Raw genomic sequence first — 44,045 nt, forward strand, 5'->3', positions numbered from 1 at the left:
GGGGGTGAGATGTGGGACATTGTCCTTCATATTGAGAACAACTGGTTCAGCCCTATTCTCCCTGTTGAAACCTTGGAAAAATATCTCCCTGATTTTCAAAAAAATGAATTTATCTGAGAAACCTATCTTTGAATTATCTGGTTCAGTAATTCCGATAAGCTTTCACTGAATTTAGGGGGGGTCATTGGCATTTCATACTCTATCATATGCTCTGTTTGAACAATGAAATGAATTAACTCATCAAGATGAACGGGAGAATTTCTTTTAATTGCCTCAAGAGATTCTAGTAATCCTGCTTTATCCTGAAGTTGGACATTAACCTGAGCCAAGTTTATCGATTTGTCCATAATCTCTTTTTGTAATTTCCGGGTCTCCTCTCCATTTCTACTTTTAGCTAATGTATCTTTGAGCCCTTCAATATCGGCCAGAATCTTGATCTTTTCGTATTCAAATACCCCCCCAATCTCCTCTTCGGGTTCTCCCTTATCTGAAACATCGGGATCGATCGTATTTTGATCTCTTCTGGCTGAATTCACAGAGTTGTCTGTATATTTTGATCTATTTGGTTTCCTTTTTAGTGAAACAGGAATCACAATGCCAATGAGTAAAAGCACTCCAATTATCCCAAATACCATCTCGTTACTTAATCCGGGTATTTTTGGTATGGGAATTGGTAGGGATTTTACCAGGCTGGCATCAACTGAAATTACATCACCCGCGGTAACACTAACTTCTTTCAGATAGTCATCATACCCTTCATACACCAGTTTCACATTATGTTTGCCGGGGGATACTCCGGTGATTGTTACTGGCGATATCCCTTTATAGGTATCATCAAGAAATACATTTGCAGGACCGGGTGTTGAGGATACTTTAATGTCAGCAGTGGACTTCGCTAAAGTTGTATCTAACATCTTCAGAGAACCCGGAACAATTGATATTCGCGTAGAATAGTCTTTATATCCTGATTTTTTCATTGAGACAGTATGCATGCCCTCTTTAATATCTGAAATCTTCAGAGGAGTTTTTCCACGAGGATTTCCATCAAGGTATACTGTTGCCTGAGAGGGATTTGAGGTTACTGATAAATCACCTGTTCCTTTTATTACAGAGACTGAAAATGTTCCGGATTCATAATAGGGACCATAATTTCCCAGACCCATCGCTCCGGTTTCATAATATTTGACCCGAACACTTCCGGTATAAGTTCCGGTAAAAGCATCAGCTGGTGCTGATATCGTAAAATAGAAGGTTGATGAAGAGTATTCGCTAATCCTTGACGTTGTTCTGCTTATCGGTGAGATTGTACACCTGCTCGATGATGCAATTGTTGGGGGGGTGACGACAACTCCATAGGCATAATCCAGACCGGATATCTCCTGTACTGAAACAGATAATGTCGCGGTACTCCCTCGTTCAATGGTAGGGGGGGAGTTTGGATACACAACCAGATTTGGATTCCCCATTTCTGCACTCACACAATTGATACACACCGCACAAAACAGAATTAATAGTAAAAAAATCCTATCGGTAATTTGCATTGGTTTGACATAATCTCTAATATTATAATTTCTATTTTTTTACGATAAATCCCATTCATTTGATTTAAAAAATGATAGATGTGTATAAACTTATCCTAGATCATCTCATTTGCTGTTCTATTCCTGAAAATATTCCGGGAAAATATATCCTCAGCACCAACTCATGGCTATTCTTCTCTTTCGTGAAGCCCATTGCTACGGATTATTGTGATCTGGCGTTTCTCTTCATTCCGTTCATGGAAATGATTTCCTGTGCATAGGAGAAGAGGGGGGGTGCCCATATCTGGTATTGATGAATAACACGTGGGGGGGAATGGGTTGAATGGTGGATTAGGGATGCTATTGTGCTCATATTGCGCTTAACTGTGCCCAGGGGGGGCGGGATTTCGTTTTGAATGAATGCACCCTCACAGAAAGCCGGAGCGAGCTGATCTCCGGGGGGGGAGATATACATTCCATCCTCTCAAAATATTCGCTGAGATAAGGGCCTTATTGGTCTGTGATATGTGGGTTGTTTCGGAAATAAACTGCATTACTGTCGTATATTCCTGGGGGGGGTAATAATCGGGGGGGTGGGAGGGGGGGTTCGTTCCGGGGCGTGTTTTCGCAAAAACGGGGGGGGTGGGATAAGAGATGAAATACCATACCTCTCTTCCGGCACGTGTACTGGTGAGGAGAACAGATTCATCATAAACTGATGCAGGTAATCACAGGGAATCTACAGGGCTCATACCGAAATTTCTTAATCTGAAGATCAGGGAAAGGCAGGTTTTTTTGATTATCCGTGGAACATCTTCACATAATTCAGTGGATGATGCAGAAACGGGCAGTGGGGGGGATGGAATTGTTCACGCATATTTCAATGAATTTATCCCCGTCTAACATCCATGAAGAATTACTATTGATATTTCGCCCTCAGGGAGAATTTACACCATGGCAAAGAATAATTCCGCAGATAATGAATTTGAAACGAAAATATGGAATGCGGCATGTGTCCTTCGGGGGCAACATGGACGCATCAGAATACAAGCATGTTGTTCTGGGTTTGATCTTTCTCAAGTACATCTCTGATAGGTTTGAGCAGAAATATACGGCTCTCAAAGACGAAGGTGCCGGATTTGAAGAAGACCGCGATGAGTATCTTGCCGAGGGGGTGTTTTACGTTCCGCCTGATGCCCGGTGGGATGTCATTGCAGAGAATGCCCACACCCCCCCTGAGATTGGAATGGCGATTGATGAGGCGATGCGGGCGATTGAGAAGGAGAACAAACGTCTGAAAGATATTCTGCCAAAGACGTTTGCCCGTCCCGAGCTTGATAAACGCAGGCTCGGTGAGGTCGTCGATCTGTTTACCAATATGATGATGGCAGATCACGGGGGGGACAGGAAGGATATTCTCGGGAGAACCTATGAATACTGCCTTGCGAAGTTTGCCGAGCAGGAGGGGGGGGAAATTAGCCGGTGAATTTTTCACTCCTGCCTGTGTGGTGAAGACGCTTGTGGAAGTCCTTCAGCCATGTCAGGGAAGAGTGTATGATCCGTGCTGCGGCAGTGGCGGGATGTTTGTTCAGTCGGCGAAGTTCATCGAAAACCACCGGGGGGGAAATATCAATAATATATCGGTTTATGGTCAGGATTCAAATTCGACGACCTGGAAGATGGCACAGATGAATCTGGCTATCCGGGGGGGTATTGAGGCTGACCTCGGAAAGTTCAGTGCCGATACGTTCTACCATGATCTGCACCCGACGCTGAAGGCTGATTTTATTATGGCAAATCCGCCGTTCAATCTCTCAAACTGGGGGGCGGATAAGCTCGCCGATGATGTGCGCTGGAAGTTTGGCATTCCGCTTCAGGGAATGCGAACTTTGCCTGGATGCAGCACATGATTCACCATCTGGCACCGAAGGGCAGGCTCGGTCTGGTTCTGGCGAACGGTTCTCTTTCGTCGCAGTCGGGTGGCGAAGGTGATATCCGCAAAAATATCGTGGAGGCGGATTTGGTAGAGTGTATTGTTGCGATGCCTCCGCAGCTCTTTTTTACGACACAGATTCCGGTCTCTCTCTGGTTCATCAGTAAGGACAAGACACAGAAGGGAAAGACGCTGTTTATTGATGCCCGGACGATGGGGTCGATGAAGTCCCGGAAGCTCCGGGAGCTAACAGATGAGGATATCGGATTAATCGGGAAGACGGTCTCTGAGTTTGAGGCGGGGACGCTTTTGGATGTGGCAGGGTTTTGTGCGGCTGTTGATACGACACAGATTGCAAAGCAGGATTACATTCTGACGCCGGGCCGGTATGTGGGTATGGCCGATGTCGAGGATGACGGGGGGGAGCCGTTTGAGGAGAAGATGGCACGGCTGACGGGAGAGCTTTCCGGGTTGTTTGTGGAGAGTAAGAAGGCAGAGGCGGAGATCCGCAGGCAGTTGAAGAGTGTGGGGGGGTTTGAGGTATAGATAATGCAGGATTTTTCATTCGATGTTCTTGTAGGGTCTATTCGTGAGATTGATGCGAAATTTGTTTCCTCTGCGGTTAAGGCAGTGAATGTGAGTCTTACGCTCAGGAACTGGTGCATCGGTGCGTATATTTCAGAGTTTGAGCTGCACGGTTCCAATCGTGCCGGATACGGAGATAAATTGCTGGTGAGTATTTCTCAGGAGCTGAAGCGTTCCGGTCTGAAAAGGTGTGACCGGCGGGAGCTTTCGAGGTATATCCTGTTTTATCATCGGTATCCTGATGTGGGCTCTCTTCTTCCCGAAGGAGTCAGTGAACACTATGTGTCACTTTGTTCACCCACAGATGATAGACAAAATCAATATATATGGGGGGGAATTGGGGGGGAGACACTGTCTCCCACATTCAGAACACCACCGGAAAAATTAATCACGTCCTTATCATTTTCCCATCTCTCTGAGATTATGGAGATAGAAAATCCGGTAAAACGCCTGTTTTATGAGATTGAATCTATCAAAGGCTGCTGGTCTGTTCGTGAGTTAAAACGGCAGGTTGCTTCGATGTATTTTGAGAGATCAGGTCTGTCAAAAGATAAGGAAGCATTGAGTCGTCTGGCAAATGAGGGTGCAGAGATTTCCTTTCCGTTGATGGCAATCCGTGATCCGTATGTGTTTGAGTTTCTGGGTCTGAAGCCTGCTGAAGTAATGGATGAGTCTGTGTTTGAGTCAGCCCTTCTGGATAAACTTGAAACATTTTTACTTGAACTTGGACGCGGGTTTTGTTTTGAGGCCCGGCAAAGACGTGTTCTGATTGGAAATGAGTATTATTTTGTGGATCTGGTATTTTATCACCGGATTTTGAAGTGCCATATACTGGTTGAGCTGAAGACAGGGCGGATGAGTCATGAGGCAGTTGGCCAGTTAAATACGTATCTGAACTGGTTTAAGGAAAATGAACGGTGTGAAGGGGGGGACAATCCGCCGGTCGGAATTCTGCTCTGTACTGAGAAGAATGATGAGTTGGTAAAGTACGCGACAGCAGGGATTGCAAACGATCTGTTTGTATCAAAGTATGAGGTGGTTCTTCCTTCGACCGACGAACTGGAGAAATTCGTGGCAGATGAGATCCGAGTGCTGAGGGAGACGGACGGGGAAGGACGGAGTGATTGGCATGTTAGCCGAAAAAATGAAGATGAAATACGTGAGGTTTGAGGTATAATATGTCAGCTAAAGCTTCAAAAAAGTTCAATATTTTTTTGATACCAATATCCTAGAGACACGTTTTGGCAAAAATCTTCTATATTTTGACGATTTTAAGCTACCACGTGAATATGATAAGATATTGGGTTTCATTCAAAAAAATGGTTTGACAAACGATGTTCAATTATGCATTCCCGAAGTTGTCTGGAGAGAAATAATTCAACATATGAGAGATGGCTATTTTGTGCAAAAACAATCCGTCCAGGATCAAATAGTGACATATAATAAAGTATTTGGAGAATTGGCGGAGATTAATTGCTCGTTTAAAATTGATAATTTGGATAATTATGAAGACCATATAAAAACAATTTCAAAAAAGTTCTGGGTTGATAATTCAGATGAATGTAGAAAAATTTCTCATCCAAAAAGTAAAGCTGTAGTTGAAAAATTAATAGATAAAGTGTTTCGAAAAGAAAAACCATTTGTTGAAACAAAAGCAACAAAAGGAAATAAGAAATATTCTGATGCCGGATTGAAAGATGCTTTAATCATCGAAACAATGTTGCATTATTGTGACAAAAAGAATGTAATTGGAATTCTCTTTTCTAAAGACGCAGATTTTTCAGAAGTATTTGCAGGTGATCTTAATGAAAAATTCAAAGTATTTGATTCTGAAGATAAAATAATAGATTATCTTGAAGTACAAAACAATTTGAACAAAGAAAAACTGGTTCGTCTGGCTTTTGAAAATGAGGTTTATCTTAAAGAATCAGTTGTTGATGCAAGCGGAAATACCTATGACATTAGTGTAACGGATTTTAATGTACAGGATGTCAGTATATCTGATGAGGATGGTATTTATATCGTAAAAATATTTGCTGACATTAATGAAACAAAATACCTTTTTGAAGTAAAATATGATTTGAAAGCCAATGAGATATTAGATTCTCAATATAAAATAGAGAATGAGTAGGTGAGTTAAATGAAAGAATGGATTCAAATAAAGCTGTCCGATTTGGGAGATGTGGTTGGTGGGGGGGCAACCCCCTTCCACAAAAAATGAGGTATATTATGGAGGAGATGTTGCATGGATCACTCCAAAAGACCTATCAAATTTTAGTGGACGTTTCATCTCTCGTGGAGAAAGAAACATAACAGAGCTTGGATTGAAAAGTTGTTCTGCAAAATTACTCCCTAAAAACACTGTTCTTTTCACTTCACGTGCTCCCATTGGATATGTTGCTATTTCATCAAAAGAGGTTGCTACAAATCAGGGATTCAAAAGTATTGTTCCAAATAAAAATACGGATTATTTATTCCTATATTATCTTCTGATATTTTATAAAAATAAAATTGTATCTATGGGGAGTGGGACAACCTTCAAAGAAGTTTCAGGTGCCACAATGAAAAATATTGAGGTCTATGTCCCTCAGGATAAAAAAGAACAAGCAAAAATTGGTAAAATTTTGTCTTCTCTCGACGACAAAATTGAATGCAACAACCGCATGAACACGGTGCTTGAAGAAATTGCCCGGGCATTGTTCCACCGGTGGTTTGTGGAGTTTGAGTTTCCGAATGCCGATGGCAAACCGTATCAGTCGGCGGGCGGGAAGATGGTTGAGTCTGAGATGGGGGGGAGTGTGCCGGAGGGGGGGTGGGAAGTGGGAACGATTGGAGATGTTGTACAGATTCTAGGTGGTAGTACTCCAGATACAAAGAACCCCCCCGTTTTCTGGGAAAATGGTGAGAATCCATTTTGTACGCCCAAAGACCTCTCGACTCTTATTTCACCTATATTGTTGGACACGGAACGTCATATCACTGAAGAAGGAGTACAAAGCATTAGTTCCAAACATCTTCCAGCTGGGACACTTCTTTTATCCTCACGTGCTCCAGTAGGCTATCTTGCTATATCTTCTGTTCCCGTTTCGATAAATCAGGGATTTATTGCTATGATTTGCGATAAAGAGATTTCCAATGTCTTTCTTTTACAATGGTTGCGTAAGAATATGGGTATTATTGAAGGGCGGGCAAACGGGGAGTACTTTTCAGGAAATAAGCAAGAGGAATTTCCGGACAATTCCTTTCCTGATTCCTTCTGTTGATGTTTTAATGCGGTATAATTCCATTGTTAAACCATTATACAATCAAATCACTACCCTGACAAAAGAATCCGTTGAAATATCTGGAGTAAGGGATACATTGTTGACCAAATTGATGAGTGGGGGGAGATTGAAATCTGAAAATTGCTAAAGGTTACATCCCTATTTCCAAAACCTCTAAAAATGCTATATAATATGGTAACTGCCTCAATAAATGATGAATGGTAATTTCCATTCATCGTTGTTTATGACGCTATCAAAATGCTTTTCAGATGATTTTTATCAAGCAGGCTATCACAATACTGCCAAGCAAATAATCCATGACAATTTGCCAACCCCCCCCTGCATCAAATCCTATCATAGCTGTTCCAACTGCAATTAGTGAAAAAAACAGCCATACAGATGTCAGAAATGATGGGTTAAGTTGATTTGAGTTCTCAAATATCGACATATTTTTTCCGTTATTTTTTGTTTGAAATTTCAAAAAGGATTCAGGGTTGAATCCCTTGTTCTTCCCTCAATACTTAGAGCATATCATTGTACTTAGGTAACTTTCCCTGATTGCGCTGATATCTCTCAAGATCGTTTGCTTCATGCTGTAAAGCAGAATTCCGTGTTCGTTTTACTGAACAGGAAGTGCTGGTAAATTCTTTACCATCCTTCTTGTGTTCTGCAATACGCCTGTCATAGTCATTCGTAATTCCCTGATAGACGATTTTGTTCCCGTCACGAAGGACATAATTTACGGTATCACGTGGTTGCGACATAGTATCACCTATCCTCCTCATTTTATCGCGAGGTTTTTGTGGAAAAATCCATGGTGGAAAATTCTGTTTATTGCTATCCATATTGGATTGAAGTTTGCCGATTGTGAGTCTGTCCCAGGATATATATTTCCATTTTGATATTGGGTTGAACTGTAATATATTTTGCTCTCATAGTAATTTTTGCAAAATAAATTTTATAGTAATAATAATACATAACAAAAATTCATCAACATGAAAAACAACAGGAGATTATGAAAAATGATTTGGGGAAAACTATTCACATTGTCCCACTTGGACATGAAAGAGAACGTGCAGTAGTTCCATTTCATGATCGAACAGCAGACCTTGTCTATCTGGTAGTAAACGAAGGCTCCCCCCCTGATTCAAATAGCGAAGTGGACTCAATGCAGTTAGAACAGGAATATTACACTCAGATGGTTGTCAACGATTTAAAAAAACTGCATATTGACGTTAAAATAGTAACAACAGATACATTCAATTTTGCGCCTCTCATCAATACATTTTCAAAACTTATTCTTATGGAAAAAAAGAATAATAGTAACATATTCATAAATATGTCATCATCAGGACGATTTGCTTCAGTTGCTGCTTCAATAGCCGGAATGGCACATGATGTATCGGTATATTATGTTCATTCAAAGAAATTTTCAAAAACAGATAAAGAATTCAAAGAACATGGGGGTCTGCATATGTCCGCATGATTCAAGCTGGGTTGAAGAACTCTCGAACTATCGGTTTGAACTGCCAACAGAAACAGAAGTCTGCATCTTAGAACTACTATATGCAAAAAGTCTCACTTCATACAGATGGGCAACAACTAAAGAATTGTGTGATCTCCTTCATGAGAAATATCCAGATGATTATGACGAATTGCCGGTTTTCAGGGATATGGATACGAAAGATTTTCCGAAAGAGAAAATTGAAAGACTCAGAAAACTTCAGAGCAAACTTCTGACAAAATTAAACGGATCCCTTATGAGAAAACTGATTGCGAAAAATTATGTTATACGCAATGATCCTACTGAAACTTCAGTGAGGTATACCATTACTTCTTCCGGTGAATATGCCCTTCATCTATCCGATTTTGGTGAAGAGCTAGATATTGAGGAATATGTTAAACCGGCTTCGTTAAAATCCCCCCATAAGCTTCCCTTTTTTCCATCCAAATAATCCACCCAAACACGCCTCTTTTATATCAATTAAAATCATTCTATAAAATAATAGAACATAATGCATGGAAATTCCTGTATTGTCTCCGAATGTATCAGAAGACCCGCTACAAATCATCAGCGAAACAAAACGATGTGCATATCCGGGCATTGATGAACTCATCAAAAAAGTAACCTTAGAAGCGACTCATTTCACCCTTGGGAAGTATCCCTCCTCGTTGGAAGTGAATCCTCTCATTCAACACTATACACCTGCCACATATCACCATTACTGGCTGAGAAAAAAATTCAGAAAACCAATCCTGAAAAACCCACGCACCCACAGCAGAAATACCGTACATCCCTGTCCCAAAAAGAGAATCACCCATGACATTCACCGAAGCCGACTTTGAAAACTCCATCATCGAACTCTTCCAAAAAAATCTTGGCTACACCTACGCATACGGGCCGGATATCAGGCGGGACTACCACAACCCGCTCTATGAAGAACAGATACTCCCTGCCCTTGAAACAATAAACCCGACGCTCCCTCAGGCTGCCCTTGAAGAAGCCGTCTCCAAACTCAAAAGCATCGGCACCGGCACCCTCATCCAGAAAAATTCCGTCTTCACCGACTACCTCCAAAACGGCATATCCGTAAAATACTACGATGGAACAGAAGAGCGCTCAACCCTTGTTTCCCTCATCGATTATCAGAATGTCAACAACAATACCTTCCATGTCATCAACCAGTGGACGGTGGTTGACGAAGTGGAAAAACGCCCTGACATCGTCATCTTCGTAAACGGACTCCCTCTGGTAGTCATCGAACTCAAATCCCCCCCTTCGCGTGAAGAGACAGACGTATCCGAAGCATACCGGCAACTCAGAAACTACATGCATGACATCACCTCCCTCTTTGTCTACAACGCGTTCTGCGTCATGAGTGACCATGCCACCTCAAAAGCAGGCACCATCACCGCAGACGAAGACTGGTACATGGAATGGAAATCCACCGACGGCAGCTACGAAAACACAAAATATGCCGCATTCGACGTCCTCTTCGAAGGCATGTTTGAGAAAAACCGGTTCCTCGACATCCTCAAACACTTCATCTGCTACTCCAGAGAAATCCCGAACGATAAAAAAATCCTCGGCGCTATCACCAGTACTTCGCCGTAAAAAAGCCCTTACCTCAACAAAAGAAGCAACCTCCACCGACGGAAAAGGAGGAGTCTTCTGGCACACACAGGGCAGCGGAAAATCCCTGTCCATGGTCTTCTACGCAAAACAACTCCAGACCACATTAAACAGCCCGACAATCGTTGTCATCACCGACCGAAACGACCTCGACGGCCAGTTGTTCGGTCAGTTCTCAAGCTGCGCAGACTACCTGCGTCAGACTCCCCCCCTTAATGCCGAAAGCAGAACAGACCTCAAAAACCTCCTTCAGAACCGGGAAGCAAACGGCATCATCTTCACCACCATGCAGAAGTTCGAAGAATATGATGCTGCCCTCTCCAAACGGAGAAACATCGTTGTCATAGCCGACGAAGCACACCGCAGCCAGTACGGGCTTGAAGAAAAAATCAATCCCAATACCGGCAAAATCTTCATCGGAACCGCACGAAAAATCCGGGACAGCCTGCCGAATGCCACCTACATCGGATTCACCGGCACTCCCATATCAAACGCCGACAGAAACACCCGGGAAATATTCGGGAACTACATTGACGTCTACGACATGACTCAGTCGGTCGAAGACAACGCAACCCTCCCCCCCATCTACTACGAAAGCAGGGTGATTGCCCTCAACCTGAATAAAGACGTTCTCGAAAAAATCGACACCGAATATGGCAGAATCGCTGAAGATGCGGAAGAATACATCGTAGAAAAAAGTAAACAGGAACTCGGGCGGCTTGAAAGCATCCTCGGAGCCCCCCCGGAAACCATCACCTCGCTCTGTGAAGATATCATCACCCACTACGAAACATACCGGCAGTTTGAGCTCACCGGAAAAGCCATGATCGTGGCATATTCCCGATCCATTGCCATGAAAATCTATCGGCGGATTATGGAACTCCGTCCTGAGTGGAAAGACAAAATCGGCGTGGTCATGACCTCGGACAACAACGACCCCCCCGAAGAATGGCGGGATGTCATCGGCAACAAAAAACACAACAAAATTATGGGCGGGAAATTCAAAGACGACAACGACCCCCTGAAAATTGCCATCGTCGTTGACATGTGGCTCACGGGTTTTGACGTCCCCTCTCTTTCCACCATGTATGTCTACAAACCGATGAGGGGGGGTCACAACCTCATGCAGGCCATCGCCCGGGTAAACCGCGTCTACAAAGACAAACAGGGCGGCCTCATTGTTGATTACGTGGGCATTGCCGGTGCTCTGCGTCAGGCAATGAGGGACTATACCGGGCGGGACAGGAAAAATTACGGGAACCCCCCCGACATCGGAAGAACCGCCTATCCCAAGTTCATGGAAAAACTCGAAGTCTGCCATGATCTCTTCTATGGATACGACTACTCCGCATTCACCACCGGATCAGATCTCGACCGGGCAAAACTCATCAGCGGAGGGGGGGTCAACTTCCTATCACATCCCACAAAAGCCGAAATCAAAAAAGCATTCATCAAAGAATCTCTCCTGCTCCGTCATGCCCTCTCGTTATGCCGGAGTATGGTAAGCCAGACACAACGGTTTGAAGCAGCATACTTTGAAGCCGTCAGAACCCTCCTGACCAGAATCGAAGGGAAAGGCAAACTCTCCTTCAGGGAAATCAACGACCGCATAAATGAACTCTTAAAACAGAGTGTCCAAAGCGACGGAGTCGTAAATCTCTTCTCGGACATCAAAGAGAAATACTCATTGTTTGATGCAGCATTCCTCACCGAAATTGCCAGCATGAAGGAACGAAATCTTGCCGTTGAGGTATTGAAAAAATTACTCTCCGAGCAGGTGGTGGTCTATGCCCGGACGAATGTCGTGAAGTCTTCGAAGTTCTCACAGCTGCTGTCCGCTGCCATGAGCAACTACCTCAAAGGCATGCTCACCAACGAACAGGTCATTGAAGAACTGCTCAGCATAGCAAAAGAGATGGCAGAGGCACAAAATGAGGGAGAAAAACTTGGTCTTACCACAGAAGAGATGGCGTTCTATGATGCTCTGACAAAGCCGGAGGCCGTCGCAGACTTTTACGAGAATGAAGAACTCATCGCCATCACCAAAGAGTTAACCGAAATTTTGCAGAAAAATAAAACCATTGACTGGCAAAAAAAGGAGACCGCACGGGCAGGTATGCGCAGACTCGTCAAGCGTCTTTTAAAGAAGCATAAATATCCGCCCGAGGGTATGGAGGATGCAGTGAATACGGTTATCTCTCAGTGCGAGATGTGGACGGATAACTCGGCTGGTTTTGAGGACTGAAAGAAGATCAGTCCCCCCCTCTCACCTCCAGTTACTATTATCCGCAATCTTCGAAAACGGAATAATCCCCCGCACCGATATCCGTCGTCACATTACACCCCTGCTCAATCGCATTCGCGACCAGATTCATGCCGCTGAAGAAGACGATCGAGAGACGGTAGGGATCCGTCCGGAGATTAAACGGGCTCGTCCCTATGCCGACCGGCCGGACAAACCCGCAGTCGGCCATATCATCAATAATCCCCCTCGACCCTCTCCCTCGCCTGCACCGTCACCTCCCGGACATTCGCGAGCGCCACCCCGCTCCCGGTGTGCACCAGACTATCGACCGAGGTCAGCCCTGCGTTGATAAACAGCTGCAGCGGATCAATCGTCGTGCCCCCCCGGTAGCGGATCAGGTCGTCAAAACAGATTGGCTGATGACCCGCAATACGGAACCTCCCGCCGTAGACGATATCCACACCGATCCCGTTCTTCTGGAGCACCCCCCCGTCCATCGTGATTGAACACGCCGATATGAACCCGACCGTATCCGGCGGCAGACGGGGGGGATCGTTATCGGTGACAGAATAGCCCTGAAAGAAACTGTAACCCCGGTCAATGACCTCATCATACGCCCGCGTCACCGCTTCAATCTCATCATACGGGACGTAGGTCAGGTTGTAGGCGATATCCCCCCCGGTTCGCGTCTTCGGGTCAAACGACACATTAAACGAGAGCTGCTCCAGCCGGGATATCACATAGCCCATGCGGTCATCGACCAGGGCATTCCCCGCCTCAGAAAACCCCCCCTCTGCCGTCAGCACCCGGCCTTTATTCCCCACCTTGCGGGTAAACCCCTGCTCGTCCAGGTACTGCAGATAATACTGCACCGCCCGGTCGGACATCGAAAACCCGCGTTCCGCCATCAGCTCACTGAGCCGCTTTGCGCCGAGGGGGGGCTCCTGCTGCTCGGAAAGAATCCGCAATATCTCAACCGACTTTCTCTCGGAACGCTCAAACGTCACTCCAAAACCACCCCCCCGTCCCCCCCTGTGGCATTGCAGAACTGAGAACCAATCATTGGTATGATAATTGCGGAGCCGTTCTTATCTATGTTTTGAAAAAAATGATGGGATGGTGCCGGTTTGGAGGAAAAAAGATCATTCCGGTTCTTCCCTGACCTTTATTGCCTGCTCCACCGGGATGACAAAGATACGGCCGTCCCCCCCGGCCTCACCCGTCACCGCCACCCGCTTGATAATGGCGATGATCGTTTCCACATCCTCGTCCTCGACGATCATCTCAATCTTTACCTTGGGTATCAGATCGACATTGACCTTCCGCCCCCCCCGGAACTGGAGGGATATGCCCCGCTGCACACCTCTGCCGTGCACGTTGGTCACCGTCATTGCAAAAAAGCCCCCCCTTCATCCAGGGCCGCCTTCACCTCCTCCACCTTTTCGGGCCGTACGATGGCCTCCACCTTCTTCATCTCTATACCTCCACCGTCTCGCCGTGCTGGGAGATATCCAGCCCGACGTACTCTTCCTTTTCATCGACCCGCAGGCCCATGACCTTGTCAACGACCTTTGCGAGAATATAGGTCACCACAAAGGCGTAGCCACCGCCACCACCACGTCCAGCAGCTGTATCAGGAACTGGTTCGCGTTGCCGTAGAAGAGGCCGTTCACCCCGCCGATCGCGGCTGTTGCAAGAAGTCCGGTCGCAAGAGCGCCGAACACCCCCCCGCCGACCCCCCCGTGAATGGCCCAGGCATCCAGCGACTCGTCGATCTTCTTCTTCTGCCGCCACAACAGCGCCGCGTAACAGACCAGTCCCGCCAGCGCACCGATCACAAGGGACCCAGTCACGTCAACAAACCCGGCCGCAGGGGGGGTAATGGCCACAAGACCTGCGATGGCACCCGATACGATGCCCAGTGTGGCAGGCTTCCCCTGTATCCACGAGGCCACCATCCAGGCCAGCGCACCGGCCGCAGCCGCCGTGTTCGTCACCACAAACGCGTTTGCCGCGATACCGTCTGCTGCCAGTTCACTGCCCGCGTTAAACCCGAACCAGCCGAACCACAACAGCGCCGCACCCAGCAGGGTCATCGGGACGTTATAGGGCTCCATCCCGTACTTCCCGAAACCCTTACGCACCCCCCCCAGCACCAGACAGAGCGCCAGCGCCCCCCCGAACCCGGAACTGATGTGCACCACCGTGCCTCCGGCGAAATCCAGGGCACCGAGCTGGGAGGCCCAGCCCCCCCGCCCCCCCAGGCCCAGTGGGCCAGCGGGTCATAGACGAGCGTCGTCCACAACAGCCCGAAGACGATGAACGAACTGAGCTTCACCCGCTCGGCCACCCCGGACGTGATGATCGCAAGGGCCAGCGCAGCAAACACGAGCTGGAAGACCATGAACAGCATATCCGGTATGCCCTCACCCCCCCCAGCCCGACCCCCCCGGCGAGCATGACGTGATCCAGATTGCCGATGAACCCGCCGATATCCGGGCCGAAGGCAAGACTGTAGCCGACGACCACCCACTGCACACTCACCACGGCAAAGGCCACAAAGGCAAGACCGATCATCGAGATGATATTCTTCCTCCGGACCATGCCGCCATAGAACAACCCCCCCCACGGCAGGGGTCATGAGCATGACCATTGCCGTACATATGATGATAAAAGCGGTATCTCCGCTATCGATTGTCATGTATCAGACCATTTTTAATGAATGAATCCGAAATCATTATTCGGAATTTCTCCTGTTTCTTTCGTGATGCGGGAACATTCTGCCGGGGGGGGAGAGGAACCAGCTCTCCCCCCCCATTCTTTTTGTATCAGAACCGTGTCAGATACTGTTCAACTTCCCAGGGATGTACCTCGGTCCGGAACGAATCCCATTCCATCTGTGCGATACTGTTGAGCCCGTCAATGACATGAGACCCGAGCGTATCACAGATCAGTTTATCCTCCAGAAGGTGCTCGTTGGCCGTGATCAGGTCGCCCGGAAGCGTATCGATATGGGCCTTTTTGCGATCATCTGCCGACATCTCGAAGATGTTCTGGTTCACTCCTGCAGGAGGGACGAGCTGCTTTTTGATTCCTTCCATACCCGCGGTGAGGATTGCCGCAAAGGTCAGGTAGGGGGGGTTACAGGTCGGGTCCGGGCTCCGCAGTTCCATCCGGGTGCTCTTGCCACGGGGGGGAGGGAACACGGACAAGGGCCGTACGGTTCTGGGCACTCCAGCTCACGTAGACCGGTGCTTCATATCCCGGCACCAGCCGCTTGTAGGAGTTGACCGTCGGATTGGCGACACGGGTGATGCTCTTTGCGTGCTCCAGCACCCCCCCGGCGATGAAGTGCAGGGAGATCTCCGAGAGCTGAAGCGGTGCCTCCGGGTCATAAAACGCGTTCTCACCGTCTTTGGAGAGCGAGGCGTTGACGTGCATGCCGCTTCCGCAGATGCCGAAGATCGGCTTGGCCATGAAGGTCGCGTTCAGACCGTTCTGGAGGGCGATGGACTTGGTCACATACTTGAAGGTGATCACGTTGTCGGCCGTCCGTAACGCATCGCCGTACTTGAAGTCGATTTCGTGCTGACTCTCCGCCACCTCGTGGTGGGATGCCTCGATCTCAAAGCCCATGTCGGTTAATGCGAGCACAATTTCGGTACGCACGTCCTCTGCCAGATCGGTCGGCGCCAGATCAAAGTAGCCGCCCTGATCCTGCGGGACGATCGTGGGCATGCCGTTCTCGTCGAGTTTAAAGAGGAAGAACTCCAGCTCCGGGCCGGTGTTGAAGGTGTAGCCCATCTCCTTGGCTTCGGCGAGCGCCTTCTTGAGAATGTAGCGGGGGGGGTCGCCTTCAAACGGTGTGCCGTCCGGCATGTGGACATCACAGATGAACCGTGCCACCGGGCATTCATCCGTTCCCCAGGGCAGGAGGGCGTAGGTCGAGATGTCCGGCTTCAGCACCATGTCGGACTCTTCAATCCGTGCAAAGCCCTCAATCGAGGAGCCGTCAAAGGAGATGCCGTCGGTGAGCGCTTTCTCTGCCTGCCATGCCGGGATGGCCACGTTCTTCGGCAGTCCCTGTATGTCGGAGAACTGCAGGCGGACAAACTTCACCCTGTCTGCCGCAATTCTCTCCAGTGTTTTTGTCACGTCCGTTGACCGTGTCATGGGTAGTCATGACTCAAATAAAGTATTTATAGATAGCACCCGTCCTACCGGATATTGCGCATACTCTCTATAGTGCTATATAGTGATGATCAAAAAAAGGGTCAGAGTTCTTCATTGACCAGATAGTTGATCGCATTCTCCGAGATCACACCGGCATATTCCCCCCACCCGGCGGAAGTTCTCCACACAGTAGCCGATGGAGACCACACCCGAGACTCCCAGATCAAACAGCCAGCCGGAGACGTCATTGCATTTCTCGACGAACTCGCGGACATCGGAGATCCGGGTATTGGCCTTCACGATATCCTTTTCAAAGAACGATTCCAGACTGCCCTCAAAGATATCCAGCGACTCCCGGCTCTTGATCTCGATGAGGTCGATCATCCTCTTTTCCAGGGAGGTGTACATCAGGCTCCGGATGCTTTCTGCGACCTTGACGACATGGTCGCCCACCCGTTCGATCACCCGCGATATCTGCAGATAGATGAGGGCGAGTTCGATATCCACGCCCATCTCGCGGGACAGGGAGACATTGCGCAGCAGCAGATTGAACTGGCGGGCCACGAGCCAGTAGAGACGGTTCACGTCGCGGTCCCGCAGGATGACGTCCTCGGCCAGCCCCCTCGTCACGGGTCTTCAGGGCAAAGACCGCGTCCCGCTGCATACCTGCCACGATCACGCCCATCCGCCGGAGCGTACTGGCAAAGGGCATCTCGCCGGGGGGGTTCAGGAGATCGCGGATCACTATTTTCTTATCCGTCTGGTCCGAGACCTCCTGCCCCACCGTCCGCTGCGTAAACTTCCGCACGGTTTTGTGCACCCAGGAAGGGATTCTCCCCGGCGAGACGATCTCGATGATATTGTATCCTGCCACATAGGCACCGATTAACGAGCGGAACAGGATGTCCGCATGGTCAAACCGGTTCAGGTCAAAGACCTTCCTTCGTTCCGCGGCCTTCTTCGATATGCCCGGCGTCACCGTCAGCGAGCCGTCGGGCTGCATGATCAGGCCCACCGGATCGTTTTTATGAATGCCGGAAGCTTTTATCCACTCCTTGGGGGGGAGGGAGACAATAAAAGACGAACCCCCGGTTACCTGTACCTTCCGGATTTCCATATACTCTGATCACCTGACAAAAAACGAGACTCCCGCCTGCGTTGATAACTGATTGTACAGGGAGATATATAATTATATATATGTCCCGGAGACGGGATGCAAAAAAATTATGCTCTCTTCCGGGTCACGGCAGACGACGTTTTCCAAAAGAATGCGCCCAGGAAATCCCTGACCGCTTCATCCCAGCAGTTTGTGCCGGTTTTGATCTCCCGGTCTTTTTTCATGGACTTCATCACATGCTTGCCCATCTTCGCGGTGAAGAGGTCGTCGGATTGGAGCAGGTCGGCGACCGTCAGCCATTTCCGCTGCATCTCGACGGCATACCTGCCGTCCCCCCCGTTAATGAACGGCCCGGAAAAGACCTCGCGGTCGAGGTACTTGTCCCGGAACTTTCCCGCGTTCATGCCATTATCAACGGGCGGACCCGTATGCGTGTAGAGCGGGGGGGGAGTCGGTCGACCAGCATCTCGAAGAGCAGGTAGCAGCGTTCGTCTTCCATCACCGCGTCGTAGCGGTTGATCACAAATCCGTTTCGTTCGAGGAGGGAGGCGATGCCCGCCGTCGTTCTCCGCAGCTGCGGCACGACGATATCAGGAATCTGGTGCGGGGGGGTGGGGGGGAAACTGATGCTGTAGATCCCGGTCCCGCGCTCCGTTACGATCTCTGCAAATGCTGCCTGGGTGATGTCCGGCTTTGCAGGCGGAAAGAAATAGTCCCGGTTCGGGGGGGATGCGCAATACCCACGGCAGAGCTCGATGAACTCCCCCCCCAGCTGGGCCTTTGAGACGGATGCGGCCACATTCCGGTTCGGGTCCACCGGATCGATCACAACCAGCGGGTCGTCAAACTGCTTTCCCTGATGGTGTGCGATGTCAATCGTCTGCCCCGTCTGCCAGGACTGACCGGCCTGAATGAGCGGACGGAACCCGCCGTATTTCAGCACGAGCAGTTCACACAGGTATCCGGCAAAACCTTCCGTCATCAGGTCCGAGCCGTAGACGCCGCCCGCCTTGGAGAACCGTTTCATCAACAGCACGTCGTCCTCAAGGCCGCCGATATGCGACTGGATATACCGGGTGTGAAACGGCGTCCGGTCCACCGCGCTCTGGATGTGTGCGGCATCGGTCACTGCATAGCAGGGCACCAGGTCCACGTCAAATCCGGATATCGTGGCGTTCACGTAGGGGGGGTGTTCCGCATACTTTTCCACAAACAGGCCGCCGAACCGGGACGCAATCGACCTGCCGAGAATGATGCCGTCTTCTTCGAGTGTTTCGCGGGACATATCAGGCGGGTAGAGCATAAAGACATCAATGTCGCGGTCGCCGCTGATCCAGGTATTGCGGGCGACCGAACCGACGACCATGCCCTGTGCCGTTCCGCTCTCGTTCACCGCTTTCAAAAGCATCTCTGCCACGGCACAGATGTCGTCAACTTCCTCTTGTTGCGGACGGACAGACGACAGCACCGCTTCCTCTGTCTCCGTTCTTGTATTCATATCGTGATCTCCATGATATCCTCATACACCGGGCTGCGGGGGTGAGGGTGCTCTTCTTCAGGGTGATGGTGTCGACCCGCATCTCTCCGAATGCATGCCCGGCCACCTTCTCCAATGCGGCACGCAGGAAGGGTCGTAGCGTTTGATACGCCCGAGGGTGACGTGCGGGGTAAATATCCGTGTCTCGGAGGGAATGCCCAGCGGGGGGGCAAGAAGTTTGTCCATCCCGGCGACCGTTGTCTCTCCCCCCCCATCCGTTATCGGATACGTCGGCCCAGACAATGCGGGGACGTTTTCGCGGATGCAGCTGGACACCCGACACGGTCATCTCCGCCGGGTCGAATGAAAATTCTGACATGACTCCCTCCACGCGGTGCAGCAGGTCATCAGAGATATCTCCCAGAAACTTCAGGGTAATATGCGCGAGAGCAGGATTCACCCAGTTCAGTTTTGCATCAGTATGCCGGAGCATATCCTGCACGGCATCGCACTGGTTCCTGATATCGTCAGTGAGTTCAACAGCAAAAAAGGCCCGAACCATATATCTATCTATTGCACGGTTTATGACATAGGGTTACCCATGCCCCCTTATTTTTCCGGTACGAAAGAAGAATTATTTTTAGTTCCGACACAACACTGGTACACAAAATCCATGGGGGGGATTTCTATCCGTGACAGACACAACTAAGATCAATGTATATACTCTTGAAAACTGCCCGAATTGTGAACTGTTAAAGGAATACCTGAATGCGGCGGGTGTGCCGTATACTATTCTCAATATGATGGACGCCGGGGGCCCTGACGGAACTCAGAATTAATGGCGTATTTGTCCGGGAAGCACCGGTCCTTCAGGTCGGGACCACGTTTTTGGTATCAAAGGATCTCTTCGGTGCGGAAGGGGTGCGTGAGGCGGTCGTTGATTCCTTGCTCCGGGGGGGAGAATAATATGCCCGAAAATCCCCCCCGTCATGCAGAGAATCAGCAGACTCTCGATGGCTTCTTTGTACCCACACTTCCCAAAGTCAGAACATCGAGGGGGGGCCATATCTTAGAATGGGACAGGGAAAAAATCGTCACCCAGATACTCACCGAGACCAAACTGGTCGAGACATTTTACGGAGGCGAGGGCGCAGATGAAGAACTCGCCCGTGAGATCGCACTGGAAGTCGAGAACAGAATCAAAAAACTCAAACTCAAATCCCTGTCCGGTCCTTTGATCCGGGAAATCCTGAATATCACTCTCCTGGAACGGGATCTGACCAAATACCGGAATGTGTGTACCCGCGTCGGTACTCCGGTCTTTGATGCGCATCTCATCGATGTGGGCCGGGGGGGCTTTGAGTCCCACGATAACGCCAACCTTCAGGAGAATGCCGAGACCTCGCACAAAAAGAAAGCGGATAAAATCAGCAAGGAACAGTATCTGCTTCAGCTGCCCCCCCCGGAACTGGCCGATTACCATCTGGCCGGGGGGGATCTCCATATCCATGATCTTGAATATTTCGGGACGCGACCCTTCTGCCAGGACTGGGATCTGCGGTATTTCTTTTACTACGGTCTGATGCCGGACGGCAGCGGAACCAAGGCATCCGTCGCCGGTCCTGCCAAACGTGCAGAGGTCGCTGTTCTCCACGCGGTGAAGGCACTCGGCAGCGCCCAGACGAACTTTGCCGGGGGGGGACAGGGGGGGTATTACAATTTCCTGACCTTCCTTGCGCCGTACTTTGAAGGACTCTCGTATGCGGACATCCGGCAGCTCATGCAGATGTTTGTCTACGAGATGACGCAGATGATGGTGGCCCGCGGTGGTCAGGTCGTCTTCTCGTCGGTGCAGCTCTCGCCGGGTGTGCTTCCCTCTGGAAGGAGAAGCCCTGCGTCTATAAGGGCAAGGTATGGAACGGTGTTCAGGCGCCGGAACGCAGGTATGGTGAGTTCGAGCGGGAGGTGCGGTTGCTCTTTAAGGCCCTGATGGAAGTGATGCTGGAAGGCGATTACTGGGGGGGCAAACCGTTCAACTTCCCCCCCAAACCCGAGATCAGTATCGAACCGGACTTCCTGACCGAGGACGAGGAGTTCAACCGGGCGAACCCCGGTCTGCCCTCCTACACTGAACTCTACCTGATGACCTTTGAACTCGCGTCCAAGTACGGGACACCGTATTACGACAACCAGATCCCGGCATACCGGGGGGGTCCGGGGGGGAGGGCATCTCGTGTTACCAGTGCTGTGCCTACCAGTTCTCGTCTCTGGCAGACGAGGACGATCAGTTTGATGACAAGATGCTGTTTGCCGACGGCAAACATTTCTCGATGGGTTCGTGGCAGGTCCTCTCGATCAACTGCCCCCCCCGTGCGGCATACAAGGCGGAGGGAGATGACGAGCGGCTCTTTGCCGAACTCAAGAAGCTGATGGACGTCTCGGTCGAAATTTTCCGGATCAAACGGCGCTGGATGAATCATATCCGGGCAACCGGACGGATGCCCTTTGCCATGCAGCAGCCCAAGGATCCCAATGATCCCAATATGGAAGACCGGGGGGCCCTGTGGCGGTTGATCTGGAAGGGCTGGTCTACACCATTGGCATTGTCGGTGTCAACGAGATGGTCCAGCACCATATCGGCACCCAGCTGCACGAGAGCCGCGAGGCGTTCAACTTCGCCATCCGGGCGATGACCGAGCTGGAACTCTACTCAAAGGAGATCTCCCGGAGAACCGGGATGACCATCGCGCTGGCCCGGACACCTGCGGAGACGACCGGACAGCGGTTTGCGATTGCCGATCTGATCGATCAGCGCTTCCGTGCCCCCGCAGAAACGGTGATCAAAGGCGACCTTGAAGCCGCCCTGCCCGAACTGGGACAGAAGTTTGATCTGCCCATCTACTACACCAACGGCACCCATGTGACACCGGGTGCGGATGTGCCGCTGACGAAACGGATGGAGATTGAACACGTCTTCTTCCCCCCCATCGTGGACGGCGGCAACATCTTCCATATCTGGCTGGGAGAGGCACGTCCCGACCCCCCCCGTGGTCTCATGGACATGGCAATGAACCTCTGCCGGAACACCCAGATCGGTTACTTTGCTTTTACCCGTGACCTCACGGTCTCTCTCAAACAGTTTAAGGAGTACCGATCGGAAAAGAACCCGGAATCATGCCTCTCCGTTGCGGACCGGCGGGTAGAGGTTTAACTATTTTCCCCCCCTCCCATACTGCCATTACGTATGAGAGGGCCATCTGAACCCGTTCTCCTCCTTGATGTAGGGAGGGGGGGGACGCAGGACATTTTATTCTATACTCCCGGCCAGCCGATTGAAAACTCCATTAAGATGGTGCTGCCGTCGCCCAACGTGATCGTAGGAATGGCTATTGAGAAGGCCGCAGCAGAGGGACGGCCGGTCCATCTGGAAGGGCCGGTGATGGGAGGGGGGGGCAAAAATACCCAGACGATCAAGCACTGGCTGCCGAAAGGTCTGAACCTCTCGGCAACCCCCAACGGCTGCGCTGTCCATCCGCGACAATCTGGATTACGTGCAGGAGCTTGGCGTTACGATCACCGACACCCCTCCGGCAGATGCGGTTGTCATCCCTACCGGGGATTATATGAAGGCCGCACTCGAGGAGACCTGTCAGCGGTTTGGTATCGAATATCCCAAACATCTGGCCATTGCGGTGCAGGACCATGGCTACAGCCCGGATATGAGCAACCGGAAGTTCCGGTTCCTGCATATGCGAAAGACGCTGGAGAACGGAAACTGGGACATCAGCTCCCTGATTCAGGACCCGCCGTCCCCCCCGTCCATGACCCGGATGCAGGCCATCCTTGAGACCGAACCTGATGCCCTCGTCATGGATACTGGGGCCGCCGCCGTACTCGGTGCCCTCCAGGACCCGGTGGTCGAGGCCGCACGGGAGCACGGTGTCACCATCGTCAATGCGGGAAACGGGCATACGCTGGCATTCACTATCCAAGGCGATGAAATATGCGGGGGGGTGTTCGAGCACCATTCGCGGGTGTTGATCAATAACGGCAGCTGCCGGGACTACCTCGCAAAACTCCGGAACGGCACGCTGACCAACGAGGAGGTCTTTGACGACCACGGTCACGGGGGGGCTGCCGTGCACCGTGCCTGCGACTCATGCCTCGTCGCCGTCACCGGCCCGAACCGCCGTGAGATTCTCCCGGACGCGTATCAGGCGGCACCGCATGGCGACATGATGCTGACCGGCTGTTTCGGGCTGCTTTCCACATGGATGCAGACCCGGACCCCCCCCTAACCCTTTTATTCTCTATCACCTACAGGTGCCCATGGATGCAGGAAAGATCAGTATCGTATTGCTCATCGCCGTCGCCATTGCCGGATGCATTGATGAACAGCCGGAGACGATTGTAGAGACATCATCGGGCCTGACCGTCTGGACACCGGACGGCGTGATCGCGGCAGATGAATATACCAAATCCTTATCGGTGAATGACGGCCGGTATGTCATCCACTGGAAATCGGTCAATGATACCGTCTATTTTGGTCTTGAGACCACCTCGCCGGGCTGGGCGGGCATCGGGTTTGGCCCGACGAACCGCATGCAGGATGCCGACATTGTTCTGGGCGGCATCGCGGACAATGTCCCGTATCTGTTTGACATGTACTCCACCGGTCCGACCGGCCCGCATCCCCCGGACACTGAGCAGGGCGGGACAGATGACGTCCTGCTCTATGGCGCAGAGGAACGAATGGGAGGGACGGTGTTGGAATTCTCCCGTAAAACGGATACCGGGGACGTGTATGACAACGTGCTGACACCGGGCAAGGAGATCACGATCATCTGGGCGCAGGCGGATTCCGACGAACCGTTCTTCCGGCACAATATCGGGAAGGGCACCACGACGATTGTGCTGTAACCGGTCACTAAAACCCGATATAGACCGACAGCGCAAGAACGGCGTGACAGGCGGCCAGCACCAGGGACAGGACGGCAAAGCGGTAGTGAAGGGCGAACGACGCCCACCGCACCCGTCTCCGGTGCGCCAAAGCAATCGCTGCGGTAGCGATAAACGCGGTCAGGGTCACCAGCCCGACAAGACCCGCCACCGGCAGCCCGAAGACCGTCCGGTATGCGATCTCCTGAATCATGGGTGCATCCCGCCTGACGTGAGGTGCATGCATTCAGCTACACGTATCAGCTGATAATAATTGTTGTAAAAAAGACGGAATTATTCAGCGTCGTCCTGGACGAGCTGAACATTTGCGATATCGTGCTGGCGTTCTGCAAGGCACTTTGCCTTGAAGATATTCTTTCCTGCCTTGCCGATGGCAATGCCGCGGTCTTCTTCAATGACGTCGATAAATGCGACGACTTCTTCCTCTTCATTCTCTTCAAAGAGAATGGAGGTGACGCGTGCCGGAAGGAAACAGTTCTTGAGGAACTGCTCTGCATCGTCGGAGTATTCGACAACCTCGATGCGCTTGCCTAATTCCTCGGATGCCTTCTTGATGCTGGAACCCTGTTTGCCGATTGCACGACCCATCTCGCCGGGGTTGATGACGAAAATCAGGCGTTCGTTTCTGTCGTCAATGATACAGTCTCTGCTGCCGGCACCGGTGAGCTGTTCAAACTCAGCCATCAGCTGAAGGCTCTGTTCATTCAGTACGATTTCTCCCATATTATGCCCTCTTGAGTGTAAGGATGTCTGATTCGCCTGCATCAACAATCGCAAGTGCGCTGACCATGTGAGGCCGTCCGCAGGATTTCCCCAGCATGACGCTTGAACCGTCATAGGTGTAGACGAAGGTGTCCTCTACCCCCCCGGACAGATATTTTACATATTCTTCCGGACAATTCTTCGCAACAACAACCATCTGGGCTGTCTTGTTTTCAATGCATTCTTTGGTTGATTTCTGGCCGCTGAGTACCTTTCCGGTCTTTATTGCGCGGCGCAATGAGCTTTCGAAGTCCATAGTTTTGCTCCTAATTAAATGGTTTTGCAATTAATTTCACATCTCCGGTTCCCAGCTGAATTGGCTGACCGACGATGACATTCTCGGTGACACCCTGAAGGATATCCTCTTCATTTGCTACTGCTGCATCAAGCAGGTGATTGACTGTGACTTCAAACGCTGCACGGGAAAGAACACTCTCTTTCTCACCGGCAATACCATGACGTCCAATCTGTTTGACTTCACCTTCCATGCACATCATATCTGAAACCAGCATGATATGCCGCACATCGACATCGATACCCTGTTCACGTAACGTGCTCAGCGCTTCGTCGATGATTGCGTTTCTGCCAGCCTCGATTCCCAGAACCTCTGATATCTCTGAAATGTTATTTGTCCGCGTACGGGTCATGTCAACACCGTGCACGTTGAATACATCCTTAAGATTTGAGCCTTCGGTATAAAGTATATACTCTCCGCTCTCCTTCCTGACAACGACGCGCTCGATGTCGTCGATACCCTGAACGATGACATCGCGCACATGGTTTGCCAGCTGGAAGAGATTCTGGTAACTCTCGCGATCCTTTGGATAGAAGGTCAGCAGATGATTATCCACGTCCGGTTCTGCTTCAAAGTCCCGGTAATGGCGTTTCTGCCGGATTTTATCGGGGGCCCGTTCAATGATCTCCTCAACGGTGACCTTACGCTTTTCGCAGACTTCCCGGTTGACCTTCACGGTCACCCTCATATGCACGAGATCCGTTGACACATCGCCGAACTCATTGAGGCGGGTTGCCTCAATCTGCCAGCTCACGTCACGGGCACGGTCACGATTATTCGCGAACTCCCCGTTCAGGTAGATGGTCATGGTCGGTGTGGACGGGCTTTTTCGTGCATCCATAATCTCGATTAAACGAGGCAGACCGAGGGTTACGTTAATTTCCGCGACACCCGCATAGTGGAAGGTTCGCATGGTCATCTGAGTACCCGGTTCCCCGATTGACTGTGCGGATATAATGCCTACCGCTTCACACGGTTGGATACGGGTTTGCTGATACTCAACATAGACCTGCTGCATAATCTCTTCAAACTGTTCCGGGGGGGAGATGTCATGACCTTCCATTAATTTTTTCAGGTCAGTCTTTGTTTTTTCCGGGATCGCTGCCGCGTCGATCACCTCAACCATATGTGCGTCCATCAGACCTCCTCCTTTAACACGTTCTCAAGCACACCACGGACATCCACTGGATCTCCGAAACAGGCCTTTGACGGATCGGTACTGTCTTCTCCGTACTGGAACTGAATGATTCGTCCTCCGGTTGTCCGGACGGTCAGATCGTATGCCACCTTCAGATCCTGAAGTGCATTGATCATTCTCCGCTGCAGGTAACCACTCTGTGATGTACGAACCGCAGTATCGACAAGACCTTCACGACCACCGATAGCGTGGAAGAAGAACTCGGTCGGTGTCAGTCCGCTCTTGTAACTGTTGCGCACAAATCCGTGAGCCGGTGCTCCGCGATCTCCGCGTTTGAAGTGAGGCAGGGTCCGGTCTTCGTATCCACGGGTAATACGTTCACCACGTACTGCCTGCTGACCGATACAACCGGCCATCTGGGTCAGGTTCAGCATGGAACCACGCGCCCCCCCACTGACCGCCATGACCACCGCACTGTTGGAGAGACCCAGGTGACGTCCTGCAATCTCACCGGTCTTATCTCGGGCCTTGCCGAGCACCTGCATGATCTGCATCTCCAGCGTCTCTTCGAGCGTACGACCGGGCATCGGTTCGAGCTGCCCTTCTTCATAGATCTGAATACGGCGCTCGACATCAAGCATGGCCTCGTCCAGACCCTCGTCGATCTGTTTGTACTCGATCTTTGAGAGATCTTCGTCGTCGATACCGAAGGAGAACCCGTCGAACATAATGGAACGGATGGAGAGCTTGGTGAAGTCGTCAATAAACTGTGCACCACGTCTCTGCCCGTGCTGCCGGATGGTCCGCTGCAGGATATTTCCTTTGAACGCACCAATCGATTTCTTATCAATCGTGCCGGTGAGCAGCTGTCCGTTTGCGATCTGCACATACGAGTCCTGCTCGCAGTCGCCTTTCTTACAGACATCACAGTCCTTACAGGAACTGGCGCGGTATACGAGGTTCAGATCGTCGGCGAGAATCAGGGAGAATACCTGTTTATTCGACCAGTATTCGATTCCGTTCTCGACCTGCCGGGCTCCGGAAGGTGCTCGGGCGGGTTGAACTTGATGAGTGAGATGACTTCCTCTTTGGTAAACCACCGCAGCGTATGGGTCAACAGGAAGATACCCGAGATGTGATCGTGGATACCGCCGATGATCGGTCCGCCGAAACGCGGTGAGAGAATGTTATTGTAGACGGAACAGAGCATGTGCGCTTCCGCCCGTGCCTCTTCGGTCTGCGGCACGTGCAGGTTCATCTCATCACCATCGAAATCCGCATTGTATGGTGGACATACGGCCGGGTTCAGACGGAATGTGCGCCCGTTCATCAGGATGATCCGGTGAGCCATGATGGACATCCGGTGAAGGGACGGCTGACGGTTGAAGAGCACAATATCGTTGTTTCTCAGCTGACGGTCCACGGTCCAGCCCGGTTCGAGCTGTTCGGCGACGGTCTCACAGGTGAGTTCGTTTAACCGGACCCTCCGGTTGTCGGGCCGGATGGCATAGTTCGCACCGCAGGGTTCGGTCAGGGAGTTCCGGTTGGGTCCCTTGAGCACCATTGCCCGGACTTCTTCGACATTAAACGGCGTGACCCGGATAGGGACACTCATCTCGTTTGCAATCGCAAGCGGGATACCCACTTCACCGATACTCATGTTAGGGTCTGGTGAAATGACCGTACGTCCGGAGAAGTTCACACGTTTACCGGAAAGAGATCCACGGAAACGGCCGTCCTTTCCTTTCAGACGCTGAGAGATGGTCTTGAGCGGTCTGCCGGAGCGGTGTCGGGCAGGCGGACAACCGGCTACTTCGTTGTCCATGTAGGTGGTTACGTGGTACTGTAACAGTTCCCAGAGATCCTCAATGATCAGCTGGGGGGGTGCACCTGCATCCTGATTCTCCTTGAACCGCTGGTTGATACGGATGATATCGACCAGCTTGTGGGTCAGGTCATCTTCCGAGCGCTGTCCGTTCTCAAGAATAATCGACGGTCGCATCGTAACCGGAGGCACCGGGAGTACGGTGATGAGGGTCCATTCCGGACGGGCGACATCGGGGGGGTTGATTCCCAGAAGACGCAGGTCTTCATCGGGTATCTTCTCAAGACGGCCCCGGATGTCGGCAGGGGTCAGCTTGTGATCCACCTTGCGACCGTTTTCGTCGGTCCAGATTTCGGAAAACGTCGTCGGTTTCTCAAAGTTAACCTTGTTCTGCTGGGCGCCGCAGTGGGGGGGGCAGATACGTTCCTTTTTGATGTCCTTTTCGGTAATGACATCCGCATTGCGCTCTTCTTCAGGGCCGAGAATCTTGTAGATCTCGTCCGGACTCAAAAGCAGGCGGCTGCATTCCCGGCAGGAGACACGGAGCAGTTTCCGAATAAGCCGGGTGTATCCGACATGGGTGACGGGTTTGGCCAGTTCGATATGGCCAAAGTGTCCCGGGCAGTCTGACGCCTTGTTTCCACAGGTCTTGCAGCGTAACCCCCCCGGGTCAATGACACCGAGGTGCAGATCCATCAGGCCCTGAGGATAGGGAAATCCGTCATCATCATAGGTGTCTGCCCAGATGATCTTCCGGACACTCATCTTCCGGATTTCTTTTGGTGAGAGAAGACCGAATTCGATCTTTCCCACTCGTTTTGGACTTGGCATATTTTAGAACCCCCCCCTATACCTGGTCCTCCAGGTGCATCCTGGGTGCGATACCCATACTCTTCATCTCATCCAGGAGGAGTTTAAATGCATAACTCATCTCTACCGGATAGATATCGATCTCGTTTCCGCATGCAAGGCAGCGGGTCACGTTCCGGTTCCGGTCAAGGAAGGCGATCATACCGCACTTGGCACAGACAAACTGTTCGACTTGTCAGACTCATCAAGCAGTCTCTCTTTCAAAGCCATTGCCGCGCCATGTCCGATCATGACATCACGTTCCATCTCACCAAATCTGAGACCTCCCTCACGGGCACGTCCTTCGGTTGGCTGACGGGTCAGAACCTGCACCGGTCCGCGGGACCGGGCGTGCATCTTTGAAGACACCATGTGGTAGAGCTTCTGGTAATAGATGACACCGATATAAATATCTGCGTGGAACTGTCTGCCGGTGATGCCGTCCCGCATCACTTCACGGCCGTTGTGGGAAAATCCGAGACTGGCAAGCGAACTTCTCAGGCTTTCTTCCGGCTCTCCGGAGAATGCCGTCGCCTTGATACGTCTGCCTTCGAGGGATCCGACCTTTCCACCCAGCATCTCCAGCATATGTCCGATGGTCATACGCGATGGAATCGCATGCGGTTGATGACAAGGTCGGGTGCAATGCCCGCTTCGGTAAAGGGCATGTTTTCCTGGGGGACAATCAGTCCCACAACACCCTTCTGTCCGTGACGGGATGCGAATTTGTCACCGACTTCCGGGACCCTGAGGTCACGTGTCCGTACCTTGACCAGACGGGAACTGTTCTCTCCCTCGGTCAGGATGACGGTATCGACGATACCCCCCCGTTCGTTGCTTCGCATGGTAACGGAGGTATCACGGCGTTTCTCAACGGTGATCAGTTCACCGGACGGTTCTTCAAGGAACCGGGGGGGCGGTGATGTCTTACCAATAAGGACGTCCTTTTCATGCACGACCGTCTCGGGGGGGTTGATGATGCCGTCGGTGTCGAGGTTCTGGTAGTATTCCGCACCGTGTGCGCCTGCCACTTCCTCGTCCGGGACTTCAATTTTATCGACCTGTCCGCCGGGGGGGTAACGGCGTTCTTCGCGTCATAGGTTCGGAAAAAGTGGGATCGTCCTACCCCCCCACGGTCGATGGATGCCTGATTGAAGATGAGCGCATCTTCAATATTGAACCCTTCGTATGACTGAATGGCAACGACGAGGTTCTGACCGGCAGGCCGGTCGTCAGAGCCGATGATCTCGGATGTCTGGGTATGCACAAGCGGTTTTTGTGCGTAGTGGAGCAGGTGGCCACGGGTATCCGGACGGAGTTTCATATTGGAACAGCCGAACCCGAGTGCCTGTTTGATCATACCTGCACCCATCGTAACACGCGGTGATGCATTGTGTTCCGGGAACGGAACGTGTGCCGCTCCGATACCAAGGATCAGTGCCGGGTCGATTTCAAGATGGGTGTGGTCAGGGGGGGTGATCTCAAACTCATTCATCGCAATGAACAGGTCTTCTTCTTCCTCAGCATCGATATATTCGACAATTCCCCCCCGGGAGACGAGATCCTGAAAGTCAATTTCCCCGGATTTCAGCCACTCGACATCCTCTTCGGTGACCAGAGGTTTGCCTTCCTCGACCACGATCAGGGGTCGGCGGGCACGCCCCCCCGGTCGGTATGGATGATGATGTCCCGGTTGTATTCCTTATACGAGACGTTTACTTCCGGTGACAGTTCGCCCCCCCGTCGCCGCATCTTACGGACCCGTGCGACCATCTCGTTGGGCGCATCAGACAAACCGATCAGTGCACCGTCGACAAACACACGGGATTTCTTCGAAGCTTTGCTCATAATACCTCCCGTTTCAGTTCTTCCACACCCAGGTTGTAGAGTGTTTTATTGACCACCTGCGCATCGGGGGGGACTCCTTTGGAGATCTCCACTAACTGTGCGAAGTTCTTTACCAGACCACAATTCGGACCTTCCGGTGTCTCGGATGGACAAATCCGGCCCCCATTGGGTCGGGTGTAAATCACGAGCCTCGAAATGTGGCTGTGAACGTGACAGAGGAGAGATAACCCTTCTCAGGTGGGATACGACAGCCATGTGATCGATTCTGTCAAGCAGTTGGGATACACCGGTACGTCCGCCAACCCAGTTTCCGGTGGCAAGCGGGTGGAGCAGACGTTCGGTCAGCACATCCGCACGGACTGCGGTGCCGATAGAGAGGTCACGGTGTCGCATGCTGGCACGCTCAAGCTGATACTTGACATCACGGGTCAGACGGTTTAAGGAGATACGGAAGAGATCCTCCATCAGATCCCCCCCGGCAAGCTTGAGCCGCTTGTTGGAGTAGTGATCCTTGTCATCAATTCTCCGGTTTTCCAGCACCAGGTCAAAGCATGCCTCTGCCATCCGTCCCAGGAAGTATCCCTTTGCGAGTCTGACACCCTCAACTGCCTGCTGGTATCCGGGGGGGTCCTCTTCCTTGAGGCCTTCCGGCATCAGATAGTTCAGGTGGGGAAGCAGATAGTTGTCGAGTACAAACTCTGCACGTTTGCGCTGATAATCCCGCGTCTGGTTTGGCGCGAGTTTTTTGCCGACGTACATGATCCCTTCTTCGGTGTCGTCGCATTCGCTCTCTTCGAGGTTCTGCATCATGAAGGTCAGGATCTGTTCATCGTCGGAGACCGCATGCACGATGTCAAGGTCATTGCCCAGTCCCAGCCCACGCATCAGGTCGACATACCTGAGGTGGCCGGCAACGGACGGGAAGGAGACTTCGAGCAGGTTTTTCCGGTTTCGTTCAACAATGACCAGAGCACGATATCCACGGAACTGGGAGAACACCTTTGCAACATAGATTCTCTCGCTGTAGCGCTCCGTGTATTCGGTCATGATCTTGTTGGAGGCAAGGTCCTCCAGTGTCATTAAGACACGTTCCGACCCGTTCACGATGAAATATCCGCCGGGGGGGTCGTGAGAGTCCTCACCGTAACTGATCCGTTCTTCGTCGGACATGCCATGCAGATTGCAACTCTGCGAACCGATCATTACCGGAAGCTGGCCGATGGTTGTTACCACGGGCTCCTGGCGTTCCTCACCCTGAACCAGCACCATGTCGAGTTTGATTGGTGCGGCATAGGTCAGATTTCTCAGTCGCGATTCACAGGGAAACAGACCGGACTGGGACCCGTCCGCTTCTCTGACAACTGGTTTTAATACTTCTATCTTTCCGAGTTCAACCCACACGGGGGGGTCGTTGTCCTTACCCCCCCGCTGGCCGATATCAGTCTCAATAATCCGCTGTTCATCTACAACTTTCTGGAGGTTAAAATCCAGGAAATTGTTGTATGAATCCAGCTGATGACGTGCTACGTGTTCTCGTGAAAAATAGGCTGAAGATAATACGTTTGTATCAAGCAGAGAGATCACCCTCAATAAGTTTTATTTTTTCGGCCTCTTGACAACCATCCGGAATGATTCCGCACGGCCTGCCGTCTGGCTGTTTCTTACAATTCGAATAACATCATTGACACTTCCGCCAATCGTCTTCACAGCTGGATCATCATGATAGATTTTGGGCAACTGGTCGTAGTTGATCTGATACTTCTGCAGAAGATCGTCTACTTCCTCCCGGGTCATTACGTGATGTTCAGGAACCATCACATGTTCAATTACAGGAAAGTCTTTGGTGTCCATCTAACGCCCCCCTAATAATCAGTATCTGATTCATTTTCAGATGCATCACCGCAAAAAATTACACATTGCGCCACATGCCTTTGTGGCGACGGGCCCAGAGGGATTTGAACCCCCCCCGACCACCTGGTTAAAAGCCAGGCGCTCTTCCTGGCTGAGCTATGGGCCCGAGTTACTGATCGAATCAGTATACTAAGTGGGACGCATATATATATAAAACTATCTGCTTTTTAAATACGAAATCGGATCATTCCCTTCCGGGGGGGGACAAATCCCGCGCATGTCTGCACCCCCCCGTGAGTATAAATAGGATGATACCGAAAATCTTCAAAATGCATCATAATTCGGAGGAATTCACGGGATGAAAGGAGAATCTGATCGAATTGAAGGAAAAATTGTCGATATTCTGGGTTCCGGGACATACCTGATCTATGTGTTCATCGCCGTCATCCTGCTCATCCTCGCCGCGCTGTCACTTCTCGATGCGGTTACCGGATTCGGGGGTGATGCTGGCCGGGTCAAAGGAGGCAGGTATGATGGACGCCCTGCACGCAGTGCTGCTGACCATCATCATCATTGAGATTCTGGAGACGGTGACCGGCTATCTGCGTACCCATACCATACAGATTCGTCCCATCCTGATTGCGGGCATCACCGCCATGGTCAGACGGCTGCTCTTCTTTGATACGGAACCGCTGACCGCGCTTCTGCTCGGAGAGGTTGTCCTCGCAATCATCGCGGTACTGATCCTTACGATTGCCATCGTCTACATGGGAAAGGATGAAAAATAGGATGTCCGGGTTAGTTTTTCAGATGGAGATACTCTTTTGAGATCTGTTCCAGACGTTCTTCCTGGAACTTGATACTCATCCCATGCTCTCGATTGCCTGCTGAATATTTTCCCCGACCTTCACGTTGGAGTCATTGATATTGTAGGTGGACTCCAGAATCTTCAGAAGACGGCGGGAGACGTCCGCACTCTTGCTCAGCCGTTCATACTCTTCAATGATCTGTGCATCGGTGCCTTTGCCCCTTGCCTCTTCAATATCCTTATTGATTTTTTCCTGACGTTTTAGGACATATTCGATGGCATCATAGAGCTGACGGTGGGTGGTCGGCTTCATGATATAATCTTCAATATATGCGCCGTATTCCTGTGCTTCGTCAGGTGTCAGCTGTTTGGCTGTAAGCATCATCACCGGGACATTGGCCGTCGATGCATTCATCTTGATATTCTCAAGGGTCTCCCAGCCGTCCATCGGCTCCATCATAATATCCAGAAGAATCAGATCCGGTTTGACATCCTCTAAGACTTCCAGACATTCATTCCCACTGTATGCTGCAATAGGACGATACCCCCCCGCTCAAGCATCGCAACAAACACATCAACGATCATCGGGCTGTCATCAACGATTAGAATTGTATACATATTTATTCCTCCCCCCCAATATTATTCGCAATAACTGCCAGTTCCCTTTTCAGTGATTGTATATCAGCTGATTTATTAATAATTACCGTTATTAGATTATCCTTTCCGGCACTCAGGACGATAATCCCCCCCCGTCGTCCCCCCCTTCGACAAAAACAGACGCCGGACGGGAAAAATGCAGCATACTTGCCGCTGCCTCGGCAGAGCCGATCACCGTCGCACTCATGGCTGCAAAAGAGGGGGCTGAAAGACAGTTCTCGATTCTTTTTTCCATGAGAGCACCGGTACGTGAAACGACTGCACATCCTGAAACGCCATCAAGGGCCATGCATTCATCCAGATGTGCTGCAATCTGTTTCTTAACTAAAGATATATTACTCACGCCAATGTCTCCGGGTAAATGGAACGGATAAATTCAGATTGGATTCCATATCACATATATCTATTTAATATTCGGCCGTGGTGACGTGGATTGGCATCGTCCGTTATGCCGGCACCGATGCCGATCCAAAAAAAGAGGGACGGACAACAGGTTTATTACATCAGGATTTTAATTTTTAAATAGTATGCAATTGCTCGGGGGACGCTGCATTCCGTTAAGAAAGCTATTCAGCCATCTGTTCTGTTCAAAGAAATTTCTGAACAAAAATTTACCGGGCATTGCAATATATATCTCAACTCAGGCACCGCATCCGCCGTATTCAGGGACGGCAGGTGTATACTGGCAAAAGCAGGACAATTCTGTGGATTTGAAGCGTTTAAACGGATTGAACTGGACTCATCCGATGTTTATGCAGAACTGTATGTATTTACCGAGACCCAGGTCGGACTGAGCATCGAATTTAATGCGGATTGCACCGTGGTCTTTCCCAAAAAAACCCCTCCGCCTGTAAAAAGGGAGGAGAAAGAGGCACTATCCAAATCTAAAATCATGGCGGAAGTCAAGAGGCAGCAACTCTCCAGTGAAACAATCGGGCCGGACTCCGCAACGGATGTCAACACGTTTTTTGAATTCCGACCTGCGGTAAATCCCAAAATCATCAAACCGAAGAGTAATTTCCAACTGCCCCCCCCGGGGTAAGTTCGTCGCCATTCAAAAGTCCGTTCCGCTTCTGGATGTGATCCGTTCTGCTGAAGAGAAGAACTTCACCGGATACATGGTCATTGATATCGGTATGCGGAAAGTGTCTACGATCTACCGCAAGGGCATGTGCATTATGATTGACTATCCTCCCAAGTACGGAGAAGAGGCTGTCGGGGGGGACATCCAGCAGGAACTGGAAAAGAGGGTGACGGCCGAACTCTATGACCTGTCCCATCAGCAGATGGATCTTGCACTGGAATTCAATGAAGGCTACTGGGCTAATAACTGGATCAAAGGCACCGGAGTATCGATCACCGCAATCTCAAAGGAAATTATTGAAGAGAAACGCTCGATCATCGAAGAGCCCGGAGAGGAGAATGTCGGGGGGGATCTCGGCAGCACCGCCGCCCCCGGAAGAGATCCCTTCGTATGAACACCTGACCTGGCGGATATCATTGAACGGTCCGGGGGGGCTGGCATGGGGGGGATTCCGGATGATGGGGGGGGAGAGGAACCGGATGAATTTGCGCAGGAGGTCGACACCCTTGAACATATGGATATGGGACTGATGGAATCCCGGATACGGGACAATTTCAAAGATGTGATCAAAGAACTGGATCTCGATTACCTGATTGTGGACACAAAATCTGAAAAAAAACGGAACGGGGGGGAGATACATGATTGAAGAGAGTTATCTAATAATTCTGGGTGTCGTAATTGTCATCCTGTTTATTGCACTGATTATTCTGACCTACAAGGTGTTTGATCTTCAACATCAGATGGCAGAGGGAAACAAACCGAACATTCCGGAAGAAAAACCCGCACAAACAAAGACCGCACAAAAAGACGAACGCCGGGAAGAGCCAAAGCCGGAACCGAAGATTGCGGAACCCAAAAATGCCATCATTCGCGATATCAATCTCACCGAGGGTATCTCTGACATCGGGGGGGAAAGCATGAAACGCTATACGCTTAAGTATCATCTTGATTCAGCAACGCTGGCATCAGTGGACGGGTTTTCCATCGCTTCATCCCATGCAGACAGTGAACGGGAAGCGGCGAATCTTACCGCACGCTACCAGGAAAATGGCATGACCGAGATTGGAGATACGCATATCACCCCCCCCTCAGTTACCGGGGGGGTGAAGAGATTCTTTTGATATTCAGAACTTCTCAGCAGGTCACCAAAGAGCGGGCGGACATGATGATACGGGATGGAAGGTCAATCCTCTCCCATTGGCTATAAGTATTTAAAGATTGTTTTGACATCACCAAAACAATATATAATAATTTGGGAAATCCTAAATACTGTGGCAGCTCCCCCCCTCTCTTATTTTGATCTGCAATAATCCATACCTATTAAGTAATACAAAATCACTAATTTACTGCGTACAATCCACGAATTTGGGAGGTATTCATGGTTAAAGTTTACACGATTGCGTCAGGAAAGGGGGGGGAACAGGTAAGACCACGACGTCGGCTAACCTTAGCACATGCCTTGCAGAACTAGGGAAAGAGACGTATGTGATGGATGCCGACATGGGGATGGCAAACCTTGGTATTGTCATGGGGGGGCTGGAAGATGTCCCGATCACCCTTCACGAAGTGCTTGCAGGCAATGCAAAGGTGTCTGAAGCGGTCTATGAAGGGGGGGCATTTGGTGTCAAGGTCGTTCCGAGCGGTATATCCCTAAAAGGATTTCAGAACGCTGATCCCGACAAACTGCGGGATGTGATGCGTGAACTGATAGGGAAATGTGAATTTCTTGTTATCGATGCACCCGCAGGCATCAGTCGGGACGGGGGGGTTATTCCGCTCGCCATTGCAGACGAAGTGATTCTGGTGGTGAATCCTGAATTGTCGTCTATGGTGGATGCACTGAAGACGAAGATACTGACCGAACTGGTGGGGGGGGAAGTGTAAAGGGGGGGCAATACTCACCCGTGCCACGATGGAAAACACCGAAGTATCAAAACAAAAAATGGAAGAGGTGTTGGGGGGGTGAAGGTCATCGGGATCATACCCGAGGATCCGAATATTCGCAGGGCGTCGGCATATAAAACACCCATCGTGGTAAAATATCCGAATTCCGATGCGGCAAAGGCATACCGGAGAATTGCAGCAAACCTTGCCGGGACCACCTATGCTGACACTTCCGAAGTTGAAGCATCACGGGAGAGTTTCATTGACCGACTGGCACGTTCCATATTCCGAGGGAAAAAATGATAGTTACAAGCGCAGAAGATGATGCTGATCTTATTCGGTGTCGTGATCGTTTTTCTTCTTTTTGTCGTAAAACTGATGCACACCCGTATCAATCAGCTGTTGAAAGAGATGAACAGCCTTAATGGAAAAGTAAACCTGACCTCAAATGAGATTGAGGAGCTGACAAAGAACGTCAAGGAATTTAAAGATATTAAATTCTGATTTTCAAAAAGGAAGTTAGATAAAGAATGCGAACAGACTCTATAGAGCGGGGCCATAGGGTAGCCTGGACCATCCTAGGAGACTGGGGGGTCTTCTGACCTGCGTTCGAATCGCAGTGGCCCCCATTTTATTTTTGGAACGTTTTTATGAAGATTACTGAGTCTTGTTTTGAATGCCTGCTTTCCCGCATCGCATATGAATGTGATCTCGTCTGCAGAGATCCCGAAAAAACCGCGGAAATCACCGAAAAATGCCGGAATCTTCTCACCGAACTGTGTAGAGAGGACCGGGCGGCCCCTCAGATATCAAGCAGGATTCACCGGCTTGCGTATGAGGAGGCAGGGTCTGTTGATCCGTATCACGCATTGAAAGCAAAAGACAATGCAGATGCGCGCAACGCCTGTGAACACCTGATCACCGGCGATATGGGGGGGTTTCGCGACCTCTGCCTCGCCGCGATCATCGGAAATACCCTTGACTACGGGTCCCGGGAACACACGGTGACCGACAACCTTGCTCTGCATTTCAGAAATGAATTTGAACAGGGTCTGACCATTGACGATACGGATGAGATACTGGCCCTTTCCGACCGGGTGGTCTTCTTCTGCGACAACTGTGGAGAGATCATCTTTGATTCCTACCTGATCCGGTTCCTGAAGGACCAGGGGGGGTCCCATGTCACCGTGGTCGTCCGCGGCGGGCCGATTATCAATGACGCGACATGGGAGGATGCCCATACCGCAGGAATCGATACCGTCTGCGACGTGCTTCTGACCAATACCCATGGTATTGCCGAACTTGGGTATAATCCTGCACTGGCACCCGAAGAGCTGCAAAACGCAATCGAACGTTCCAGCCTTATTATTGCAAAGGGCATGGCCAATTACGAATCCCTGACCGAGATCGAGGGACTGCCCCCGGTTGCATACTGTATGACGGTAAAGTGTGTCCCGATTGCAGATTCCATCGGGGGGGTAGAGAAAGGCTCACGCATTGCCATGCTCAGATATCAATAATTTTTATCATTATTTTCTGTCTGAATGGTTGCGATACGGTTTGTCGAAGACTTCATTCCATGTCGTTTCCAAGACGTAGTATTCCATCATCTCAACGACACGCTGATTTTTGGGAGACAGTTCATATGCCTCTTCCAGTATCCTTCCCGCCTCTTCCTGATTCCCCAGCTGGATGTAAAGCCGGGTCATCTCAAGCAGGATGTCAATATTTTCCGGGTCCATCCGGTATCCCCGCAGAAGCAGTTTCAGCGCTTTCCCGGAATCCCGTTCAATTCGTCCGAGGTAATACCAGAGTGCCGGCTGATTGGGTTTTAACCGGATGGCAGTCTTCAGGGCATCTGAAGCCTTATCCGTTTCACCAAGGTTCAGAAGACAGATACCGATTCCCAGCCAGACCTCTCCATCGGGATTTTTAATCTTATTCGCCTGATGAAAGCACTTGAGAGAATCGGTATAGTTTTCCAGGCGCATCAGTGCGGTTCCCATATTCAGCCATGCACGAAAATTCCCTGGTTCATTATCGGCAGCCCTGCGATAATAGTAATAGGCCTCTTCGTAATTTCCCAGCGCCAGATACACATTGCCTTTTCCGATTAAAAATCCGGATTTCCGGCAGTGTATCAAGGGCGGAATTAATGAACTGCATCGCCTCTTCAAACTGATTGATCTTCAGATGGACGATGCCTTCGTTATACCAGCCAAGGGCATATAGTTTATTTGCCGGGATTCTCGACATAGGTGGAAATACCTGTTCCTGTACTGATACTTCTGTATTACCTAATTATTATACATAAGCATCGTTTGTGGGTGATGGAGGGTCAGATGCAGATGCATCCGGTCCTGTTGTTTCTTCGAGCGGGAAGTATCTGAATTAACCAAAGATGTATGGAATTACCAGCAGCAGCAGGATCACGGCGATCATAAACGAACTGATCAACGACACCACGACGGAGACCAGATCACTGCGACCCCCCGTTTTTCAAAGAACCGGGTCACGCCCTCCTGCATGATATATCCGCCGTCCAGGGGGGGAATAAACGGGAGTGCATTGAATGTCCCGACTGCCAGATTGAACCAGAACGTCCAGAACAGTATCTGAATAACGCCCCCCCAGAATCCGGTAAAGGGCACCTCCCACATCTCCATATATGGCACATCAAACGCAAGGATGCCCAGGTTCAGGCTGTCGTCCTCGATGACCATGTTGATCGGTACGTAGAGCAGAAGCAGGGGGCCGAGGGGGGCTTTTTACGAAATTACTGAATATCTGTTCAGCTGATTCGGGTGAATAGTAGGTGACTCCCATAAACCCGCTGGATCTATTGTCGAGCTCTTCGGGCCACTCCCCCCCCAGAATCAGGGTATGCTCAGAGGAGACTCCGCCCTTCAGCGTCGTTATCGTCAGGGTATCTCCGGGAACCGTCTGCTGCAGCAGGTCTGACACATCGGTTCTGGACTCCACGTGGACTCCGTCGATGGCATCGATCACGGAATCAGGAGATATGCCCGCCAGACCGGCGGGGTAATCCTTATACACTCCCTGGATCATGGGCACAGACGAGGGAGTTGCCATTCCCAACAACAGGACAATGGCCACAAAACAGATCAGGGCAACAACAAGATTGTTGGTGATACCGGCGCCATACATCCGTATCTTTGCAGAACGCGGGGCTTTTTCCACCTCTTCTTCATCAGGTTCCACAAAGGCACCGATGGGAATGACCGCAACGAGGATGCCGGTGCTCTTCACTTTGATATCCTCAACCCTGCAAAGAATTGCATGTCCGAACTCATGGACGACCAGGGTCAGGAAAAACCCGATAATGACGGCCAGTGTGATGGGAATGAAATCATTGACACCGGGGGGGATGGCGAGAATATTCTGCGGTTCATAAATCCCTACCGGTGAAGGGGGATTCATCATCGAATTGTAGACCGCAAGCAGGAGGAGTGCAGACATCAGTATGGAGATCACGACCACGAGGATGGCGCCGAGTGTCCCGTAGCCACGCCAGAACCGGGCCTGTCGTCTGAAAAAATCAAAAAATCCTACATTGTCTGTCTTCAGTGCAAGAATCGGTCCATAAAAGGTGACATGCGCCTCCCACAGGTGTGCATACTTGATATAACCAGCAACAAGGGCATAGATAATAACTGCAATAATGCCGATTAAAAGCCAATCCATTCAGTATATCGTTGGCTTCAGTGATTATAAAAACCGTTGCATGGCACCTGTGATATCTTCAGAAATCAAATATCGTGGGCTGTGAGAGGCGGTTCATGATTCTCCGTGTCGTCTCCCAGGACGCACGTGCACAGGATGGCGGGTGACCGGATTCTGCGATATAGGTCTCCAGAAACCGTATGGTAACCGCGTCCGACGGGTAGCCGCTCCCGAAATTTCCGAACTCTTCATGCAGACGCTCAATGCACCGGTCTCGTGTTACCTTTGCAACAACGGATGCGGCACTGACGATCGGGTAGCGTGCATCCGCTTTATGTTCGGCTACAATGGCATCTGTTCTTTTCCCGGTATATCCGGCAACCGTCCTGCCGTATCGTTCGGCATTGACATCACAGGCATCAACATATGCCGTATCACAGGACAGCTTGCAGATGACCTCCGCATGTGCCCGTGCAACGATCACATTCATGGACATTTCTGCGCGGAGACGGTCGATCTCCTCTGCAGATAGAATGATCGTGGCAGTGACAAAGTGTTCCGTGATCTCGTCATACAGGAATTCCCGGCGTTTGCGGGAGAGAGTTTTCGAATCGGCAACGCCGGTTAATGCGACTTCGTCCATATCACGGGCAGATACTCCGCCAACAACCATCGGGCCCAACACCGGCCCTTTTCCGGCTTCATCAATACCGCATATCACGTAGATAATGTTCAATCCACAACCTATATCAATGGGTGTGGCGGATACCCATTTTGATGTATGTCATCATCATTGGTCTCGGAGGTATCGGCAGGGCACTTGTGGCCATGTCGGTTGAAAATGGAAATTCTGTGGCGGTTATCGATCACGATGAGGGACGCTGCAACGAGATTATCGACCATTATGATGTCCTTGCTATTGCCGGAAATGCCACCGACAAATCCATTCTTCTGGATGCGGGTATTGAACGTGCACAGGCACTGGTTGCCACCACCAGTGACGACGCGGTAAACCTGATGGCCTGCTGGCTGGCAAAAAAGTTTGCTGTGCCGAATGTCGTCTCCATCGTTAACCAGAATCAGCATTCTGAGATGTTCAAAGAGGTGGGCGTGCATATCAGTGAAAATCCTGATGAACTCGTTGCGGAACGTCTGTATTTCTGGTCAGATAACACTGACCTTCATCAGCTGGCGTCCATACCGGGGGGTCCATCTTTGAAGTCGATGTGGATGATGACGCTCCCATGATCGATCATGAAATCAAAGAGCTGGATGTAGCGGACTTCGTATTCATCGCGATTAAACGGGAGAAGGGAGATATCATCATCCCCCCCAGCGGCAAGGTGCGTATCCGCAAGGGCGACAATATCATTGTCTTCACCAAGAAGGATGCAGAAAAAGAGTGTTTGAATATTCTCAACCGGCAGCTGAAAAAATCAGTCTAACAGCCGTCTGAGGGTTCCGATATCTTTTAACAGCCATGGATTGTATTTGACCAGTTCCCGGATGAGGTACTTGGTATCAAATATCTCCATGTCAAGTTTATTCACTGACTTTACGATGGAGTTCAGTTTTTCATCCTTGAGTTTAATGAATATCTCTTTCACCTGATAGTTGCGCTTCAGGCCTTTTCCCATCTTGGAACAGCGCCACTCGGTGTCATATCTCATCAAAGCCTTTTTGCTGCAGTCCCCCCCTGCTGCAATGGATTCTGCTGCAACCTCGCCTGCCAGCTTTCCGGTGTACATCGCATTGATGATGCCGCCGCCGGTTATCGGATCACTCAGGCGTGCCGCATCGCCCACGATGATGAGCCCGTCTGCGACCGTGCATTCCAGTGGCTTGCACGCCGAGACGCCGCCGGCCATCAACTCGATGATCTTGCCGTTCGGCAGGTGTTCTGCAATGAAGGCGTCCAGGTAGTCTTTCGGACGCTTGCCGTCTTTGCACATCTTTCCGGATATACCGATACCGACATTGGCGGTTTTTTCGCCTTTGGAGAAGATCCAGACATATCCTTCCGGTGCCACATCACGGCCGAGGTAGAAGGCATTCAGACCGGAGTCGATGTCAATATCGGTCATCAGGTACTGCACACAGGTCTCAATCTCTGCCATGGGAACGGTTGTGTCGATACCGCACCAGCGGGCAAACTTGGACTCGACACCATCTGCGGCGATCACGATGTCAGCGAGTACTTCGACGGTTTTGCCACCGGTCTCGATGACAGCGCCGCAGACCTTGCCGTCCCGAATGATCGCACTGCTTGCCCGTGACTTGACAAATACGTCACAGCCGGCGTTGGCCGCTTTCCAGACCAGTTCCCGGTCAAATATTTTCCGGTCCAGTACATAGCCGACTTCATTCCCCCGCCATTTCGGGGGGGTTCAGTTCAAGCACCTGGCCGTCCGGGGGGGCAACGAGCTGGGCGCCATTAATTTTTGATGAGATCCATTTGGGGGGGTCAAGGTCCACGAGTTCAGAGATCTCCTGTCCCACACCCTCTGCACAGCGTACCGGTGCACCGATCGCCGGGCGTTTCTCAATAATGCAGCAGGTAAGTCCTGCTTCTGCAACCGCCTTACCGGCCATTGCCCCGCCGGGGGGGCCTCCTCCGATGATCAACACATTATACTTACTCTGCATTCTTCACCTCCAGAGCGCCGAGAGGACATATTCGGGAACATATACCGCATTCTATACAGGTTTCCGGATCAACAGTAAGGTAAGCATCTACCAGTTCGAGTGCACCTTCCGGACAGACCGAAACGCAGGCACCGCAGTAGCCGCACACTTCCCTTTTGATGACAAGCATTTTGAATACTTTGATCATTACGAAGTATAACCCTTCCTTTCAGGAGAGGCAGGAGATTAAAAAAGATACTGCTATTTTCCTGTTAAGCGGTGAAGTACGCATAAAACCCATTCCGAAACTGGAAATTCTCACACCCGGTA

36 protein-coding genes, 2 tRNA genes and 15 pseudogenes are annotated in these 44,045 nt (G+C 50.8%); 25 read left to right on the forward strand and 28 right to left on the reverse strand.

The genetic code is table 11. The annotated features are described in order from the left end of the window. Positions 1 to 122: 122 nt before the first annotated feature. Entirely contained in the window at positions 123 to 1,478 is a 1,356-nt protein-coding gene (locus tag JCM10550_RS17565) for a PEGA domain-containing protein (protein ID WP_172673925.1), read from the reverse strand. Between the two features lie 160 nt (positions 1,479 to 1,638). On the opposite strand from JCM10550_RS17565, the pseudogene JCM10550_RS19165 reads away from it, so the two are divergent. The 7 genes and pseudogenes from JCM10550_RS19165 to JCM10550_RS14440 all read left to right on the forward strand — a co-directional run. Then, positions 1,639 to 1,731: pseudogene (locus JCM10550_RS19165) on the forward strand (IS5/IS1182 family transposase); the annotation flags it as partial. 819 nt (positions 1,732 to 2,550) lie between these two features. Beyond that, positions 2,551 to 3,006 carry a type I restriction-modification system subunit M N-terminal domain-containing protein gene (locus JCM10550_RS23590; protein WP_245619302.1) on the forward strand — a complete coding sequence of 152 codons (456 nt, stop codon included), beginning with the start codon at positions 2,551 to 2,553 and terminating at the stop codon, positions 3,004 to 3,006. Next, positions 2,951 to 3,430: a class I SAM-dependent DNA methyltransferase gene (locus JCM10550_RS25325; protein ID WP_281175419.1), complete on the forward strand. Its 480-nt coding sequence runs from the start codon at positions 2,951 to 2,953 to the stop codon at positions 3,428 to 3,430. The genes JCM10550_RS23590 and JCM10550_RS25325 overlap by 56 nt, the downstream gene beginning before the upstream one ends. Further along, positions 3,418 to 3,999, forward strand: coding sequence for an N-6 DNA methylase (locus JCM10550_RS25330; RefSeq protein WP_281175420.1), 582 nt, complete (start codon positions 3,418 to 3,420; stop codon positions 3,997 to 3,999). Before JCM10550_RS25325 ends, JCM10550_RS25330 begins: the two co-directional genes overlap by 13 nt. Before the next feature lie 3 nt (positions 4,000 to 4,002). After that, positions 4,003 to 5,208: a YhcG family protein gene (locus tag JCM10550_RS14430; protein ID WP_062400132.1), complete on the forward strand. Its 1,206-nt coding sequence runs from the start codon at positions 4,003 to 4,005 to the stop codon at positions 5,206 to 5,208. A 52-nt stretch (positions 5,209 to 5,260) separates the two neighbouring features. Further along, positions 5,261 to 6,169 (forward strand): annotated as a pseudogene (locus JCM10550_RS14435) (PIN domain-containing protein); the annotation flags it as partial. A gap of 58 nt (positions 6,170 to 6,227) precedes the next feature. Continuing rightward, positions 6,228 to 7,301 carry a restriction endonuclease subunit S gene (locus JCM10550_RS14440; protein WP_218185247.1) on the forward strand — a complete coding sequence of 358 codons (1,074 nt, stop codon included), beginning with the start codon at positions 6,228 to 6,230 and terminating at the stop codon, positions 7,299 to 7,301. Positions 7,302 to 7,822: 521 nt separating this feature from the next. Here JCM10550_RS14440 and JCM10550_RS14445 read toward each other — a convergent pair. Further along, on the reverse strand, positions 7,823 to 8,065 hold the full coding sequence (locus JCM10550_RS14445; protein ID WP_157200312.1) for a hypothetical protein: 243 nt from the start codon (positions 8,063 to 8,065) through the stop codon (positions 7,823 to 7,825). A 251-nt stretch (positions 8,066 to 8,316) separates the two neighbouring features. Here JCM10550_RS14445 and JCM10550_RS14450 point away from each other — a divergent pair, with 251 nt between their 5' ends. The 4 genes from JCM10550_RS14450 to JCM10550_RS14460 all read left to right on the forward strand — a co-directional run bounded on the left by JCM10550_RS14450 (position 8,317) and on the right by JCM10550_RS14460 (position 12,679). Beyond that, the gene (locus JCM10550_RS14450) at positions 8,317 to 8,787 is read left to right on the forward strand and encodes a DUF6293 family protein (protein ID WP_062400140.1); all 471 of its coding nucleotides are present in this window, start codon (positions 8,317 to 8,319) and stop codon (positions 8,785 to 8,787) included. Further along, positions 8,762 to 9,256 (forward strand): DUF6293 family protein, encoded by a 495-nt coding sequence (locus JCM10550_RS14455; RefSeq protein WP_062400142.1) that lies wholly within the window; start codon positions 8,762 to 8,764, stop codon positions 9,254 to 9,256. The genes JCM10550_RS14450 and JCM10550_RS14455 overlap by 26 nt, the downstream gene beginning before the upstream one ends. A 365-nt stretch (positions 9,257 to 9,621) precedes the next feature. After that, positions 9,622 to 10,416 carry a type I restriction endonuclease gene (locus tag JCM10550_RS23595; RefSeq protein WP_245619303.1) on the forward strand — a complete coding sequence of 265 codons (795 nt, stop codon included), beginning with the start codon at positions 9,622 to 9,624 and terminating at the stop codon, positions 10,414 to 10,416. Then, positions 10,310 to 12,679: a type I restriction endonuclease subunit R gene (locus tag JCM10550_RS14460; protein WP_245619305.1), complete on the forward strand. Its 2,370-nt coding sequence runs from the start codon at positions 10,310 to 10,312 to the stop codon at positions 12,677 to 12,679. The genes JCM10550_RS23595 and JCM10550_RS14460 overlap by 107 nt, the downstream gene beginning before the upstream one ends. Before the next feature lie 21 nt (positions 12,680 to 12,700). On the opposite strand, the pseudogene JCM10550_RS14465 reads toward JCM10550_RS14460, so the two are convergent. The 8 genes and pseudogenes from JCM10550_RS14465 to thpR form a co-directional block, all read right to left on the reverse strand. Further along, a pseudogene (locus tag JCM10550_RS14465) lies at positions 12,701 to 13,686 on the reverse strand (NrpR regulatory domain-containing protein). A 135-nt stretch (positions 13,687 to 13,821) separates the two neighbouring features. Beyond that, positions 13,822 to 14,153: pseudogene (locus JCM10550_RS14470) on the reverse strand (P-II family nitrogen regulator). 2 nt (positions 14,154 to 14,155) lie between these two features. Further along, positions 14,156 to 15,380, reverse strand: a pseudogene (locus JCM10550_RS14475) (ammonium transporter). 127 nt (positions 15,381 to 15,507) lie between these two features. Further along, a pseudogene (gene glnA, locus JCM10550_RS14480) lies at positions 15,508 to 16,852 on the reverse strand (type I glutamate--ammonia ligase). A gap of 111 nt (positions 16,853 to 16,963) precedes the next feature. Continuing rightward, positions 16,964 to 17,482 carry a PhoU domain-containing protein gene (locus JCM10550_RS23600; RefSeq protein WP_245619307.1) on the reverse strand — a complete coding sequence of 173 codons (519 nt, stop codon included), beginning with the start codon at positions 17,480 to 17,482 and terminating at the stop codon, positions 16,964 to 16,966. A gap of 594 nt (positions 17,483 to 18,076) precedes the next feature. Continuing rightward, positions 18,077 to 18,373 (reverse strand): hypothetical protein, encoded by a 297-nt coding sequence (locus JCM10550_RS19170; protein ID WP_157200313.1) that lies wholly within the window; start codon positions 18,371 to 18,373, stop codon positions 18,077 to 18,079. After that, positions 18,370 to 19,467, reverse strand: a complete 1,098-nt coding sequence (gene cca / locus JCM10550_RS14500) for a CCA tRNA nucleotidyltransferase (RefSeq protein ID WP_157200314.1) — start codon at positions 19,465 to 19,467, stop codon at positions 18,370 to 18,372. The genes JCM10550_RS19170 and cca overlap by 4 nt, the downstream gene beginning before the upstream one ends. Beyond that, the gene (thpR, locus tag JCM10550_RS14505) at positions 19,400 to 20,008 is read right to left on the reverse strand and encodes an RNA 2',3'-cyclic phosphodiesterase (RefSeq protein ID WP_062400150.1); all 609 of its coding nucleotides are present in this window, start codon (positions 20,006 to 20,008) and stop codon (positions 19,400 to 19,402) included. The genes cca and thpR overlap by 68 nt, the downstream gene beginning before the upstream one ends. Positions 20,009 to 20,138: 130 nt before the next feature. Between thpR and JCM10550_RS14510 the strand changes: the two are divergent. After that, positions 20,139 to 20,412: pseudogene (locus JCM10550_RS14510) on the forward strand (glutaredoxin family protein). A 1-nt stretch (position 20,413) separates the two neighbouring features. After that, positions 20,414 to 22,657, forward strand: a pseudogene (gene nrdD / locus JCM10550_RS14515) (anaerobic ribonucleoside-triphosphate reductase). A gap of 101 nt (positions 22,658 to 22,758) precedes the next feature. Here the strand turns inward: nrdD and JCM10550_RS23605 are convergent. After that, positions 22,759 to 22,962, reverse strand: coding sequence for a hypothetical protein (locus JCM10550_RS23605; RefSeq protein ID WP_245619309.1), 204 nt, complete (start codon positions 22,960 to 22,962; stop codon positions 22,759 to 22,761). Between the two features lie 35 nt (positions 22,963 to 22,997). Between JCM10550_RS23605 and JCM10550_RS14520 the strand changes: the two genes are divergently transcribed. Next, on the forward strand, positions 22,998 to 23,744 hold the full coding sequence (locus JCM10550_RS14520) for a DUF1786 family protein (RefSeq protein WP_245619311.1): 747 nt from the start codon (positions 22,998 to 23,000) through the stop codon (positions 23,742 to 23,744). Positions 23,745 to 23,775: 31 nt separating this feature from the next. Further along, positions 23,776 to 24,366: a DOMON domain-containing protein gene (locus tag JCM10550_RS14525; RefSeq protein ID WP_062400151.1), complete on the forward strand. Its 591-nt coding sequence runs from the start codon at positions 23,776 to 23,778 to the stop codon at positions 24,364 to 24,366. A 7-nt stretch (positions 24,367 to 24,373) separates the two neighbouring features. Here JCM10550_RS14525 and JCM10550_RS14530 read toward each other — a convergent pair whose 3' ends face one another. From JCM10550_RS14530 to JCM10550_RS14570, 9 genes and pseudogenes are all read right to left on the reverse strand, one after another. Continuing rightward, the gene (locus tag JCM10550_RS14530; RefSeq protein WP_062400153.1) at positions 24,374 to 24,631 is read right to left on the reverse strand and encodes a hypothetical protein; all 258 of its coding nucleotides are present in this window, start codon (positions 24,629 to 24,631) and stop codon (positions 24,374 to 24,376) included. Between the two features lie 47 nt (positions 24,632 to 24,678). Beyond that, on the reverse strand, positions 24,679 to 25,128 hold the full coding sequence (locus JCM10550_RS14535; protein ID WP_062400154.1) for a NusA-like transcription termination signal-binding factor: 450 nt from the start codon (positions 25,126 to 25,128) through the stop codon (positions 24,679 to 24,681). Between the two features lies 1 nt (position 25,129). After that, a complete protein-coding gene (locus JCM10550_RS14540; protein ID WP_062400156.1) occupies positions 25,130 to 25,423 on the reverse strand; it encodes a 50S ribosomal protein L30e in 294 nt (97 codons plus the stop codon). Positions 25,424 to 25,433: 10 nt separating this feature from the next. Beyond that, on the reverse strand, positions 25,434 to 26,600 hold the full coding sequence (gene rpoA2 / locus JCM10550_RS14545; RefSeq protein WP_062400157.1) for a DNA-directed RNA polymerase subunit A'': 1,167 nt from the start codon (positions 26,598 to 26,600) through the stop codon (positions 25,434 to 25,436). After that, positions 26,600 to 29,256: pseudogene (locus tag JCM10550_RS14550) on the reverse strand (DNA-directed RNA polymerase subunit A'). Before JCM10550_RS14550 ends, rpoA2 begins: the two are co-directional and overlap by 1 nt. 16 nt (positions 29,257 to 29,272) lie before the next feature. Next, positions 29,273 to 31,122: pseudogene (rpoB, locus tag JCM10550_RS25335) on the reverse strand (DNA-directed RNA polymerase subunit B). Continuing rightward, a pseudogene (locus tag JCM10550_RS14560) lies at positions 31,119 to 32,697 on the reverse strand (DNA-directed RNA polymerase subunit B''). Before JCM10550_RS14560 ends, rpoB begins: the two co-directional pseudogenes overlap by 4 nt. 21 nt (positions 32,698 to 32,718) lie before the next feature. Then, positions 32,719 to 32,973, reverse strand: coding sequence for a DNA-directed RNA polymerase subunit H (locus JCM10550_RS14565; protein WP_062400159.1), 255 nt, complete (start codon positions 32,971 to 32,973; stop codon positions 32,719 to 32,721). A gap of 89 nt (positions 32,974 to 33,062) precedes the next feature. Next, a tRNA-Lys gene (locus JCM10550_RS14570) sits at positions 33,063 to 33,139 on the reverse strand. A gap of 192 nt (positions 33,140 to 33,331) precedes the next feature. Between JCM10550_RS14570 and JCM10550_RS19910 the strand changes: the two genes are divergently transcribed. Next, the gene (locus tag JCM10550_RS19910) at positions 33,332 to 33,550 is read left to right on the forward strand and encodes a hypothetical protein (RefSeq protein ID WP_062400161.1); all 219 of its coding nucleotides are present in this window, start codon (positions 33,332 to 33,334) and stop codon (positions 33,548 to 33,550) included. Further along, positions 33,504 to 33,761 (forward strand): phosphate-starvation-inducible PsiE family protein, encoded by a 258-nt coding sequence (locus JCM10550_RS14580; protein ID WP_218185248.1) that lies wholly within the window; start codon positions 33,504 to 33,506, stop codon positions 33,759 to 33,761. Before JCM10550_RS19910 ends, JCM10550_RS14580 begins: the two co-directional genes overlap by 47 nt. Before the next feature lie 10 nt (positions 33,762 to 33,771). Here JCM10550_RS14580 and JCM10550_RS14585 read toward each other — a convergent pair. Beyond that, positions 33,772 to 34,399, reverse strand: a pseudogene (locus tag JCM10550_RS14585) (response regulator). A gap of 112 nt (positions 34,400 to 34,511) precedes the next feature. Further along, complete coding sequence (locus tag JCM10550_RS14590; protein ID WP_062400165.1) at positions 34,512 to 34,781, reverse strand: roadblock/LC7 domain-containing protein; 270 nt, start codon at positions 34,779 to 34,781, stop codon at positions 34,512 to 34,514. 736 nt (positions 34,782 to 35,517) lie between these two features. On the opposite strand from JCM10550_RS14590, the gene JCM10550_RS14600 reads away from it, so the two are divergent. The 7 genes and pseudogenes from JCM10550_RS14600 to JCM10550_RS14630 all read left to right on the forward strand — a co-directional run bounded on the left by JCM10550_RS14600 (position 35,518) and on the right by JCM10550_RS14630 (position 38,926). Continuing rightward, complete coding sequence (locus JCM10550_RS14600) at positions 35,518 to 35,916, forward strand: hypothetical protein (protein ID WP_062400169.1); 399 nt, start codon at positions 35,518 to 35,520, stop codon at positions 35,914 to 35,916. A gap of 45 nt (positions 35,917 to 35,961) precedes the next feature. Beyond that, positions 35,962 to 36,168 (forward strand): hypothetical protein, encoded by a 207-nt coding sequence (locus JCM10550_RS14605; RefSeq protein WP_062400171.1) that lies wholly within the window; start codon positions 35,962 to 35,964, stop codon positions 36,166 to 36,168. Next, on the forward strand, positions 36,161 to 36,643 hold the full coding sequence (locus JCM10550_RS14610; protein WP_062400173.1) for a hypothetical protein: 483 nt from the start codon (positions 36,161 to 36,163) through the stop codon (positions 36,641 to 36,643). Before JCM10550_RS14605 ends, JCM10550_RS14610 begins: the two co-directional genes overlap by 8 nt. 257 nt (positions 36,644 to 36,900) lie before the next feature. After that, a pseudogene (gene minD, locus JCM10550_RS14615) lies at positions 36,901 to 37,709 on the forward strand (cell division ATPase MinD). An 18-nt stretch (positions 37,710 to 37,727) separates the two neighbouring features. Continuing rightward, positions 37,728 to 37,910, forward strand: a complete 183-nt coding sequence (locus JCM10550_RS14620) for a hypothetical protein (protein WP_062400175.1) — start codon at positions 37,728 to 37,730, stop codon at positions 37,908 to 37,910. 48 nt (positions 37,911 to 37,958) lie between these two features. Next, positions 37,959 to 38,034: transfer RNA gene (locus tag JCM10550_RS14625), tRNA-Pro, on the forward strand. Positions 38,035 to 38,056: 22 nt separating this feature from the next. Continuing rightward, positions 38,057 to 38,926 carry a DUF89 domain-containing protein gene (locus JCM10550_RS14630; protein WP_062400177.1) on the forward strand — a complete coding sequence of 290 codons (870 nt, stop codon included), beginning with the start codon at positions 38,057 to 38,059 and terminating at the stop codon, positions 38,924 to 38,926. Between the two features lie 9 nt (positions 38,927 to 38,935). Here JCM10550_RS14630 and JCM10550_RS14635 read toward each other — a convergent pair whose 3' ends face one another. The 4 genes from JCM10550_RS14635 to rnhB form a co-directional block, all read right to left on the reverse strand. After that, on the reverse strand, positions 38,936 to 39,583 hold the full coding sequence (locus JCM10550_RS14635) for a tetratricopeptide repeat protein (RefSeq protein ID WP_157200315.1): 648 nt from the start codon (positions 39,581 to 39,583) through the stop codon (positions 38,936 to 38,938). Between the two features lie 276 nt (positions 39,584 to 39,859). Beyond that, positions 39,860 to 40,129, reverse strand: coding sequence for a site-2 protease family protein (locus JCM10550_RS25340; protein WP_281175421.1), 270 nt, complete (start codon positions 40,127 to 40,129; stop codon positions 39,860 to 39,862). Further along, positions 40,083 to 41,111, reverse strand: a complete 1,029-nt coding sequence (locus JCM10550_RS25345) for a site-2 protease family protein (RefSeq protein WP_281175422.1) — start codon at positions 41,109 to 41,111, stop codon at positions 40,083 to 40,085. Before JCM10550_RS25345 ends, JCM10550_RS25340 begins: the two co-directional genes overlap by 47 nt. A gap of 58 nt (positions 41,112 to 41,169) precedes the next feature. Then, a complete protein-coding gene (rnhB, locus tag JCM10550_RS14645; RefSeq protein WP_281175423.1) occupies positions 41,170 to 41,826 on the reverse strand; it encodes a ribonuclease HII in 657 nt (218 codons plus the stop codon). A 41-nt stretch (positions 41,827 to 41,867) separates the two neighbouring features. On the opposite strand from rnhB, the pseudogene JCM10550_RS14650 reads away from it, so the two are divergent. Further along, positions 41,868 to 42,535, forward strand: a pseudogene (locus JCM10550_RS14650) (TrkA family potassium uptake protein). Here the strand turns inward: JCM10550_RS14650 and JCM10550_RS14655 are convergent. Then, positions 42,527 to 43,736: pseudogene (locus JCM10550_RS14655) on the reverse strand (NAD(P)/FAD-dependent oxidoreductase). The pseudogenes JCM10550_RS14650 and JCM10550_RS14655 overlap by 9 nt on opposite strands. Then, a complete protein-coding gene (locus JCM10550_RS14660) occupies positions 43,726 to 43,905 on the reverse strand; it encodes a 4Fe-4S binding protein (RefSeq protein WP_062400185.1) in 180 nt (59 codons plus the stop codon). The pseudogene JCM10550_RS14655 and the gene JCM10550_RS14660 overlap by 11 nt, the downstream one beginning before the upstream one ends. Between the last annotated feature and the right edge of the window lie 140 nt (positions 43,906 to 44,045).

It is taken from the genome of Methanogenium cariaci JCM 10550 (assembly GCF_001315945.1).
Classification (GTDB): Archaea; Halobacteriota; Methanomicrobia; order Methanomicrobiales; family Methanomicrobiaceae; genus Methanogenium; species Methanogenium cariaci.

What these genes read in the sequence shown, in the direction of transcription:
- JCM10550_RS23590 (WP_245619302.1), top strand. Translation starts at nt 2,551, where the DNA reads ATGGACGCATCAGAATACAAGCATGTTGTTCTGGGTTTGATCTTTCTC.
- JCM10550_RS25325 (WP_281175419.1), top strand. Translation starts at nt 2,951, where the DNA reads ATGAATACTGCCTTGCGAAGTTTGCCGAGCAGGAGGGGGGGGAAATTA.
- JCM10550_RS25330 (WP_281175420.1), top strand. Translation starts at nt 3,418, where the DNA reads ATGCAGCACATGATTCACCATCTGGCACCGAAGGGCAGGCTCGGTCTG.
- JCM10550_RS14430 (WP_062400132.1), top strand. Translation starts at nt 4,003, where the DNA reads ATGCAGGATTTTTCATTCGATGTTCTTGTAGGGTCTATTCGTGAGATT.
- JCM10550_RS14445 (WP_157200312.1), bottom strand. Translation starts at nt 8,065, where the DNA reads ATGTCGCAACCACGTGATACCGTAAATTATGTCCTTCGTGACGGGAAC.
- JCM10550_RS14450 (WP_062400140.1), top strand. Translation starts at nt 8,317, where the DNA reads ATGAAAAATGATTTGGGGAAAACTATTCACATTGTCCCACTTGGACAT.
- JCM10550_RS14455 (WP_062400142.1), top strand. Translation starts at nt 8,762, where the DNA reads ATGGGGGTCTGCATATGTCCGCATGATTCAAGCTGGGTTGAAGAACTC.
- JCM10550_RS23595 (WP_245619303.1), top strand. Translation starts at nt 9,622, where the DNA reads ATGACATTCACCGAAGCCGACTTTGAAAACTCCATCATCGAACTCTTC.
- JCM10550_RS19170 (WP_157200313.1), bottom strand. Translation starts at nt 18,373, where the DNA reads ATGAACGCGGGAAAGTTCCGGGACAAGTACCTCGACCGCGAGGTCTTT.
- cca (WP_157200314.1), bottom strand. Translation starts at nt 19,467, where the DNA reads ATGAATACAAGAACGGAGACAGAGGAAGCGGTGCTGTCGTCTGTCCGT.
- thpR (WP_062400150.1), bottom strand. Translation starts at nt 20,008, where the DNA reads ATGGTTCGGGCCTTTTTTGCTGTTGAACTCACTGACGATATCAGGAAC.
- JCM10550_RS14525 (WP_062400151.1), top strand. Translation starts at nt 23,776, where the DNA reads ATGGATGCAGGAAAGATCAGTATCGTATTGCTCATCGCCGTCGCCATT.
- JCM10550_RS14530 (WP_062400153.1), bottom strand. Translation starts at nt 24,631, where the DNA reads ATGCATGCACCTCACGTCAGGCGGGATGCACCCATGATTCAGGAGATC.
- JCM10550_RS14535 (WP_062400154.1), bottom strand. Translation starts at nt 25,128, where the DNA reads ATGGGAGAAATCGTACTGAATGAACAGAGCCTTCAGCTGATGGCTGAG.
- JCM10550_RS14540 (WP_062400156.1), bottom strand. Translation starts at nt 25,423, where the DNA reads ATGGACTTCGAAAGCTCATTGCGCCGCGCAATAAAGACCGGAAAGGTA.
- rpoA2 (WP_062400157.1), bottom strand. Translation starts at nt 26,600, where the DNA reads ATGGACGCACATATGGTTGAGGTGATCGACGCGGCAGCGATCCCGGAA.
- JCM10550_RS14565 (WP_062400159.1), bottom strand. Translation starts at nt 32,973, where the DNA reads ATGGACACCAAAGACTTTCCTGTAATTGAACATGTGATGGTTCCTGAA.
- JCM10550_RS19910 (WP_062400161.1), top strand. Translation starts at nt 33,332, where the DNA reads ATGAAAGGAGAATCTGATCGAATTGAAGGAAAAATTGTCGATATTCTG.
- JCM10550_RS14580 (WP_218185248.1), top strand. Translation starts at nt 33,504, where the DNA reads ATGATGGACGCCCTGCACGCAGTGCTGCTGACCATCATCATCATTGAG.
- JCM10550_RS14605 (WP_062400171.1), top strand. Translation starts at nt 35,962, where the DNA reads ATGGGGGGGATTCCGGATGATGGGGGGGGAGAGGAACCGGATGAATTT.
- JCM10550_RS14610 (WP_062400173.1), top strand. Translation starts at nt 36,161, where the DNA reads ATGATTGAAGAGAGTTATCTAATAATTCTGGGTGTCGTAATTGTCATC.
- JCM10550_RS14620 (WP_062400175.1), top strand. Translation starts at nt 37,728, where the DNA reads ATGATGCTGATCTTATTCGGTGTCGTGATCGTTTTTCTTCTTTTTGTC.
- JCM10550_RS14630 (WP_062400177.1), top strand. Translation starts at nt 38,057, where the DNA reads ATGAAGATTACTGAGTCTTGTTTTGAATGCCTGCTTTCCCGCATCGCA.
- JCM10550_RS25340 (WP_281175421.1), bottom strand. Translation starts at nt 40,129, where the DNA reads ATGGTCATCGAGGACGACAGCCTGAACCTGGGCATCCTTGCGTTTGAT.
- JCM10550_RS25345 (WP_281175422.1), bottom strand. Translation starts at nt 41,111, where the DNA reads ATGGATTGGCTTTTAATCGGCATTATTGCAGTTATTATCTATGCCCTT.
- JCM10550_RS14660 (WP_062400185.1), bottom strand. Translation starts at nt 43,905, where the DNA reads ATGCTTGTCATCAAAAGGGAAGTGTGCGGCTACTGCGGTGCCTGCGTT.